The organism is Ruegeria sp. SCP10 (assembly GCF_040329495.1).
Classification (GTDB): Bacteria; Pseudomonadota; Alphaproteobacteria; order Rhodobacterales; family Rhodobacteraceae; genus Ruegeria.
Genome location: NZ_JBDZYF010000006.1, coordinates 1 through 57,252, shown reverse-complemented (window position 1 = coordinate 57,252; position 57,252 = coordinate 1). Strand labels below are relative to the sequence as shown.

The following is a 57,252-nucleotide window of genomic DNA, read 5'->3' as shown; positions in this document are numbered from 1 at the left end:
CGGAGGCCAATCTGGGCGACGGGCCGTTCAACGGCCCAGCCTATCTGGCGGCTGACGGTGCATTTGGCGTTGGATCGGATTCGAATGTGCTAATCTCATTGACCGAGGAATTAAGGACGCTGGAGTACTCGCAACGCCTGCGCGATCTGTCACGCAATGTGCTGGTGGCGGGCGAAGGATCAGTCGGGCAGTCGCTGTATTCCAAAGCCGCTTTAGGCGGGGCGCAAGCGCTTGCCCGTGATGCAGGGCAGATCACACCGGGTAATCTGGCTGATCTGGTCGCCATTGACAGCCAGCATCCGTCGCTTTGCACGCTGCGGCCTGATCAACTGTTGGATGGTCTGGTATTTGCCGCCAAAGATCATGTTGTCACTGACCTGTGGTCCGCAGGTCGACATCAGGTTCAAAGCGGGCGGCATGTTCAACGTGACAGGATCATCGCGAGCTACCGCAACGCGATGCGTACCCTTTTGGCTGCGCTTTAGGCAATTGACGGCCAAATTCTCTGCCTATGCAAATACACAGACATAAACTACTTATGAATATTACTAAGGACCAAGCAAGCTGTGAGCGCACAAAAGAACATGGGATTTCAGGATATTCGGGATGAGGTGCTGAACCGCATTCAAACACGCATCTGGCCACAGGGCAGTCTGTTACCAACCGAACTGGAACTCGCGGCTGAGTTTGGCTGTGCCCGCGCCACCGTCAACCGTGCCCTGCGCGAACTGGCCGATGAGGGGATCATCACGCGTCGGCGCAAAGGTGGTACCCGTGTTGTGACCACCCCAGTCAAACAGGCAAAACTGCCGATCACCGTGGTACGCCAGACCATCGAGGATATGAATGCGGAATACCGTTATGCTCTGGTCAGCCGCAATATGATAAGCTGCCCACCCTGGCTGCAGGCCAAGCTGGGGCTGCAAGAGGGGGCACAGGTGTTGCATCTGAACTGCATGCATCACGCGGACAACCGCCCTTTTCAGTTCGAAGAACGCTGGATCAACACGGATACGGTGCCCCATGTGGTCGATCAGGATTTTCTGACTATCGGCCCGAACGAATGGCTTTTATCCGAAATTCCGTTCTCGGACGCAGAAATCGCATTCTCTGCGGTACCAGCCACGGGCCAGCTACAGGAGTTTCTGTCAGTGCCTCCCGGAACGCCACTGTTTCAGTTGGAACGCATCACTTGGTTTCAGAACAAACCCGTGACCTTTGTCAGGATGACATTTCATCAGGGCTATCAGATGCGGACAAAATATTGACGCCGGTGTAGCTTTCAGGCTCCATAGCGCGCAAGGAACATATCTACTGCGTGCAAGGCAACCTCATCAATCTCGTCTTGACTGAACTCTTTCTGGATCCCGAAAGCGGCACGCAGCCACAAGCGTACCTTACATAGTTCAGCAAACTGTTCTGCGGCAATCTGAATATCCTCGATCGCCAACTCGCCCTTGGCCACGGCCTTGTCCAGATACTCGGCCATCCTGCGTTGCCCGTTTTGCGGCCCGGCTTCATAAAAAGCCCGGCCCAATTCAGGGAAGCGATCACGTTCAGCAACGCAAACCCGGAAGACCTGTTGGTTAAAATCGGAAACAAAAAAGCTGACCAACTGAGTTGCCGCAATCGTCAGAACCTCACGTACGGGTTTGGTCTCATCGACCATGGCGATAACGCGCTCTGCCATCCGGCTGCATTCGGTCTGCGCCACCTCGACAAACAACAGGCGCTTGTCGGGGAAATAGCTGTACAGCGTTGCCTTTGATACGCCCGCCGCCCGGGCGATATCGTCCACACTGGCCCCTTCAAACCCATCCGCCATAAAAACCTCTCGGGCCCCGCTCAGAACCTGTTCAAATTTTCGGCCTGTGCGCAGGATCGTAGCGGTCTGGGTCATGTCGTCTCCTAGTCTGAGGTGCTCCGAGTTTATAAACCGTTCGGTTTAGATACAAGGATTCTCGGTATGCTCAAGTGAATTGACCTCACAATTCTGTTGATTCACCACTTTGCGTGACCCGCTTCACTAAGGGTTGTAAACCAAATGTCCGTACTTGCGACGGGCCAAAACCATGTTAGGACAGGCCATGGTCGAGATCTTTTTGCGCACCCTGCCCTTCTTTGCGATCATCGGCCTGGGCTACTGGGCTGGGCGCAGCCGATTTTTCAGCGCCGAAGCCACGGCCTATCTGACCAAATTTGTGTTCTTCTTTGCCCTCTCGGCGATGCTGTTCCGCTTTGCCGCGACTCTGCCATTTGCCGAGATTTTCAATGGCCGTCTGATCATTGGCTATCTGATCGGAACACTTGCCGTTTACCTGATTGCAACTATGATCGCCTGGTTCCGAGGGCTGGACATCCCCACCGCGGCGATCGAGGCACAATGCGCTGCTATCGGCAATGTTGGGTTTCTGGGCCTGCCGATGCTGGCGCTGCTGCTGACCGAGGCTGCGATCGGGCCGGTGATGTTGGTTCTGGCCGTTGATTTGGTGGTGTTTTCTTCGCTCATCGTGATCCTGATCAATGGCGGGCGAGATGGTAAGCTGACCCCAGCCACTCTGCGCCTGATTGGGGTGGGGCTGCTCAAGAATCCCATGATCGTATCGATTTCCGCCGGGCTGATCTGGTCCGCCCTTCAGCTACCAGTCCCCGGTCCGCTGAACGATTTTCTGACCATTCTGGGTGGCGCGGCTACGCCGGGCGCGCTGTTTGCAATCGGGGCGTCTCTGGCCGGTAAATCTGCTGAGCGCATTCAAGTTGCTGCCTGGTTGAGCTTTTGCAAACTTGTCATCCATCCGGCCTGCGTCGCGATTGCGGTGTTGTGGCTGGTGCCCATCGACACGTTCCCGGCTGCCGTAGCAATTGCCGCCGCCGCCCTGCCAGTCGCGGGCAATGTCTACATGCTGGCCGCCCATTATGGCGTCGCACCCCATCGCGCCTCGGCAGCGATCCTGTTGTCGACCGTCGCCAGCATCCTGACCGTGCCGCTTGTGATTGCTTGGGTCACCGCACTCTGATTTTCATCCGTTAAAAAATACGTGCGCCAAACGCACCCGGGCTTTACGTGAAGCCCTTGGATCGTTAGCCCTTAGCCGACCCTAATGCGAGGATAAGACCAGATGGAAACCGTTTCGGAGAACGCCTGTTTCGGTGGCGTGCAAGGCGTCTATCGCCATGCTTCAACAGCTTGCCAATGTGATATGACCTTTGGCCTGTTCCTTCCGGCCGAAGCAAAAGACGGCCCGGTTCCGATCCTGTGGTACCTATCCGGCCTGACCTGCACCCATGAAAACGCGATGACCAAAGCCGGGGCACAGGCCTGGGCGGCTGAACAAGGGATTGCCGTGGTCTTTCCTGACACCTCGCCCCGTGGCGAGGGCGTGGCCGATCACGAAGACTACGATCTAGGTCAGGGCGCCGGGTTCTATGTGAATGCAACGCAATCCCCATGGGCCCCGCATTTCAACATGTGGGACTACGTAGCCGAGGAACTGCCCGCCCTTCTGGCCGAGAACTTCGCCATCGACATGGATCGTCAGGCCATCACGGGCCATTCCATGGGGGGCCATGGCGCCCTGACGCTGGCGATGAACCTTCCGGGTCGGTTCCGCTCGGTTTCAGCCTTTGCGCCGATCTCGAACCCGACCGGTGCGGATTGGGGTCGCAAACAACTGGCTGCTTATCTGGGTGAGGATGAGGGGCTTTGGAAAAAGCACGATACATCCCTGATGATGAAAGAGGTGGGCTTTGAAGGTCCGGTCCTGATCGACACGGGCGCAAATGACCAGTTCATTGATTTGCTGCGCCCCGAAGCTCTGGCCACTGCGATTGCTGAACGCCGCCAGCAGGCCACCTATCGCCTGCAACCGGGCTACGATCACTCCTATTTCTTTGTCTCTACCTTCATGGAAGACCACATCACCTTCCACGCCGAAGCACTGTACGGAGAGTAACGCATGAGCAAATATGACTATGACCTGATCATCATCGGGTCGGGCCCTTCGGGGCGGTCTGCGGCAATCCAGGCGGGCAAGCTGAAACGCCGTGTGCTGGTGATCGACCGCAAGGACCGGCTTGGTGGTGTTTCGGTTCACACGGGCACGATCCCATCCAAGACCCTGCGCGAAACGGTGCTGAACCTCTCTGGCTGGCGTGAACGCAGTTTCTACGGTCGTTCCTACCGGGTCAAAGACCAGATCCGCGCAGAAGACCTCAAGGCGCGTCTGCACATGACACTGGATCATGAAGTTGACGTGTTGGAACATCAATTCAACCGCAACCATGTGGAAACCCTTAATGGGCTGGCAACATTCACTGGCCCGCACGAGATCGAGGTCGCAACGGATGCAGGCGAAAAGACCCGCCTGACTGCAGCCAAATTCTTGATCGCCACCGGAACCAAGACCTATCGCCCCGACTATGTACCGTTCAACGGCAAGACCGTTGTGGATGGCGATGATTTTCTGGAAATGGCAGAGATTCCACGCTCACTGATCGTGATCGGTGCTGGGGTGATCGGTGTGGAATACGCGACCATGTTCTCGGCCCTGGATGTACGGGTCACGCTGATTGAACCCCGCGAGAGCTTTCTGGATTTCATTGACAGCCGCCTGATCCATGAATTCACCCATCAGATACGCGAAAACGGTGTCGATCTACGCCTCGGTTCTGCTGTTGAGAAAATCGAAGATGCGGGTGAGCATGTCGAGGTTACTTTGGACAACGGTCGCCATGTCCGGGCCGAGATGCTGTTGTTTGCCGCCGGTCGCATGGGCGCGACCTCGGCCCTGAACCTGGGTGCCGTCGGGCTGGAGACCGATCATCGCAACCGGATCAACGTGGATCGCAAAACCTATCAGACCGACGTGCCGCACATCTATGCCACAGGCGATGTGATCGGGCATCCGTCACTGGCCTCAACCTCGCTGCAGCAGGGCCGCGTCGCCGCTTGCCACGCACTGGAAACGCCGACCCTGCCAGAAAGCCCCTGGTACCCTTATGGCATCTACTCGGTGCCCGAGATTTCGACCTGCGGCATGTCCGAAGAGGAATTACAGGAACGAGGCATCCCGTACGAGGTTGGCGTGGCGCGATTCCGCGAAACCTCGCGTGGGCATATCATGGGGTTGGAGCATGGTATGTTGAAAATGCTGTTCTCGCTGAAAACCCGCCGGGTTCTGGGTGTGCAGATTGTGGGTGAAGGGGCGACCGAGTTGATTCATATCGCTCAGGCTGTGCTGAACCTGAAAGGCACAGTTGACTACTTTGTCCAGAACACCTTCAACTACCCAACGCTGGCCGAAGCCTACAAAATCGCCGGTCTGGACGCGTTCAACCGGATGCCGATCCCGGAAGAATTCAAGGTAAAGAAAAAGCCAACAGCCAAAGAGGCCAAGAAAGCGTGACCACGCTCTATATCGATGGCGACGCCTGCCCTGTGAAGGCCGAGGCCGAGCGGGTCGCGACCCGTCACAAAGTGCCGATAGCGCTGGTCTCGAATGGTGGGCTGCGACCTTCGGCAAACCCGTTGGTGCAGGTGGTCATCGTCTCAGAAGGGGCCGATGAAGCCGACAAATGGATTGCCGAGCGTTGCGGGCCGGGCGATGTGGTGGTGACCTCCGACATCCCGCTGGCCGCGAAATGTGTTGACGCCGGGGCCCGCGTGCTGCGCCCCAATGGTGAGGCCTTCACAGCCGCCAATATCGGCCAGCAATTGGCCATGCGCGACCTGATGGCCGATCTGCGCGCGGCCAACCCTTTGGGTGCAGGTGGCGGCGGCAAACCCTTTGGCAAAGCCGACCGGTCCCGATTTCTGGATACGTTGGAACGGGAACTCAGGGCTGCAAAACGGGCATAAGGCTCCCGCCCAGCGGCGACGCATCACAGATGCATCTTCTCCGGTTGGGCCAGGCAGCGCTGCGCGCTGCGGTTGGTGCTTGAACTTGAGCACTTAGCTTGGTTCAGTCGGCGCAGCAGGAACTCAGCACAGGATCACGACATGTCCATCCAAGCGGTCATCTTTGATATCGGCAATGTCCTAATCGAATGGCAGCCCGAGCGCTATTATGACCGCATGATAGGCGAAGATCGCCGTCGGGCCATGTTCGAAGAGGTTGATTTGCATGGCATGAACGATCTGGTGGATCAGGGCTATCATTTCACCGATACGATCTACGACTGGGCCGAGAAGTACCCGGAATGGCGCGATGAGATCCGTATGTGGCACGACAAATGGATCGAGCTTGCTGCACCTGAAATCCCGCATTCGGTCCGGTTGCAGCGGGCGTTGCGTGCCAAAGGCGTGCCGGTGTTTGCATTGACGAATTTCGGGGTGCAAAATTTCGACTATGCCACCACCGTCTACCCGTTTCTGAACGAGTTTGACCGGCAATATGTCTCGGGCCGGATGAAGATGGTGAAGCCTCATGTTCCGATCTATGAGCAGGTCGAAGCGGATTGTGGCCTGCCGCCCGCGTCACTTTTGTTTGCAGATGATCGGATCGACAATATCGAAACGGCACGCGGGCGTGGATGGCAGACGCATTACTTCAAAGGCCCGGACGGCTGGGCAGATCGACTGGTGGCCGAGGGGTTGTTGACCCCTGACGAAGCACGCTAGGCCGGTGCGGGTGTTGCGTTACGGTTCTCGCGGATCGGCAGGTGGACGATGGCGCTGAAGGCTCCGACCGCGACGCCGATCCACCAGACCATTGTGTAGTCACCATAGACATCGTACATCCGTCCGCCCAACCAGACGCCGAGGAACCCTCCGATCTGGTGGCTAAGGAAGATGAAACCGTAAAGCGTGCCCATGTAGCGCAAGCCGTAGAGGTGTGCGACAAGGCCCGAGGTTAGAGGCACCGTGGCGAGCCATAGCGACCCCATGACGATTGAGAAGATGATCACCGAAGTCGGCGTGATCGGCATGAGAATGAACGCCGCAGCCGCGACGGTTCTGGCTGTGTAGATCGCCGCCAGCAGGTATTTCTTGGGGAAATGGTTGCCCGCCCAACCGGCCAGCAGCGTGCCGCCGATATTGGCAAGGCCGACCAGTGAAATCGCCACCGCACCCAAGGCCGATGTGGTGGTGATACCCAGCGAATGCAGCACACCTCCGGGTTGGATCGGGCCGCACATCTCGGTCACGAAGGCAGGGAAATGGGCGGTGATGAAGGCCAGTTGATAACCGCAGCTAAAAAAGCCCAGAAAGATCAGCGCATAGGACGGATCTCGGAACGCTTTGCCAAGAATCTGGCTCATGCTTTCTTCCAACTCGGCTTTGCTGACCGGCTGAGGGGCTCGCATGAAGGGCAGTGTCAGCACAAGGGCAAGGATCGCGATGGCGAAAACAATGAAGACCTGTTGCCAGGGCAGGAAGGTGAGAAGCCATTCGGCGGTTGGCGCGCCGATCACTTGGCCGAAGCTGCCAGCCGCAGTTACAATCGCCAAAGACATGGACCGGTTCTTGTCTGATGAGGCCCGACCAACCACCGCAAGGACCACGCCGAACCCGGTTCCCGCGATGCCAAACCCCACCAGCCAAGCATACATCTGATGCCCAAACGGGGTGATCGACCAGGCCGACAGAACCATACCGGCCGCATAGGTCAGCGCCCCAAGAATGATTGCCTTACGATCCCCAATCTTTTCGGCAATCGCGGCGAAGATGGGTTGCCCGATGCCCCAGGCCAGATTTTGAATCGCAATCGCAAGTGAGAAATCCGTGCGCAGCCAGCCGAACTCATCCGCGATCGGGATCTGGAACACCCCGAACGAGGCACGCACGGCGAAACTGACCGTGATGATGATACATCCGACGATCAGGATTGGGTTTATTAGGCGGGCAGAATGCGGCATTAGGAGGCCCCGGTCCATAAAGCGTTTGCCGACGGTACAGGATTCACTCTGGCCGTCAATTCAACAGATTTGCGGTCGAGGATAAGGAATTTTGATATATCGGCAGAACTGCTTGCTTTTCAAGTCGCCGTCTCATCGGTAAGGCTCTGACTTATGACGGATTTGATCTCGCTTTATGACACCCGCATCGACGCCGGAGAGCTGACCCGCGACGATGCGCAAGAGGCCGTGCTGCCGCATTTCGAACGGATTCGTGCAGCGCTGGCAGCCCCTGTAAAGCGTGGTTTGTTTCGCAAAGCACCGCCCGCGCCTAAAGGGTTGTACCTGTGGGGCGGTGTTGGGCGTGGAAAATCCATGTTGATGGATATGTTCGTCGACAGTTTGCAGGACATTCCCGCGCGCCGCGTTCACTTTCATGCCTTCATGCAAGAAATCCACGCAGGAATGCACAAAGCGCGCAAGGACGGTGTTGAGGATGCGCTGGCACCAGTGGCGCAAGATGTGATCAAATCCGTCCGTTTGCTGGCCTTTGATGAGATGCAGATCACCGACATCACCGATGCGATGATCGTTGGGCGTTTGTTCGACATGTTGCACGCAGGCGGTGTGGTGGTCGTAACGACATCGAACCGGCATCCGGATGATTTGTACAAGGACGGGCTGAACCGGCAGCTGTTCCTGCCGTTTATCGCGCATATCAAAGAACAGCTGCAGGTGTGGGAGTTGATCTCACCCACCGACTATCGCCAGAACCGGTTGGAGGGCGCTCCGGTCTATTTCACTCCGATTGGCCCCGAAGCCCGCCAGAGTATTCGCGCGGTCTGGAACGATCTGGCCGGTGGTCCGGCTGATCCTTTGGTGTTGCAGGTCAATGGGCGTGCGGTCGAACTGCCTCAGTTCCGCAACGGGATCGCACGTGCAACGTTTTATGATCTGTGCGGCCGGATGCTGGGACCTGCGGATTATCTGGCGATTGCCGAAACGGTGAAGGTTTTGGTGCTGGAAGACATCCCGCGTCTGTCGCGGAACAATTTCAACGAAGCCAAGCGTTTTGTTACTCTGATCGATGCACTCTACGAGGCGCGGGTGCGGTTGATCTGTTCTGCCGCAGCAGAGCCGGAGATGCTGTATGTCGAGGGGGAAGGCACGTTTGAATTCGAGCGCACCGCCTCGCGCCTGCGGGAGATGCAGGCGGAAGATTGGGGAGCTTAGGGGGCTCTGCCCACACCGCCTTTGGCGGTTCCCCCGGGATATTTTTTGGCCAGATGAAGCCCTGCGGGGGATGCCCTTAGCCGTTTTCGCGCAGGATATGGCCTGCAAGGTAGAGCGACCCACAGATCAGCACGCGGGCCTGTGGATCCCGGGTAACGATTGAGCGGAGCGCATCACCAACACTGGCGGCGGTTGTGGCGTGCAGATTGACTTTCGCGGCGGCGGCGGCGGTGTCTTCGGCGCTAAGCGTTGCCGTTTCACCGGGGATCGACACTGCGATCAGGCTCTCGGCTTGCGCGGCCAGCGGTGCGAGGTAGCCGGTGACATCCTTGGTGTTCAGCATGCCGCAGATCATATGGGTTGGCCGCTTTGGCAGGTTCGACAGCACATCGGCCAGCGCGATACCGGCGGCGGTGTTGTGACCGCCGTCCAGCCACAGCTCTGCCTGCGGGGCGGCCTGGACCAGTGGGCCGGTTTTCAGCCGCTGCATGCGCGCAGGCCATTCGGCACGGCTGACCGCTGCCTCATAAGCCGCATCGCCAAAGTCGAGGTGCCGCAGAACGGCGAGCGCCGCGCCTGCATTCTGGATTTGATGCGCGCCCAGGAGGTTGGGCAGCGGCAGGTCACGCAGGCCGGTTTCGTCCTGATAGATCAGGCGTCCGTTTTCTTCGGCCACGTGCCAGTGTTGGCCATAGGCGATCAGCGGCGCGCCGAGACGGGCGGCGGTCTGTTCGATAACCTCCATCGCTTCGTCCGGTTGCGGACCAACGACACAAGGCACACCGCGTTTGATGATCCCGGCCTTTTCGGCCGCGATCTTGGACAGTGTGTTGCCCAGGAATTGTTCGTGATCGATCGAGACTGGCGTGATCACCGTCATCGCCGGAGTATCGATCACATTAGTGGCATCCAGGCGTCCGCCCAGTCCGACCTCGAGCAGTGTGTAGTCCGCCCGCGAACGTGCAAAAGCCAAAAGGGCCGCGCAGGTGGTGATTTCGAAATAGGTGATATTCTCACCGCCATTGGCGGCGTAGCATTCATCCAGCACGGCCGTCAGATTGGGTTCCGAGATAAGCTCTCCCGCCAAACGGATTCGTTCGTGAAACCGCGCAAGATGCGGCGAGGTATAGGCATGAACCAGAAGCCCGACCCCTTCGAGCCCTGCGCGGATCATGGCTTGGGTCGAGCCCTTGCCATTGGTGCCCGCAATATGGATCACCGGCGGCAATCTGGTCTGCGGATTGTCCAGCGCACCCAACAAACGCCAGACACGATCCAAGGTCAGGTCGATGATCTTGGGGTGCAGCGCCATCATCCGGTCGAGGATGGCGTCAGATGTTTGGGGGGTCATTTCTGATCCGTATCGTCAGCTGGGGCGTCTGCCTTGGCCACCTCCGGCTCCGGCGCGGGCAGATCGCCCCGTATCGCCGGGGGTTGGTTCATCAGCATCCTGGTGATGGTGATCAGCTCATCGCGCATTTCGGTCCGTTTAGTGACGCGGTCCAGCATGCCATGATCCAGCAGATATTCGGCGCGCTGGAACCCTTCGGGCAGTTTTTCGCGGATCGTTTGTTCGATCACGCGCGGCCCGGCGAAACAGATCAGCGCGTTCGGTTCCGAGATATGCACATCACCCAGCATCGCGTAAGACGCGGTTACGCCGCCCGTAGTCGGGTGTGTCAGCACAACGATATAGGGTAGGTTCGCCTCTTTCAGCATTTCAACAGCAACTGTGGTTCGGGGCATCTGCATCAGGCTCAGGATACCCTCTTGCATCCGCGCGCCACCTGCGGCTGAGAACAGGATCAGCGGGCGCTTGAGTTTCACTGCTTCTTGCGCCGCAGAAATGATGGCGTTGCCGACATACATGCCCATCGACCCGCCCATGAACGAGAAATCCTGCGCAGCCGCCACGATCGGAGTTCGCCCAATCTCACCAGCAGCGACCAACATCGCCTCTTTCTCGCCGGTCTTTTTCTGCGCCGCTTTCATGCGATCAGGATATCTTTTCTGATCCCGGAAATGCAGCGGATCGTCCTTGGGCGCGGGCACGTCGACTTCGGTGAAAATGCCACCATCAAACAGATGCTTAAACCGGTCGCGCGGGGTGATCGCCATGTGATGGCCGCACTGAGTACAGACATTCTGGTTTTCTGCCAGCTCACGGTGAAACAGCATGGTTCCGCATTCCGAACACTTGTGCCACAGGTTTTCGGGCACCTCGCGACGCGAGAAGATCGAGTTGATCCGGGGGCGGACGTAGTTTGTGATCCAGTTCATATCGGAACCTTAATAGAGCGGCTTTGACGTCAAATAAGACGCAACGGAAGGAAATGCAATCAACGCCTGAGTGCAATCCGTGCGGTCAGCCAACAGACCAGCATCGTAGCGAAATCCACAAACAGCCATTGGCGCAGCATATCGGTCTCTGACATCTCATAAGGCAGCAGGTAGAGCGCCAAACCGCTCAGCGAATCCGGCAACGAGATAAATACAAGCGCGATGAGATTGTTGAAGAAATGCAAGGCGATGGCCGGACCCAATGTGCCGGATCGCGCTGTCAGGTCCGAGGCGAGAAGACCAAACACACATGACCAGACCGCCACGATGAGTGCGTTGTCCCCAGCCAACTCGGGGGCATAGTGGCCTGCTGCAAACAGGGCCGACGGCACGCCCATCCAGATCAGGGGCGACTGGAATCTGGCCGCCAGAGATTGCTGAATGTAGCCGCGAAACAGGATCTCTTCGGCGCTTGTTTGAATCAAAACTGCACAAGCCGCGAGGGGCAGCAGGATCAGCCAGACTGGCAGTGCCAGGTTTTGGATCAGCGGCTCGCCCATCCCATAGGGTGGCAAAGCAAACATCACCAACCCCAATATCAACAGGGCCAGAAATACACGCCCGAACTGCTGCAAGGCCAAATTGCGTGGCCCAAGGATGTGACCTATCGACCGATGCTGCATCACCCGCGCCGCTGCCGCGACACCCACGATCAGAAAACCGAAGCTGACCAGCAGTAACAATGTGCCTGCCGCAGTCGATCCGCGAAAGAACCCTTCGGTCTGCGCAGCCGGAATCAGCCCGGCGATGAGTGCAAAGATCACCGAATTAAGCGCGATGTACAGCGCAGCAACGATGACCAGACCGGCCAAAAACCGCCATAGCTCAGGCCGGGCACGTGCATCAGCGACCAGTGCCTCATGGGCTGCATACACGCCGGGCTCAGGCGTCATTGGCAACGCTTTCGTCCGAAATTGCCTGGGGCACCTCCGGGAAGATTTCCGAAGGAGTCTGGGCTGTGTTGATCCGCGTCGCCAACGTGGTTAGATAGCCCGCAACCGTTTGCAACAATTGAACTGCAACGGTTGCGTCATTTTCAATGACTGCGCGCAGTTCCTCGGCCCCGATACGCAGGAATGTACAGTCTGACACCGCAGTCAGGTCCAGCTGACGAGGTTCGTCGGTGATAATGGACAAATCCCCGATCAGGCGCCCGGGTTCAACGACCGAAATGGTACGACTACCGCCATCTTCATCGACCCAGTCCAGATTGGCCGCGCCCTTGATGCAAAGATAGGCCGCATCAGCCGCCTGCCCGCGCGAGAATATCTGCTGCCCCGCCGCCACATCGAACCATTGCGCGGAAAACGCCAACAGGCGTTGGTTACGCGCATCGATGCCAGAAAACAGCTCGGTCGAAGAAATGATCTCGAGCTTGCGGCTTAGATCTGCCGAGGTGCTTTCTTCATGCTTTGTCTGCGTGCGTGAGACGCCATCAATCCGGCCATCTTTGATCTCGATGAACAGGTCATAAGCTTCGGGATGCGCGAAGTGATCTTCCATGAAGATCATGATCGAGTCTGGCAGCAACTCGCGCAGTTTCAACCGGGTTCGCAGACGGCTTTCGGAATCGTGGCTGGCCAGCGCCTTGTCGAGGATCAGAACATCCGGTCGTTTTATGCCAGCCCGGGAAAAGGCCGCGCGTTCCTGAAAGACCGTCGCCAGATTGTTGCCGCCTAGACCGGCTGGCAGATCATAGATGATCGCAGCAGCCCGGCGTCTGAGACCAGCCTCGTTCATGGCTTCTGCGACTACATCCTCAATCTCATCCAAATGCGCGCCCGCCGTTACCGAAACCCGGCCGTATAGCGCGTTTACCAACACGGGCAGAATCGGGAAATACGTGTCAGGGGAAAGCGGGACAAACATACCGTTCATCGCCCCACGTAGCTGTTCGGCCTGACCCTGCCGAATTGCAAGAATCTTGTCCTTGTACTCATCCGGGAAATCCGAGCCAATTTGTTCGGCGGTCAACAGGAAGGGAACGGTCAGCAGCAGGGCGTGTTCTTCATCGCTGAGCCCCGCGTCGCCCTTGGCCTTGCGGCGCTCATCTATGTCCAACCAGCGGTGATACATTTCCTTGCTCATGCCCAACCGCAGGAACAACGGGTGATCCGTGCCATCCCGGCCGAAGGTCCGGCTAAGCGTATCCAGCACGGCGTTCGATATATTCAGCGCTTCCTCTGCCAGATCATGCGCCCGAAGCATCGACAGAAAATGCCCGTCATTGGCCAGGCTTTCAGGTGAAATCTGGCGGGTCGGTGCGGCATAGAGCAGGTTTCCCCCCAGCGGAACGGTTGGGTTGAACTGTTCCGGATCAAACCGGTGGACATACTTGTCCAAGCCTTTTTCGCGCAGACGCGTCGCAATCGTATCCCGCAGATTGACGATGTCCTGCGCCAGGTTCGGATGCAGTTTCGGGTCAAAAGACGACCCTAGCGTTCGGCGGAACATGAACTCGTCAATACCCATCGCCTCAACCAGTTGGAACCACCAGTCGCGGATATCGTCGATATCGTCCAGCCCTGCCAAACCGGGATCAATCCACTCATCGCTCAGCAAATCTGTCGGATTGCCCGAACGCGCAGATTCGATCTGTCGGCGGGTCGGGGCCTTGACACCAGCCTCATCAATCTGCGGATGCGTGCGCAGCGGCATCATCAGGTTGTCGCCCAACGTGCCATCAAACAGATAGGGCCGCGAATAGGCATAGCCGATGCGCGCGGCAATCACCGCCTGATGCAGATTGCGCAGATCATGCCCGGCCATGATCACCTCACCCTGAACCGGCAGCACCTCTCGCGTCAGCAATTGGCCAAGCGCTGTACGCTCCGCCGAATTGGTCGACTGAATCGCCACTCGCGCGCCTTTCGGGATCTTCAGGTCAAGGTCTTCAAGAATGGTTTTACCGTCACCATCCCGCACAGTCACATTGCGCAGTTCAATATCGCCATTCAAATGCGGAACCGTCTCCGGTTCACCGTCGAACAGCTCCTCCGGGATCATGCTGTCCGGGGCAAAGCGCTCGGTCACGATTTCCCAGCGCAGTGACATATCCTGCACTTGGTTGTAATAGGTCAGCAAATCCTTCCAGGGGCCGCTCAGGTCTTTGTACGCCCCAAGCGCCGCGACCAGGGCACCTACCGTGATCTCGCCTTTGATCGCCAGATAGCCACCGACGGAATAGAACAGGAACGGCGTCATCTGAGTGATCAGATTGTTGAGAAACTTCATAAAGAATTTCTTGTTGTAGATCTTGAACCGAATCTCGAACAAGGTGCCCAAACGATGGCTGAATTGAGCCAGACGATAGCGCCAGCCGCCATTGGTTCGCAGATCACTGATCCCCGCGGCGCTTTCGCCGATCTCAGAACTCAGGCTGCGCACTTCCTGAATGCGGTCCTTGTTCAGCAGGTTGATCTGACGCTGCAGCTTGGGGATCAGCCACGCCTGCAACGGGATCAGCGCAATACTGGCCAGCCCGAACCAGACGCTTTGCATGAACAGGAATGTCACGATGGTCATCATCTGACCGAATTGGAACACGGGCTGGGCAATGGCATCGCCCATCAGGCCACCCATCGGTTCGGCCTCGGATGTGATCATCGACACCAGCTCTCCCTGGCTGGTGGTCGCAAAATACGACTTGGGAAAGCGCATCGACCTGTTGATCAGAGTGAATCGCAGGCGTCGCAGCATCCGTTCGGCCAGAACACCCTTCATCGTGTTGATCCGCATTTTCATCACACCGCTGGCGATAACTGTCGCCAGAAAGGCGAAACACAGGATCAGCAGATACTGCACCTGGGTGAATGTGATCCCCCAGACGGCAACCGTATCGCCAGGCGCACCAATGGCATCGTTGATGATCTGCTTGGGCAGCTCAAGCGAAGCATAGAGAAACGGAAAGGACAGAACCGTCAAACCCAACAGCACAAGCTGCTGCTTTTTCGAATATTTCCATATGAATGAAAACAGAGTGGGTTCCATGAACTGGCCTTATCTGTGCTAAATCTGTTGCGCGGAGGTTCCGAGGAAAACCCACCTTCAGCCCGGTGCCAGACGGTAAGCATTGACCCGGCTGATTACAAGAATGCAAGGGGTCTTTGTCGCGCCGAATACAAATCGACACCCACGGGTCTTCAGGATTTGGTGATTATTCACCCCCATACGGCCATTCCGGGTTTGTTCCCTACACCGTCTTTGACTAAAGAGGTGCAACTTGGGACGATAGGACAATGGGCAGGATTCTGGATCGCTACATAAATCGCAAGACGCTGCAGCGATGGCGCAAAGCGGCGGAGCAGGCACAAGATACGCCGCAATCGGCGTTGCGCCTGCAGCGCGATCAGGCGCGTGGTTTGCGAGCCAGTCTGAACAAGTTGATCCATATTGCAGATAGTCGCTTGACCCGACCTCAGATCGGGTCAGTACAGTTTCCAAAACCCGTTGGCACGGATTGGGCCTGGCGGCCCGATTTGTGGCGTGGACCGTTGGTGCAATCTGGGCTTGCCTCAGCGCCGCGCAAGGCGGGTATGGATGGGCAGGTGACCCTGTTTCACGATTGTCCCCGCGCCCAGATCGCAGTGCGCCAAATCCGCAACCGCGACGAAAGCGATCTTGCGCCGTTCAGCCTGTCGGTTGAGGCATTCAGTTTTGAAGGGACCTTCCTGTCCCTGTCGATCGAATTGCCAGCCGACGCCGCGCACGATCTGACCCTACAGCACCTGCTGCGGCTGGATGTGCTGGTAAACAGCGAACAGGACACAGGTATTTTCGCCCGGCTCAATATCCAGCACGGACCCAACACTGAACAGGTATTGCGACAGATCGATCTGTCGAAAACGCCCAGCGCTGTTGATTTTGATCTGGCGCATCTGCCCCTGAACGAACGGCGGATCGAAAAGATCTGGCTGGATGTGATTTTTGAGAACCCGCGCATGAACCGCATTCTTCTGCGCGATCTGACCCTATGCCGCCGCCATCGCGCCGACTTGTGAGGCACCCAACCATGACGCACCCCAGATTGATCCCCCTTCGGTTCGAAAACGGACTGTGGCAAGGCCATCTTGAGGCCGAAACAAAACCAGACGTCGAGGTGCACTATCTGGGCGAGCCCCTGCCCGAGCTCACATTGACAGAGGCCCAGGATGGGTGGGCCTTGGCTGTTCCTGTGCCTACTGCAGCGCTATCCGAAGGCGTACACTGTTTTGTCATCGTCGACGTGGCAACCACTCAGAAACTGGGGAATTTCACCGTGATCGCAGGCGAACCCGCCGCAGATGATCTGCGGGCCGAGGTCGAATTGCTGCGCGCCGAGCTGGAAATGCTCAAACGCGCTTTTCGCCAGATTTGCAGGGGCGATGACTGACCGCCAATAGTCTGCCAACCTATCTTTTTGACCTCATTCATGCATCATTGACCCATTTGGATCACGAAGGATGCGGATATGGATCGCAGCAGCATTGTAAAAGTTGCCGCATTGATGGTGACGGGTTTTGGCATCGGTATCGATTTCACCGGCGCCCTGATGCTGGTGCCCGCAATCGAAAACAGTTTCGACGCTGACATTACCAGCACCCAATGGGTGCTAAACATCTACGCCCTGTTTTTTGCCATGACCATGGTCGCCGGGGGCCGCCTGGGGGATATGTACGGTCATCGAAAGATCATGATCATCGGTCTGACGATTTTTCTGTTTGCATCCGTGATGTGTTTTGTCGCCCCCAGCCTGGACTTCCTAGTTGGCGCGCGGGCCCTGCAGGGGATCGGCGCGGGCTGTGTCTGGCCTTGCACACTGGCCTTTGGGGCCACCAAAGTCTCACGCCCGGAACACCGCGCCCTTGTGATGGGCCTGATCCTGGCCGGTGTAACCACGGGCAATGTCTTTGGCCCCATGATCAGCGGGCTGGCGGTTAGCTTCGGAGAATGGCGGTATTTCTTTCTGGCGAACATCGTCTTTTCCTGCATCTCCATGGCAACCGCGCTACTGCTGATGCAGCGAGAGACCCAGCACAAACAGGGTGAACATATCGACTACGCCGGTATGGGCATCCTGTCCTTTGCCGTACTGCTGTTGCTTTACGGGTTGGATGTTGGTGCCGATTGGGGCTGGACCTCGGTTCCCCTGCTGCTTTTGTTCTTCGTCAGCGCGGTTTTGTTCTTTCTCTTCCCCAAGGTCGAAAAACGCGTGGTCGAACCGCTGCTGCTGCCTCAGATGATGCAGAACAAACAGTTTCGGATCACGCTGGGGCTGAACATGTTCAATGTGTCCGCCGCCTTTGTCGGCCTGCTGTATTTCCCGCAGTACATGCAGAAGGTGCTGGGTTGGTCGACTTTCGAATCTGCGCTGGGGCTGGCACCGCTTACCCTGTTGCTGGCTGTTGGGTCAGTGGTCTCGGGCACGCTCTACAATGATTTCGGCCCCAAACGGCTGCTGTTCTGGGGCTATCTGATCGCCACAGTTGGCGCAGCCAGTATCGTGGTTCTTCCCGCCAGTTTCGGATATTTTCAAATCCTGCCCGGCATGGCGATGATCGGGCTGGGTGCAACGCTAACGGTTGGCCCATCGGGCACCGCTGCGGTCTGTGCCGTCAAACCCGAACGCGCCGGACTTGTGGGCGGGCTAAGCTTTATGACCCATCTCGTCTATGGTGCCATCTCGGTCGCCTGCGCCACAGCGATCATGTATGTGGTGTCTTTTTCCAGCCTGCGCGACAAGCTGGCGGCGGCCAACATCAGCCTGACTGACGCCGATCAGCGGGCCATCAACGGCGGAACGCTCAACACCGAGTCCGCACACGCCGTATTGGCCAAACTAAATTCCAATCAGGTCGAAACCCTGAAATCCGCAATTGCCAGCGCGTTTGATAGCGGAATGAACATGGCCTTTATCTTTTCCACTATCTCGGTATCCGTGGGCATCCTGCTGGCGCTGATGCTGGACGAAAGCAAGCTGCATAAGATCGAAGAATAAAAAAAGGGCCGCGCACTGCGCGACCCTCGTTTTCTTTGACCAAGCGACCTACTGCGACGGCCCGTTCGGATTGAACGCGGACAGGCCCTTGAGGATATCGATGGCATAGGCCAATTGGTAATCTTCTTCCCGCAGCTCGGCTGTCTCTTCGGCCTTGGCGCGATCTTCTTCAATCTGGCGGATTTCATCCTCGCTCAGGCTGTCATTGTCCAGACTGCCGCGCAGCTGTGCCTCGGATCGTGTGAAGGGGTTCTCCTCATCCTCCTCGGCCTCGGGCTGCGGGCGCGGTTGTTCCACGATGATGTCCGGGCTGACGCCAAGCGCCTGGATCGAACGACCCGACGGCGTGTAGTAGCGCGATGTGGTAAGGCGCATCGCCCCATCGCCACGCAACGGCATCACCGTCTGGACCGAGCCTTTGCCAAAGCTTTTGGTGCCCACAACGATTGCACGACGATGGTCCTGCAAGGCACCCGCAACGATTTCCGAGGCTGACGCCGAACCACCATTGATCAGCACCACGATGGGCTTGCCTTCGGCCAGATCGCCGGGGGTGGCGTTGAACCGCTCGCCATCTTGGGGATCACGGCCGCGGGTCGAGACAATCTCGCCTTCGTTCAGGAACGCATCCGATACCCGGATCGCTTGCGTCAGCAAGCCACCGGGGTTGTTCCGTAGGTCCAGCACAACGCCGTTGACCTTGTCGATCCCGCCCGCTTCGGCAATCTGTTCCTCAAGACCCGCTTGCAGGTTTGGGAAGGTCTGATCGTTGAAGGTTGTCACGCGCAGCACCACACTGGTGCCTTCGGTGCGGGCGCGCACGGCAGTCAGTTTGATCGTGTCGCGGATAATGGTGACATCAAAAGGCTCAGGCTCGCCTTCGCGAACAACCGTGATGATGATCTCGGAGCCCACAGGCCCGCGCATCAGGTCAACCGCCTTGTCCAGCGTCAGGCCCAGAATGCTTTCACCATCCACATGAGTGATGAAATCCCCAGCTTCGATCCCGGCTGCCGCGGCAGGCGTATCATCGATGGGCGAAACGACTTTGACAAAGCCTTCCTCTTGCGTCACCTCGATGCCAAGGCCGCCAAATTCACCGCGTGTCTGCACGCGCATCTGCTCGGCGTCGTCGGGCGACAAATAGCTGGAATGCGGATCAAGCGATGTGAGCATACCGTCAATCGCAGCCTCGATCAGCTCCTCCGGCTCAACCTCTTCGACATATTGCGCGCGAATGCGTTCGAAAATGTCACCGAACAGGTCCAGTTGCTGATACACATCGGCCTTCTTTTCGGCCTCCTGCGCCAGCAGTGGGCCTGCAATCTGGGTGGTTGCGATAATCCCTGCCACGGTTCCGGCCAGACCGGCCATCACAAATCTCTTCATACTCGTCTATCCATCCTTGTTGGTCCGAAACCACGATTCCGGGTCCACGGGGCTATTGTCTTCTCTTATCTCTATATAGAGCGTTTCTGACCGGTCAGTTCCAGTGCCATCACCACTTGTTGACAAAATAGCGCCGATTTCGGGCGCCGCACCGGGCATTAGCCCAACCGGTGTGCCTTCGGGGATCACCTGTCCGATGTCTCCGTATACCTCCTGCAAACCTGAGAAAACGAATAGAAGTCCGGGCTGGGGTTCCAGAATGATCAGATTCCCAAGGTCCAGCAGAGGTCCGCGATAGCGGATCGTTGCTGCGGTGGGCGCGGTGACCAAGGCGCGGGGCCGTGTGCCCAAAACCAGTCCGGGGCGGGTCACCCCCGCCGCATCGGTTTCCCCTGCACGGTGCAGCAAGATACCTTGTACCGGAAGCGGTACATCCCCCTTGCGGCTGGCCACGCTTGCGTCGGTCGCGGCAATTTCACCTTCCGAGATTTCGGACAACCCGCTGGCGAACCCATCAAGTGTTTCGGTAGATGAGATCAGGATCGCGGTTTTGATCGGGTCTTCGACGAAACGCTTGGGCAGGTCGGTCCGGTCAGCAATCGCCTCGCTCAGCCGGGTTCGGGCGGATTGCACGCCGCTTAAACCCTCGGTCAGTGTTTCGGCGGCGTCCTGTTGCAGCAAACGCAGGGTCTGAACCTCTTGCAGATCGCGCGCCAGATCTTCGGCCTTGGCGTTCAGGCCCGGCGTGACCTCGGACAGCATCATGCCCGTCCGCGCCGCGCCCAGAGGGCCTGAAGGATGCAACATTAGAACCGGCGGTGCCGTGGTTTCGATCGTCTGCAACACACCCAACAGCTGCGCCACATCCTCTTCCCGCGTGCGCAGTTCTGCCGATAGCTGAGCCTCTCGCGTAGCGGCCATGCGCAGGCCATCACGCATCGCGGACAAGCCTGCTTCATAAGCCTGAATGGTCTCGGTCAAAGCCCGCACGCGGTCCCGCGCGCTATCCGCTTCGGTCAGCGAGATCGAGGCCTGTTCCAGCATCTCCGCTGCTTCAAGCGCCGCCCGCGATGGGTTCTGTGCTATGGCCTGACCAGCCAAAGACAGTGCTATGGCAGCGGCCATTACCCTCATGAAATCAAGCTTTCGCCCGTCATTTCAGGCGGCTTGGGCAGGTTCATGAGGTCCAGCAGGGTTGGCGCCAGATCAGACAAGCGCCCGCTGCGCAACACCGTCCCTTCGGAACCCCCAACCAAGGCCACCGGCACCGGGTTAAGCGTATGCGCGGTATGCGGCCCGCCGGTTTCCGGGTCGACCATCACCTCGCAATTGCCGTGATCTGCGGTGACGATCATCGCGCCACCGACCTTGTTCAACGCCTCAACAACTTGCGCCAACCCCTGATCGACCGCCTCACAGGCTTTGATCGCGGCTTGCAGGTCGCCGGTGTGACCCACCATGTCCGGGTTGGCATAGTTGGTGACGATCAGGTCATACCCGGCCTCGATGGCCTCAACGAATTTTGCCGTCACTTCGGCCGAGGACATCTCGGGCTGCAAATCATAGGTCGCGACTTTGGGCGATTTGGGCATATCGCGGTCTTCGCCTCCCTCGGGCACCTCTTTGCCGCCATTGAGGAAGAAGGTCACATGTGGGTACTTCTCGGTCTCGGCCAGCCGGAACTGGCGCAGGCCCTGCTTGGCCACCCATTCGCCCAGCGTGTTTACGATAGCGCGTTTGGGGAACACGGTGGTCATATAGTCATTATGCCCATCAGAATACTCAACCATTCCCAACAGCGCCGACAAAACCGGGCGCGGACCAGTATCAAAATCAGCAAAGCCCGGCTCGCCAATAGCGCGCAGGATTTCACGCGCGCGGTCGGCGCGGAAGTTCAGGCAAAAAAACCCGTCACCATCTTTGATGCCTTGATACCCATCCAACACCGTGGGCGTGATGAATTCATCCGTTTCCGATTGGGTATAGGCGTGATCAACGGCCCCATGCGTCGTGCTGGCCGCGCGGCCCTGCCCCTTAATCATGGCATCATACGCCTGTGAGACCCGCTCCCACCGGTTGTCGCGGTCCATGGCAAAGTAACGCCCGCTGACCGAGACAATACGGGTCCCTTCGGGCAGGCGTTCCTTCAGCTCAGCGACATAGGTCAGGGCCGACTTTGGGGCAACGTCTCGCCCGTCGGTCACAGCATGCAGCGCGACCGGTACACCGGCATCGGTGATCGCCTTGGCCGCCGCAACGATATGGTTCACATGCCCATGCACGCCGCCATCCGAGGCCAGCCCCATCAGATGCGCCGTACCGCCTGCGGCTTTCACCTTGGTAATAAAGGCCTGCAACGCGTCATTGTCGAAGAAGGAGCCATCCTCGATCGCCAGATCAATCTGTCCCAGGTCCATCGCCACAACCCGACCGGCCCCGATATTGGTGTGCCCGACCTCGGAATTGCCCATTTGCCCGCTGGGCAGGCCCACATCCGGGCCGTGGGTGATCAGCGTGGAATGAGGGCCCTTCATAATCGCATCAAACGTGGGCGTGTCGGCCAAATAAGGTGCATTCGCCTGCATGTCATCGGACAATCCCCAACCATCCAGGATGCACAAGACTACGGGTTTGGGCGTGGCCATTTCGATCTCCGGTAACTGCTCTTAGCCCATCTTCTAGCCTCTGGTCGCCGGGGGGTGAACCGCCTTTGCAGGAATTGGTGCAGATTTAATCAAACCGTCAGCGCAGAAGAACCTTACGTAAGGTCCTCTTGTGTGATCAGGGCCGGGCCGCCTAGTCTCGGGACCTGAGGAAGAGGACAATCATGCAAACAGGACTTTCGGGTTTTGCCCTGATCTATGTGTTGGCGCCCGCTGCACTGATGTTATTGGCGCGGCACTGGGCTTTGGCCGGGCGTATCGGGCCGATTGTTTTGTGTTACATGGCCGGGCTGGCCTTGGGGGTTTCCAGCCTGCAACCCGAAGCCGCACAACAACTTAGGGAAACCGTGATCGAGGCGAGCCTGGGGCTTGCCCTGCCTTTGCTGTTGTTTGGCGTCAACCTGCGGGCCTGGGGCCGCGTTGCCGGGTCCGCTTTGCTGTCCATGGCACTGGCTGTTCTTGCGGTTGGGCTTGTCGCGACAGGGCTGTTCTTCGCCTTCAGCGCCACGGGCACCGAACAGACCGAGCAGCTTTCGGGCATGGCGGTCGGAATGTATACGGGCGGTCTGGCGAATATGGGCGCGATCAAACTGGCGCTGGATATCCCCGAGGGCCGCTATCTGCTGTTTGCCACCGTCGATACGGTTGTGGGCGCAGCCTATCTGTTGTTCGTACTAACCCTCGCACCTTCAGTGTTTGCTCTCTTCTTGAAACCCTTCACGGGCGACCGTGACGCAGACATCCCGCAAGAGGGCGAGGCGACAAAGCCAAACCTGTATCTGCACGGCATCATCGCATTCCTAGCAGCATCGCTTTGTGTTGCGACCGCGTTGATCTTTGCGCCGACCTTCAGCTTTGCCGCTCAGCCCGTAGTGATCGTGATCTTGCTGACAACACTGGGTCTTTTGGGATCGCTGACGCCATCGCTGCACCAAAACAGAGCCGCGCCTGAAATGGGTATGTTCCTGCTTTACATATTCTCATTCAGTGTTGCCGCTTCGATGGATTTGGCCAAGTTGCAGGACATGGACCTAGGCGTTCTGGGATTTGTCCTGATCGCCACCTTCGGCAGTTTCGCCCTGCACGCGCTGTTCGCCCGGATCGCGGGAATTGACCGGGACACATTCCTGATCACCTCGGTTGCCGCCGTCATGTCGCCCGCCTTTGTCCCCATGATCTCGCGCAGTCTGCGCAACCCCGCAATCTTGATGTCGGGCATGGCAACCGGCATTCTGGGATTTGCCATCGGGAGCTATCTGGGCATTTCACTGGCGCTGCTGCTGGCCAGAGGGGGATAGGATATGGATCATCAGAAACTGCCTGCGGCGGGTCGTCCCGAGGATGAGATACTGGATCAGCTCAAATCCTTTGCCGAGGATGACCCGAACTATCGTGAGGGCCGCACTTGGAGCCTTGTCTACCATCTGGATGACGACCACGACGCCTTCACCGCCAAGGCCTACAGCGCGTTTTCTTCGGCCAACGGCCTGAACCCTGCCGCGTTTCAAAGCCTGAAACGGATGGAGACCCAGATCATCTCGACCATGGCAGGTCTGCTGCATGGCGGGCCGGACACGTGCGGCGTTGTGACGGCGGGTGGAACGGAAAGCTGCCTGATGGCGGTTAAAACCTACCGCGATATGGCACGCAAAAAGCGCAAGGTGACACGGCCCAATATGATCCTGCCAAAGACCGCGCATGTGGCCTGGTTCAAGGCGGCCGAGTATTTCGGCGTCAAAGCGCGCCTGCTACCGATGACACCGGATCATGCGACTGACATTTCCCGCCTGAAACGCATGATCAACGCGGGCACCGTGATGATCCTAGGGTCGGCCCCCGAATACCCGCACGGCACCATCGACCCAATTGCCCAAATGGGGGCGATTGCGCAGTCCAAAGGCATCCCGTTGCATATCGACGCCTGCGTCGGCGGGCTGATCCTACCGTTCATGGAACGCAACGGCATTGACCTGCCCGACTGGGATTTCCGCGTTCCAGGTGTCACCTCGATCTCGGCAGATCTGCACAAATACGGCTATGCGGCCAAAGGGGCCTCGACCATCCTTTACCGCAATCTCGACCTGCTCAAGCATCAGATGTTCATCTGTCAGGACTGGCCCGGAGGGGTCTTTGCCTCACCCGCCCTGCTGGGTACTCGACCCGGTGGGGCCTATGCCGCCGCCTGGGCAGTCATGCAGAAACTGGGGGTCGAGGGCTATTGCCAGCTGGCCAAAGACACTACCGAAGCCGTCGAAAAGCTGAAATCTGGCATTGCAGCGATTGACGGCCTGCGCATTCTTGGCAATCCCCAAGGGCCGTTGCTGGCTTATGGCTCAACCGACCCGAAGCTCAACATCTATGCAGTGGCGGATCAGCTGGAACGCGCGGGTTGGAGCATCAATCGCGTCCAGAATCCCGATGGCATTCACTGTATGGTTACCGCCAAACATCTGCATGTGGCTGATGAATATCTGGCTGATCTGGCACAGGCGGTTGCCACCGTGCGGGCAAATCCCGATCTGGCCAAGACCGGCGGCGCTGCGACCTATGGCATGATGGCGCATGTCCCACTGCGCGGGATGGTCAAATCCAAAGTGCTGGATGTATTCGCCGAAATGTATCGCGCAGGGGGCGGGGGTTTACATCTGAATGATGGAAAAGCGCCAAACCTGCTGGAACGCGGCATGGCGCGTTATGTGCAATGGAAAGCGCGGCGTAGTTAGAGCCTGTCAATCAAGATTGCCGCTCCATCTGCTCCAGCATCTTCTTTGCGCGTTTGCATTGCAGCTGATCGCGCAGCGGGCTGTCCGGGTCTACATCTTTCTGGCAAACCACGCATTTATCCGCGCCCGAGATTGCATTCAGACCACCGCAGCTGCCTTTGATGGTCTTGCCCATCAGCATCACACCCAATGACATGCCAATCATGACAAGTGCCAGCAGAACAAAGGCCAGAATGAAAGTGCTCATCTCGGTTCCTACCCGTCAGTCGGTTCCCAATGCGTCTTTGAACGCGCTGCTGTGAACTGTAATATAGGCATCATCGCCGCCTGTCACATCCCGCGAGATGAAATACACGGCAAGTTTATGCTCTTCAGCCAGCGCCAGCCCTTTTTCCTGTCCCAACGCCAACATCGCCGTTGCCCAGGCATCGGCCATCATCGCGTTTTCCGCCAGAACGGTGACCGAGGTCGTGCGATGTGTGATCGGACGGCCCGTGACCGGGTCGATGATATGCGAATAGCGCACACCATCTTGCTCGAAGAAGTTTTTGTAGTCGCCCGAGCTGGCCATGCCACGATCGTTCAGCGGCACGATCAGTTGCACGGTTTGCGATCCGGCTTCGGGCTTTTCGATGCCGATCTGCCAGGCGTCGCCTTTGTCATTTTGCCCCTTGGCGACCAGATCACCACCAATCTCGACCAGATAGTCCTCAATCCCTGCTTCACGCAGGGTCCCAGCCACCGCGTCGATGCCATAACCTTTTGCGATTGCGGACAGGTTGATCCCCACGGCTGGATCGGATTTCGCCAAAGTACCGGCAGCGCTGTCCAATGTCAGCAACCGGGCCTGACCAACACCGCTTAGCGCTGTCTCGATTTCTTCATCCGAGGGCACCGGATCTTCGGGTTTGCGAGGGCCAAAGCCCCACAACTCGATCAGCGGTCCGAGTGTGACATCAAAGGTCCCACCTGTTTTCCCGTGCACATCGTTTGCCGCGGCCAGTACCAAAGCGAACTCTTCCGACACCGCCACAGGGTCCGTGCTAGTCGATGCTGAGAAAGTTGAAACCTCGGAATTCGGATCCCAATTCGACATCTTGGCGTTGACCTGAGCCAGAGTCTCTTCGACCGCTGCGGCCAGCGCCGCCTCGTCCAAATCCGCGCCAATCGCGGTGATGTTGAAGGTTGTGCCCATTGTCTCGCCAGACAGGCGAACAACTTCGGGTTCTTTGTCGAACAGGCAACCGGTCAGAGCGGTCAAAAGGGCCAATGCTGGCAGCAGACGCATGGGGCAGTCTCCGGGAAAATCAGTGCCCGGCATATGCCAGCCACCTTTGTCGGAGTCAAACCGGCATCACAGTTTCAGCGGCAAAAAGCCCAGCATCAAAAGGCCAAAACCCGCGGGTACGCCAAACAACCATGCCCGCTTTTGCCATCCTTCGGGCTGTTGTTTCCACGCCAGTCGGAAATTATGCCCGCAAACGACCACAGCAAAGAAAATCAACGCAGCAACTGGCGGTGTCAGGTAAAGATCGCTCACGTCTTTGGGCTCCTGTTCGGGGTCCGGTTTTTGCCGATCGGGACAATTGGACCCTATACAGGTCGTTTAGCTGCGCTAAGGTGAAAGGGAAAGACACACAATACCCCGGAAGGAGAATGCCTATGGCTCCAACCTCGTATCAGTCCCCCTCGCGCGGCGATAAGGCTGACAAGTCGACCTACAGCCAGTCTGTGGAATCGAACCTGTCGCATGCACAGACAACAGTGGCAAAACTGTTGACAGGTAAAGGAGATGATGTGTTTTCAGTGCGCCCGAATGAGACGATCCATTCCGTGGTCAACACGCTCAAGGAAAAGCGGATCGGGGCGGTTCTGGTGACGGATCAGAACGGGGCGCTGCAGGGTATTCTGTCGGAACGCGACATTGTGCGCCGCATGGCAGATACGCCCGGCCAAACGCTGCCGCAATCGGTCGAAGACCTGATGACACGCGATGTCAAAACCTGCTCGCCTGACGATTATCTGAATGATGTTCTGAAAACGATGACCGAAGGCAAGTTTCGCCATATGCCGGTCTTGCGCGACGGTAATCTGTGCGGCGTGATCACCATTGGCGATGTGGTGCATTTCCGCTTGCAGGAACTTGAATACGAAGCGCTGCGCATGAAGCAGATGATCGTCGGCTGATCTGGTTCAGGTCGAGGTAAAGCGCACGCCGCCGGTGAACACCTCGGCCGCAGTCAACCGATTGGTGACAAACGCGCCGGTGTCGATTGAGATAACTCCGTTCTCTGCCCGCGCCTGATCAACAATGGTATGGCCGTGCAGGACCCATTGACCATCCTCTCTGGGCTCGCGCGACAGCATCGGATGCCCCCACAGGCAAATATCGCGTGGTTGCGCATTAACAGGATGGCGCGGGTCCAGTGCAGCGTGTACAACCGTCACATTGCCACTGGTCCAGATCAGGGGGCGATCCCTGAGCCAGCTCAACAGGTCTTCCCCCATAACCCGCTGCAATTTTTCAGCAATCTCGACCGCCGGTTCGCCTAAAATGGCGTCGGCCACGCCGGTGATGCCAAACGAGGCGAGCGTCTGAACGCCACCGTTTTGCAACCACAGGCGGCTGACCCGTTTTGGATCGTCTACAAAGCGCAACAGCATTTCTTCGTGATTGCCCAGCAGGCAGGTGACCCGTCCGCCCGAGGTTTCGCTGAGATGGCGCAACTGATGCAAGACCTGAGCACTGTAGGCACCGCGATCAACATAGTCGCCAACAAAAACCCAAGGGCAACTGTCGTCCAACCGGGGCAGCAAATCCTGCAACAGATCCAGCCGCCCATGAATGTCGCCAATCGCGATGAACGGTTGATCGGGCGCGATCTCGGGCATGACAGGCAACGACGCTTGAGCGTCGCGTTTATCGAACAGCCCTTTGATCCAATCCCTAACCATCACGCGCCCTCCCTACCCCGGCTCAGCCTTGGCGACAATCGGCAATTCCCAGTGGCGTATCGGCGTGTGCCCAATCGACCAGCTTGGCCGAATAGCCGCAAAATGGGAAAATCTGCTTGACCTCGAAGCGGGGAAAGTATCCCTGATGCGCAGAGTTTTATTGTGTTCGAGGGTTTCATGAAACGTGTTTTGATCACCGGGACCGCAGGGTTCATCGGCTTCCATCTGGCAAAGCTGCTGCTGTCAGAAGGGTTCCGGGTGCATGGCTATGACGGGATGACCGACTATTACGACGTCACCTTGAAACAGCGCCGCCATCAGATGCTGATGCAAACCCCCGGTTTCACCGCGACCGAAGCGATGCTGGAAGACTACGAACAGCTGATGAAGGTCGCTGATGAGTTTCAGCCCGAAGTTATCGTTCACCTCGCCGCGCAGGCCGGGGTCCGCTACAGTCTGGAAGAGCCACGCAGCTACATTAACTCTAACGTTGTCGGCACGTTCAACGTGATGGAGGCCGCGCGCATCCACAAGGTCGATCACCTTTTGATGGCCTCTACCTCTTCGGTTTATGGTGCCAATGAAGAGATGCCCTTTACCGAGGTCGAAAAGGCCGACACCCAGCTGACCATCTATTCGGCCACCAAAAAGGCCAATGAGGCGATGGGCCATTCCTACGCGCATCTGTGGGACCTGCCGACAACGATGTTCCGGTTCTTCACCGTCTACGGCACTTGGGGGCGGCCCGATCTGGCGCTCTACAAGTTCGTGGACGCGATTCTGGATGACAGGCCCATCGACATCTACAACCACGGTGACATGTATCGCGATTTCACAAACGTGGAGGATCTGGTCCGTGGCATCCGATTGTTGATCGATGTGCCGCCCGTGCGCCCCGAAAGCGCTGACCAGATTGAAGAGGGGGACAGCCTGTCCCCCGTTGCGCCCTATCGTGTTGTCAATATCGGCAATGGCGACAAGGTGCGCCTGATGGATTTCGTCGAAGCCATCGAAGAGGCCGTAGGCAAAGAGGCCATCCGAAACTATATGCCCATGCAGATGGGCGATGTCCCCGCCACTTGGGCCAATACTGATCTGCTGCAACGGCTGACTGGTTACCGCCCGCAAACCGATTTCAAAGACGGGATCGCCCGGTTTGTCGCGTGGTTCCGGGACTATCACGGCAAATAAAGACTGAGACCTGAATGCTGCAAACGAACCCCGATGCCCGCAAGATCGCTGTCATTGGATTGGGCTATGTGGGCCTGCCTTTGGCGGTGGCCTTTGGCAAGATCGGCCCGGTCATCGGATTCGACATCAACCCGGCCCGGATCGACGCCCTGCTAGACGGTATTGATGCCACGCAAGAGGTTGAGCCCGAAGATCTAGCCGCAGCAACAGGTCTGACCTTCACCACCGAGGTTTCGGATCTTGCGACCTGTGACACCTATGTCGTCACCGTGCCCACCCCGATCACGGCAGGCAAACAGCCAGACCTCTCTCCTCTGCTTGCGGCCTCCGAAACAGTCGGCGGTGTTCTGAAACCCGGCGATCTGGTGATCTACGAATCCACCGTTTATCCCGGTGCGACCGAGGAAGACTGCGTACCGGTGCTTGAACGCGCTTCGGGCCTGAAATTCAACACGGATTTCTTTGCAGGCTACAGCCCGGAACGCATTAATCCCGGCGACAAGACCCATCGGATTGCGGATATTTGCAAGGTAACCTCTGGCTCCACCCCCGAAGTGGCCGATCTGGTCGATGCGCTATATGCCCGGATCATCACCGCCGGAACCCACAAGGCCGAAAGCATCCGCGTGGCCGAAGCGGCAAAGGTCATCGAAAACACTCAACGCGATCTGAACATCGCACTGGTGAATGAGCTTGCGATGATCTTCGGCCGGATGGGCATCGATACCGAGGATGTTCTGCGCGCCGCAGGCACCAAATGGAATTTCCTTCCCTTCCGCCCCGGACTGGTCGGTGGTCACTGTATTGGCGTTGATCCGTACTACCTGACCCACAAGGCCGAGGCCGTGGGCCATCACCCCCAGATCATTCTGGCCGGGCGGCGGCTGAACGACAGCATGGGCAGCTATGTGGTATCTCAACTGGTCAAACGCATGACCCGCAACGGCATCAATGTCGGTGCGGCACGGGTCCTAGTTCTGGGCCTTACCTTCAAGGAAAACTGTCCCGACTTACGCAATACGCGCGTCGTTGATATCATTGAGGAATTGCAGAGCTATGGTATCAGCGTTGATGTCCACGATCCCCATGCCGACGCCGCCGCAGCCGAGGCTGAATACGGTCTCTCGCTTTTAGAGGTCCCTCAGGACGGGACCTATGACGCGGTCGTTCTGGCAGTCGCGCATCAGAAATACAAAGACGCTGATCCGTCGACATTCCGCGCCTACGGCAAAGCCAACAGCGTGGTGTTCGACATCAAATCCTGCCTGCCAAGGGACGCGAGTGACTTGAGGCTCTGACGCGTTCTGGAGTCCAACAAAAAAGCCGGCGCACTACGCGCCGGCTTTTTTGTCTCTTACCCGCCGAAATCGTCGAGCATGATGTCTTCGCGGTCCACACCCAGATCCAGCAGCATGTTGATGACCGACTGGTTCATGATTGGAGGACCACACATGTAGAACTCGCAATCTTCAGGCGCGGGGTGGTTCTTGAGGTATTCTTCGAACAGAACGTTATGGATAAAGCCAGTATAGCCTTTCCAATCGTCCTCGGGTTGCGCGTCCGACAAGGCGACGTGCCAATCGAAATTGTCGAACTCTTCGGCCAGCTGATCGAAATCCTCGACAAAGAACATCTCTTTCTTCGACCGCGCACCATACCAGAAGCTGATTTTGCGATCACGGTTTTCCAGACGCTTAAGCTGGTCAAAGATGTGGCTGCGCATCGGCGCCATGCCCGCACCACCGCCGATGAAGACCATCTCTTTTTGGGTATCGCGGGCGAAGAACTCACCAAACGGACCCGAGATCGTTACCTTGTCACCCGGTTTCAGGTTGAAGATGTAAGACGACATCTGACCCGCCGGAATACCCTCGGACCCCGGAGGCGGCGAGGCGACGCGGACGTTCAGCATGATCATGCCTTTTTCATCCGGATAGTTGGCCATCGAGTAGGCGCGTTCAATCGGCTCGTTTACGACCGACTCATACTGCCACAGATTGAAGCGATCCCAATCCTCACGATACTCCTCTTCCACGTCGAAATCGGTGTATTTCAGTGCATGCGCAGGGGCTTCGATCTGGATGTATCCACCGGCACGGAAGTTCACGTCCTCACCTTCCGGCAGGTCCAAAGTCAGCGCCTTGATGAAGGTCGCCACGTTCTCGTTCGAACGCACGGTGCATTCCCATTTCTTGACGCCAAAGACCTCTTCGGGGACTTCGATATCCATGTCCTGCTTGACCGCAACCTGACAGGACAGGCGGTCACCACAGGCGGCCTCACGTTTGGTGATATGGCTTTCTTCGGTCGGCAGGATCGAGCCGCCACCCGAATGCACGCGCACACGGCATTGCGCGCAGGTGCCACCGCCGCCACAGGCCGACGGGACGAACAGCTTTTCAGCCGCCAGGGTTTGCAGCAGCTTGCCGCCCGCCGGGACCGACACGGTTTTCTCACCGTTGATGGTAATATTCACGTTGCCGGTCGACACCAGACGCGACCGCGCGGCCATGATGATGGCCACCAGACCCAGAACGATGACGGTGAAAAGGACGACGCCTAAGCTAAAGGTTTCCATGCGCCCCTCCTTACAGTTTCACGCCCGAGAACGACATGAAGGCCATGGCCATCAGCCCTGCGGTGATGAAGGTGATGCCCAATCCCTGCAGACCGTCCGGAATATCCGAATACTTCAGCTTTTCCCGAACACCTGCCATCGCAGTAATCGCCAGCGCCCAGCCAAAGCCCGAGGACAGGCCATAGGTGGTCGCCTCGGCAAAGTTGTAGTCGCGTTCCACCATGAACAGCGAACCACCCAGGATCGCACAGTTCACCGTGATCAGCGGCAGGAAGATCCCCAGCGCGTTGTAGAGCGGCGGGAAGTACTTGTCCAAAACCATCTCGAGGATCTGAACCATCGCCGCGATCACGCCGATATACGAGATCAAGCCAAGGAAGGTCAGGTCCACATCCGGGAACCCAGCCCAGGCCAGCGCGCCCGGTTTCAGAAGGTAGTTCAGCAGCAGGTTGTTGGCAGGCACGGTAATGGCCTGCACAACCATGACCGAAATCCCCAGACCCAGCGCGGTCGAGATTTTCTTGGAGACGGCGATGAAGGTACACATCCCCAGAAAGAAACTGAGCGCAAGGTTTTCGACAAAGATGGCCTTTACGGCCAGTGAGATCAGACCTTCCATCAGTGGGCCTCTACCTGCTGAATTTTGTATTCACGCTCTTCCACCTGGTTCGGCTTCCATGTGCGGAAGGCCCAGATGATAAGACCGATGATGAAGAACGCCGAGGGCGGCAGCAACAACATGCCGTTGGGCACGTACCAGCCGCCGTTGTTGACGGTCTCCAGAATGGTAACGCCGAACAGCGACCCGGCACCGAACAGCTCACGAATGAAGCCGACCAGCAACAGGATCAGGCCATAGCCCATGCCGTTGCCCATGCCGTCGATAAAGGACGCAGCCGGAGGGTTCTTCATGGCAAACGCCTCGGCGCGGCCCATCACGATACAGTTGGTGATGATCAGGCCCACAAAGACCGACAGGGTTTTCGAAATCTCGAAAGCATAAGCCTTGAGGATCTGGTCCACCAAGATCACCAACGAGGCGATGATCACCATCTGCACGATGATCCGGATCGAGCCGGGGATCTGATTGCGCAGGCACGAGATGAAGAAGGACGAGAACGAGGTCACGAAGATCACCGCCAACGCCATCACCATCGACACCTGCAGCGACGAGGTCACCGCCAGCGCCGAACAGATGCCCAGCACCTGAAGGGTGATCGGGTTGTTGTCGACAAGCGGATCGACCAGCATCTCTTTCTTGGTCTGGGACATCAGAGCTCTCCTGCTTGCAGTTTGGCCAGAAACGGTGCGTAACCCGCATCGCCCATCCAGAATTTCACCAAGTTATCGACGCCGACCGAGGTCAAAGTGGCGCCTGCCAGCGCATCGATATAGAAGTCGGGTCCGGCTGCCGGCTGGGACTTCGACACGGTGATTTGCAGATCACCATTGTCGTCACGCAGCTTCTTACCGTTCCACAGAGCCTTCCAGCGTGGGTTGTCCACCTCGGCCCCAAGGCCGGGAGTCTCACCGTGCTGATAGAATTGCAGGCCGTAGATATCATTGCCGTTATTTTCCAGCGCGATAAAGCCATAGAGTGTGGACCAAAGGCCATAGCCGTGCAGCGGCAGAATCACCTTGTCCAGATCGCCCGCGTCGTCGCGCAGCAGATAGATCACGCGGTACTTCGACTTGCGGCCAATGCCTGCCGGGTCGTCGTCCAGCGCAACGCTCAGCTCAGGATCGCTGGCTGCAGCGATGTCATCGAAGGTGGCCGGGTCGAACTGATCATCTACGAAATCGCCGGTGGACAGTTCCAGCACATGAGGTTCGAACGCGGCGAAGGCTTCGGTCACGTCGATGCCGGGCTCGAACACGCCCGCCACTTGCAGAACGTTGACCTGCTTGTCCTTCAGACGGTTGGTTTCCTGCACCGGGCGCAGGCTGACGGCTGCGGCGGATACGACCATCGAGGCGACCAGACAAACCGCGACTGCGATGAAAATCGTCTTGCCAACTGAGTCTGGCGAAGCAGCCAGGAACCGGGCAATAGCGCCTTTGGGTTCTTGAGGTTGCGGATCAGACATGGCGACGCGCCCTCCGTTTGATGTTGGCTTGGACGACGAAGTAGTCGATCAGCGGAGCAAAGACGTTGCCGAACAGAATGGCCAGCATCATGCCTTCGGGGAAAGCCGGGTTGATGACACGGATCATCACAACCATGACACCGATCAGGGCACCATAGATGTAGCGACCCATGTTGGTGTGGCTGGCCGAAACAGGCTCGGTCACCATGAAGGCCAAACCGAAGGCATACCCACCAATGACCACATGCCAGTACCAAGGCATCGCAAACATCGGGTTGGTGTCCGAACCGATCAGGTTCAGCAGCAGGGTAAAGCCGATGGTCCCCGCCAGACAGCCGACGATAAGCCGGTAGTTGGCGATCCGCGTGGCCAGCAGGAAGGCCAGACCGATCATACAAGCAAGGGTCGAGGTCTCACCAAAGCTGCCCTGGATCGAACCGAAGAACGCATTCCACCAGGTGATGCCATCAGCCGCCAGCGCCTGAAAGCCTTGCGACGCAGAGACGGACAGTGCAGTCGCGCCCGAGAAGCCGTCAACCGGCGTCCAGACTGTGTCACCGGACATGCTGGCCGGATAGGCGAAATACAGGAACGCCCGGCCTACCAGAGCGGGGTTAAGGAAGTTCTTGCCGGTGCCGCCAAAGACTTCTTTCCCGATCACGACGCCGAAGATGATGCCCAATGCCACCTGCCACAAAGGCGCAGTTGCCGGCATGATCAACGTGTAAAGCATTGAAGTAACAAGGAAACCTTCGTTTACTTCGTGGCCTCGTACGGTGGCAAAGATAACCTCGAAAATACCACCAGCAACCAGAGTCACGATGTATATCGGCAGGAAATACATCAGCCCGTGCATCACATTGGCAAAGACGCTGGAGGGGTCCAGCGAGATACCAAACATCTGCAGCAGAGCAATCCGCCAGCCAGTCGCCGAGTCAGGCCCCAGCAGCGCAATGGCCGAGTTCGCCTGATAGCCGGTATTGTACATCCCCCACAGGATACAAGGGATCGTCGCGATCACGACATAGGTCATGATCCGCTTCATATCGATATAAGACCGCGCATGCGGTGCGACGGTGGTGACAGTTTTCGGAGTGTAAATGAAGCTTTCCACCATCTCATAGATGGGGAAATACTTCTCGTACTTGCCGCCCTTGGTAAAGTTCGGCTCGATCCTATCAAAGAAGCTGCGCAAACCCATGTGGCTCAGCCCTCCTTTTCAATCTTTGCAAGGCAGTCGCGCAGCGCCAGCCCATATTCATATTTCGCCGGACAGGCAAAGCCCACAAGGCCCAGATCTTCTTCGTCCAGCTCCAGTGCACCCAGTGCCTGAGCGGTATCGGTGTCCATCACCAACAGCGCGCGCAGCAACTGCGTCGGCAGGTAATCTTGCGGCATCAGCCGTTCGAACACGCCGGTCGGCACCATCGCGCGACGACCCCCATTCAGGTTCGACGTCAACGGAAACAGCTTCTTAGACAAAGCGGACCCGAGCACGGGCTGGACCGAATACTTCGATGGCATCGGACGAATCCATCCCAGCGGAATCTGGTCGTGATCCTCGCGAATGATCGAAAGCTGCCGCGCGAACCGACCCAGATAGGCGGTCGGCCCTTCGGCCTGTGTCCCCGACAGGATCGAGCCCGAGATAATCCGGGGCGTGCCATCGACATTAACCTCATCGCGGGTCAGATCATCAGTCGATGCACCCATCACGGTGCGGATCAGACGTGGCTGCCGCGCACCGGGACCGCAAAGCGCGATGACGATATTCGGGTCCAGATGCCCGGTCTGCACCAAACGACCGATGGCAATCACGTCCTGATACCCGATGGTCCAGACCTGTTTGTCGCCCGCCAGCGGCTCAAGAAAGTGGATATGCGTACCGGCCAGGCCCGCCGGATGCGGGCCTGCAAAGGCGGCGGCCTCGACACCGGGCACATCCGCACCGGGGACGCTGTCGCCGTCCTTGTGGCACAGATACGTCTTGCCTTCGGTCAGTGTTGCGATGGCCGCAAGGCCTGCAGCAAACGCATCCCCTGCATCTGCGATGATCACTGCGGCATCCCCGGCCAAAGGCTCGGACTCCATCGCGGTGACAAAGATAGCCGCTGGCTTGGTGCCCGGTGCTGGCATCTTGGAATAGGGTCGTGTTCGGAACGCGCTCCACAGACCAGCCGCACATAGCTTCTGGGTCACACCCTCGGCGGTATCCGCATCGCCAAAGCCCGAGAAATCGACACCTGTATCATTGGCGTCCGACACCTCGATCACCACGCTTTGCAGCACGCGCCGCGCGCCCCGGTTAATGGCCACGACCTTGCCGGTCAACGGCGCCACCATCATCGCCTCGGGCGCATCCTTGTGACAGAACAAAGGTGTGCCACGTTGAACCGCATCGCCTTCCTGCACCAGCATCTTTGGCTTGAGGCCCAGATAGTCTGCGCCCAGCGCAGCCACGGTTTTGAACTCCGGCCCTGGATGGATTTTCTGCTCAGGTGCACCCTGAACCGGCAATTCCATCCCTTTTTTCAGTTTGAAAGTTTGCATGTCGCTACGGTCTTCCAAGCCTCTTTTCCTGCGCCGACTATCCTGCCCGCGTGTCCGGGATCAAGATAGCGCGAACCGCATCATTCAGAGGGACAAATGCGCCAAATCCCCTCTGAAATCCGCCGGTATTCCTTCAATCAGGGACCCTTTACGCGCGCCGGGCACGAAACGCAAACCTGTTACCGCCGAAAAACCCGACAACCGCTTCACTTTCTGCTCAGTCCACCAATTCAAGGGCAATCTAGCACAAAAAAACCGTATCGCGCCCGATTTGTATCCGGTGTAAGCAACCCTCATGAAAACACCCGGTATGTTCGAATTTTTCCTAGTGGCCACCCCAGGCTTGGAGGCACCGCTTTGCGAAGAAGCGGTCGAGAACGGATTCGAGAATGCCCATCGCGTTGCGGGTGGTGTGAGCTGCAGGGGAGACTGGGCCGAGGTCTGGCGTGCCAATCTTTCCTTACGCGGCGCCAACAAGGTTCTGGTGCGCATCGGCAGTTTCCCAGCGGTTCATCTTGCACAGCTGGACAAACGGGCACGCAAATTCCCCTGGGCCGAGTTCCTGCGTCCCGACATCCCTGTGAAGGTCGAGGCCACAAGCCGCAAGTCTCGTATCTATCACGCCGGGGCCGCGCGCCAGCGGATCGAACGCGCAATCACCGAGACATTGGGGGCGCCCGTCTCCTCTGACGCTGATCTGCGCATCATGCTGCGGATCGAGAAAGATGTTTGCACCCTGTCGCTGGACACCTCCGGAGAGCCTTTGCACAAACGCGGGCACAAACCCGCAATCGCCAAAGCTCCGATGCGCGAAACCATGGCCGCAATGTTTCTGCGATCCTGCGGTTTTGACGGGTCCGAACCAGTGTTGGACCCGATGTGCGGTTCGGGCACGTTTGTGATCGAAGCGGCAGAAATCGCCCTTGGGCTGCAGCCCGGTCGATTTCGGCGGTTCGCATTCGAGTATCTGGCAGGCTTTGATGCCGCTGCATTTGAAGCGCTGCGTCAAGGCGGCCCAACCACCGAGACATCTCTGATCTTTCGCGGCTCGGACCGCAATGCCGGCGCGGTTGAGGCTGCCAGTGCCAACGCGGCTCAGGCAGGGGTCTCAGATGTCACTCAGTTCGCCCACCGCTCTGTCAGTGACATCAAGCCCATCGGTGATCAGCCCGGCCTTGTGATCGCGAACCCACCCTACGGTGCCCGCATAGGCGACGAGAAACGCCTGCGTGCGCTTTACGGCAGCCTGGGTAAAATCCTGATGTCCCGCTTTCAGGGCTGGCGCGTCGGGATTGTCACCAGCAACCCCTCCCTTGCCCGCGCCACACGCCTGCCCGACCTGTCAGCCGGCCCCGTGGTCGATCATGGCGGCACCAAAGTGAAGCTCTACCAAACCGGTCCCCTGCCCTGAACATACGTCCTGCGCATGTCTCACAATGCCCCTTGCACATCCACCTCACCGCGTATAGACCCCGCGCCACGGTCGGAGTGTAGCTCAGCCTGGTAGAGCACTGTCTTCGGGAGGCAGGGGTCGGAGGTTCGAATCCTCTCACTCCGACCAATATCTTAAGGACATTTACAATAACTTACGTGATTTCTTTCTACCGATTGAATTGGTGCATCAGTTCTGGGCAGCACCCGGGCAGCACGCTCATCTTTTAGTAACATATTCGACCAACGCATATTGAGAACCATCCTCCGACCGAAAGACTTAGTTTTTGGTTGGTCCATGTAAGTAACAAATTTGTTGTGGCGGTTTGTGCTTGGCGATCCCATTCATTTTCCGAACTACTGAGTCAGCAGCGGCTTCTTCACCAGTCAACAAATTAGCCTTGGCCATCGCTTTTGCGGCGTCTCAGCATCGCAGCGGTTTTCAAAGGAGTTTGGCTCCCTATTGTGAACTACCTAGGCCCACGCTGCCATTGAAGCAATCTTACGAGCACCAGCTTTGTGAACGTGAGATTGTCCTCAATCGTCCAGTGCTCAGGCGGGCGTTCCAATACCAATTCGACGTCGCGAAAGTGTGTGCCCTCCGCCATGCATCTGTCGAAGAACTCCCTTGGTGTTTCACCCGGACTAACCATGCGCCGCCTCCTATTTGACGTTCCGTAGATCAGCCTCAAGCTGCGATCCACGCCGAGCCTTCCAGAACTGAAATGGACCGATGTAGACAGCAAAAGAGGATCGATCTATCTCGAAACCTAGGGTCAGGACCCATTGATTTCCGCTTTTCGGCATGATTCATCGTTCGAAAAACGAGTGGTGACATGTCTGACCTTTTCTGGCTGAGCGATGCGCAGATGGCGCGTCTGGAGCCCTATTTCCCCAAGTCCCACGGCAAGCCTCGTGTCGATGACCGGCGTGTGTTGAGTGGGATTATCTTCATCAATCGCAATGGTTTACGGTGGCGAGACGCGCCCAAGGAGTACGGGCCGCACAAGACCCTTCATAACCGTTGGAAACGATGGAGTGACAAAGGCATCTTTGCCCAGATGATGGTCGGTCTGGCAACCCGCTATGACAGGTGCCCAAAGGTATTCCTCTCCGCCATCGCTCTCGCCGCCACTGTCATATTCTGGCTATGAAACAACAACGAGTCCTGACCCTAGTTAGTTTTCCGTTGGTTTCTAACAACACGACGCGGGCGCTCTAATGACAAAGAATACCGGGTGCAAAGGCGGCGATGGGCCGCGTACCGAGCGCAGAAGGCACCCTAAGACCGCTCTAAACTGAATGACTGAATACGCGCTTGGTACTTCAGTGCCAGCCAATTGCTTTTGTCAGCGCAGCGATTGCTGTGGCGAGGAACGTTAGGGGCGTGTCTGCGTTGAACCACTCCGTGACGTCTAATTCGGGTGCTTGCATTTTCTTCGTCCTCAGTTGCAGGCAGCCGCCGTGGGTTCGGCGGCAGCGCAATCGAATACTAGTGAATCTTGCCCGGCAGGCTCAGATCACCAGATGCGACGTCGAAAACATCTGCTACGCATAGCAAGGGCGCATGGATATTCGCGTTAACCCTCAAAGCTGATGTGACGCCGTCATAAGCGACACCATCCAGTTCAACGTCGCTAGCGAAGCCTGCCTTCACCATAATTTCAGGTCCGTCGAACAGCGGTGTGAACCCAGGGCTGTCCAGAAAGATCGGAAATCCAGGCCATGTCGCGGGTAGCTTGGGCGAGGAACCTTCGGGGATGTCACGTACGGCAAGCGCGTTGGGTCCGCACGCTTTGGTCGGGGTCAACACAACCCAGTGGCTGTGCCATTCGATGCCGTCATTGGCCGGGTCTCCGTCGCCGTTTTCGTCAAAAAGCGGTGTGTCATCAAAATCCGGATGACTGGTTGCGGCCATTGCAAGGATACCTGTGCCGCCTTCGAACCCAACGGCCGAAGGGTCCAGAGACGTAGGCCAGACATATGACCAGACATCTGATCCACCGACCTCTCCGGTTGCCACCGGAACCGAGGCGCCAGCCGATCCATTCGTTGTCATGTGAAAAGTGACCGTGTTTCCATTGCGGTGCACGTGTGCGGCCAGAATGTCAAAATCCGCGACTTTGCTAGCGTCAGCAGAAGACATGATCGCGCCCTCTTGATGAATGGCATGGTTCCCATCGGCAAGAGCTGTGCTGCCGATGAGCAGAGCCAAAGTAGAAGTGAGCGTTGAAAGTTTCATGGGTGCCTCCAATTAAACGATAGCGAGTCGCTACTATAATGAGAAATACATTGCAACTATAATTTCGACTCGCTACTAAAAGTGTTATGAACACAGATCATCGCATACGCACACTGATCAACCGTCTGGCCCGGATTTATGCTTCCGAAGGATGGGCGGGAGATTTGAACCCGACTCAGAGGATGGCGCTCGAGTACCTCGCTGAGGCGAACATGTTCTCGCGCTCGCCGTCGCATGTCGCAGAGTACATCGGTACAACCCGTGGAACGATGTCACAGACGCTCAAGGCCTTGGCGCGCAAAGGCTATGTAGAAGAGCACCGCAAAGAACACGATCAGCGGTCGATCTCCTACGAACTCACAAAAGAAGGGGCCGAGATCGTACGTCAGCGAAATCCTGTTGCTCAGGCAATTGGAGATATGCCGTTAGAAAACCAAGCCATGCTTGAGCAGGGGCTGATGCAAGGCCTCAGTCTGGCTTTGGCCGCAAATGGAGGCCGATCGTTCGGCCAATGCAAATCCTGCGCCCATCATGATGTCACGACGGAAAACGGTTTTTGCAAATTGTTGGGTGTTTCATTGGAGCCCGGCGAAAAAGACAAGATCTGCATTGAGCATGAGGAAGCTAGATGAACCATCCAGACCTGTCGGCGACCATTGACGGCATATTCTTCGGAGCAGTCAAAGATCGCTGGAAAAACAAACCGCCATCAGCCATTAAGAAAGATCGGGTGAACGGGCGGCAGTTTGTTAACTCGCTTGGGTTTTCCGGAGACGCACAAGCGGATTTGACCGTGCATGGCGGCAAAGACAAAGCCATCCATCATTATGCTTTTGATCACTATTCGGCGTGGCACGCAGAGGGCCTAATGGCACACGGCACAATGCCAGCGGCGTTTGGCGAGAACATTTCAACAGCGGGACTGACCGAGGAAAACCTCTGCATCGGGGACATCCTGTTACTCGGGACAGCGGTAGTTCAAATTAGCCAGGGGCGGCAGCCGTGCTGGAAACTTGGGCTACATACGGGGCGCAAGGAGATGCCTTACCAGTTTCAGAAGACGGGTCGAACCGGATGGTACTATCGTGTACTTGAGCCTGGCGACGTTGGCGCCGGTGATCGGATCATCTTGGCTGAAAGGCCAAATCCTGATTGGTCTGTGCTGGCTGTGACACGCGCGCGGCTGACCCGTCGTATTCTGCCAGAAGATGCTGAGGTTTTGTCTCAGATGGAAGAACTTGCTGAAGGTTGGCGACGAGCTTTTAGCCGAATGGCTGAAGGCAATGCCAAGGAGGATACATCGACAAGGCTTAGAGGCACCGGATAAGACACCCAACCCGGCGTTCAGTCGTGACGTAGTTTCCTAGAACTTAGAAGTTTTCTCAACTCCATGACGGTCAAATCCGCGTTTGTCAGTCGCTGGGTGGAGCAGGCTGTCTGACGTCAGCGCCAATGGGACAGTTCAAGGTGATTTGATAAGGGAAGGTTTCTGGCCCACCACACCATCGCCGTGGGACGCCACACGTCACATCCGCTCCTAATTGCTATGTGGGCTGTTATGACAGCGATTGCCGTGTGTTCACTTCTATTTGTTTATCTGGTCGAACCGCTAAGACAGCACCGCAGGCCATGGAAAGTGGAGGCGGTACGCAGACTGCCCCTAAACAGTGGGAACTTGTGATCAGTCCTGTTGGCCACGATGGGCTGATCTTCAAGGCGGGCCAGTTCGTCTGGCTGAATGTGGGGAACAGTGTCTTTTTACTGCATGAAAACCCAGTTTCCATAAGTTCCGCCCCGCCCGGAGGACAAGATACTTTTTTATAATCAAAGAGCTCGGAGACTTCATGGGTTAAGGCTGCGTTTCCTGAGGGTCTGGAGGAGGCTCAGGATTATCTCGCTGAAATGCTGCTGAGAACTTTTTTGAACCAGACGAGACCGCCTTGGTCGCCGGCGCGGTGCGTCCCGAAAGCTATGACTACTTTGAAAAAGAAATCATCCGCCATGTCGTTTTGAAGGACCGGAATGTTGATCCGCGAGATGGCACACAGGAGTTTACGGATTGGGCCGCATTGGAAGCATCTGTGACGACGTTCTTGAAAGAGTAGATCTGTCTGCGCACTAGCGAGCCCGATGATTGAACATCTTCTGATGCCGCGCACCCAAGGTGAGGGCGAGTTGTTTCTCCAACTCAAGCAGGACAAACAGCGCGATACCCAAGCCAATAATGAGGAGGCCATCTTTAAGACTGACGGCAGCGGTCCCCAGTACATTCTGAAAACCCGGCACGTAAGTTGCAGCGAGTTGAGCTGCGGAGACGGTGACCACACATGCCCAAACGATGGGCGTGCCTCGAATTGCCTTCCAAGTCAGAGAGGTGCCATAGATGTTGCGTACAAAGAAAAGGTGGAAAATTTCCATTACTACCAATGTGTTTAGCGCCAGCGTTTGCGCCAGCTCCAGCGAATAGCCCTGCTTTTCGGCATAGGTAAAAATGCTGAAGACCCCGGCCAAAAACAGACCGGAGACAAGCATGATATGCCAGACCAACTCGCCGCCCAGGATCGGTGCATCTCGTGGCCGGGGCGGTCGAAGCATTGTGCTTTCTTCGGTCGGCTCAAAAGCGAGTGCAATGCCAAGTGTTACGGCAGTTATGAGATTGATCCACAGTATCTGTATTGGCGAAACGGGCAGTGTAAGTCCCAGCAAAAGTGCGACGATGACAACCAGTGCTTCACCTCCGCTCGTAGGCAGCAGCCAACTGATTACCTTTTTTATGTTGTCAAACACCGTGCGACCTTCGCGTACCGCTGCAGCGATCGTTGCAAAGTTATCATCAGCGAGAACGACATCGGCGGCTTCCTTCGCGGCTTCGGATCCTTTTCTGCCCATGGCAATGCCAACATCAGCGCGTTTCAGCGCTGGTGCGTCATTGACGCCATCGCCCGTCATGGCAACCGTCAGGCCTTGTGCCTGCAGCGCATAGACTAGGCGCAATTTGTGCTCAGGGTTTGTGCGCGCAAAGATATCAGTATGCAGAACTGCCACGGACAATGCGGTGTCGTCCATCTTATCGATCTGTGCACCGCTCAGAGTGTTATGGGCGTGAACCAGACCGATATTCTGACCTATTGCTGCGGCTGTACCGGCGTGATCACCAGTTATCATTTTGACTGCAATTCCTGCGTTCTGACAGGCGGCAATGGCATGTTTCGCTTCTTTACGAGGTGGATCGATTAGGCCAACAAGACCCAGGAAGACCAGATCATCCGAAAAGTCCTGCGGCGTTAGACATGTCTCACCTTCGTGTGCAGGACGGAAGGCGAACGCCAATACCCGGCACCCTGCCGAGGCAAAGCGATCTTCGATCGCGGACCATGTTTCGTGGTCAATTGGCTGCGCGCTGCCATCGGCGTCGAGCTGCGTTTCGCAAAGAGACAGCAGCGTCTCGGGCGCGCCTTTGACAAAGACCTTACGTGCTCCGGTCTCACTCTGATCCAGCGTCGCCATAAAACGCCGTTGCGCATCGAAGGGTAGAACATCGCAGCGGTTCCAAGATGCCCGCGCCCCGCCCAATGGGCCCAGGACCTTTGCCGCAAAGGACAAAAGCGCACCCTCCATCGGGTCGCCGTTTACATCCCAAACACCGGATCGTTGTTCAAGCGTCGCGTCGTTGCAGCAGACCGCGACGGTTGCCAAATCCCGCAGGGTCGGCGGCAGCGTCTGTATCGGTTCCGAACCATCGCCCACAATAGCACCGGCGGGATCATAGCCGTCGCCATGAATGTCAAAGCAATGACTTCCAACAGCAACATTGGTCACCACCATTTCGTTGCGGGTCAGGGTGCCGGTCTTGTCTGTACAGATGACCGAGACCGAGCCAATCGTCTCGATTGCGGGAAGGCGCCGGACAATGGCATTGCGGCGTGCCATGGACTGCACGCCGATCGCCAGCGTGATGGTCAGGACCGCAGGAAGCCCCTCGGGAATTGCCGCAACCGATAGACCAATGACCGCCATGAACAAATCAATGAAACTGTAGTCAGCCACGAAATAGCCGAAAGCCATAAGGGTCGCGGCCACGGCCAGTATGAAAAGTGTAAGCCAGCGCGCAAAGGTATCCATTTGGCGTACCAGCGGCGTTGTGAGTGTCTCGACCTCAGAGATCATCCGGCTAATGCGCCCGATCTCGGTCCGTCCGCCTGTTGCTGTTACGACGCCGCGTCCCTGGCCGGCCGTGATCAACGTGCCACCAAACGCCATGCCGCGCTGGTCGCCAAGCGCTGCATCCGCGTCAGTTGCTATGTCTTCTTTGTCAACGGCGACAGACTCGCCTGTCAGAATAGCTTCTTGTGCCTTCATGCCATGCGCTTCGATCAGACGTATATCGGCAGGGGGCTTGTCACCGGCTTCAAGCAGAATAATGTCGCCGGGAACAACTTCGGCACCATTGATTGTGATCCGCCGCCCATCACGTAAGACTGCAGCCTTTGGGGCAAGCATCTGATGGATCGCATCCATTGCCTTTTCAGCCCGACCCTCTTGCACGAAGCCGATGCAGGCATTGGCCAGAATAACGGCAAGAATGACGACAGTGTCCACCAGATGCCCCAGTAAAAAGGTTATAGCTGCTGACCCGATAAGCACGTAGATCAGAACGTTGTGGAAATGTGCCAGGAACCGCAGGATCACATTTTTCCTTTTTGACGGCGGCGGCTCGTTGCGTCCGAATTTCTCAAGACGCAGTTTGGCTTGTTCTGATGTAAGTCCGGTGGACGTTGTTTGCAGGTCCTTTAGCACATCAGCACTTTCTTGCGTGTGCGACAGGGCCCCAGATGCTTCAGGCAGAACTTTAAGGCGTTCTGGCATTTCAAACTCCGTTTAAGACACGTCTCAGCGATATCGTTGCCGCAGTGAACTTGGGATTGATACGCCCTCGCGGCGATGGCCAAGCCGCACCGTCACGACAGGCTCATGGTTGAGCGACTCCTGTATACGCGGTCCTGCCTTGGGCGTATTTGATGTGGTTCAAATCAACGATGCGGGAATAGCGCGTGCGCGTTTTTATAGCTTCCATTGCGCAATTCGCATTGCGTGCGTTGTGTCGCAATGCGGTGACGTTCCGGCTCCAAAGGCATCCTTCGGTTCCATCGCGTGAATGGGGGCGCAGGCCGTACAATCAGAGGATCAGAGCGGTTCCATTTTTGATCTTTGTCAAGGTTGAACGCAGTGAACAGAGGTACTGTCATCAACACAACAGGAGGTCTTGCATGGAAGCGCTAGTCAAAATAGGCCGGGCATTTGTTCAGGCGATGCGTGATCGCAAAGGCTTAATAAGCGTTGACGCGATGTACGCTGAAAACGCTCAATCCGTAGAGGCGGTTGTGCCTCCGGTACGGCAGTTTCGGATTGCAAAGGGACGGGACGCCATCAAGGCGAAGCGAGAAGACTGGCTGAAAACGCATGAAATCTTGGAACTTCATGCCGACGGCCCCTATGTTCATCCCCCCAATCGCTTTGGGGTGCGTTTCAATGCCGAAGTCGTGCAGAAAGACACGGGACAAAGCATGACTCTTAGCGAGATTGCCATTTATTCCGTTGAGGAAGGCAAGATTGTGCTGGAAGAGTTCTTTATGCTGCCGAAATAGAGAAAGATGCATAGCAATGCGGTTTGCCAAACGCTTGCTGCTACTGCAGGAGGGGGCGCAGCCTCCGTGCGGCGGCAACAAATATTTCCAATGAAGAAGGGCGGTTGCCTGGTCGCTCAGGGTCTGGTGGCCGCGAAGGTTTAGGATCGCAGCTTCATAGAACTTTGCCCAGACTGGAGAACCCAGATGACAGAAGTATCTCCTAACAAGCTGAATGCTAAAGGCAAGATTCCTGCGGCAGACACTGGGCAGAATAACCCCCGACACCCCTATGAGAAACTTGACCGCGCTACGCGTGCGGCGCTTGCCCGTGCCACCGCCGGTGTATCGCCGCATTCGATTATGGCCACTTGGATGGATTGGGCCCTGCATCTGGGTCGTTCCCCCGGGCGCCAGCTTGAACTGACAGAGCGCGCCGCGCGCGATACCGCAAAACTCTGGGTTTATGCCTGCGAGATGGCGATTGGAGCAAAAGCTGCTCCGCCGTTTCAGCCACGCAAGCAAGACCACCGCTTCAGTGCACCCGGCTGGCAGAAGGTGCCATTTTCGCTATGGCAGCAAGCTTTTCTGAGCGCACAGGACTGGTGGCAGGCAGCAACGGACGAAATGCCGGGCATCGCGCCGCGCGACGCGGAACGAGCTCAGTTTCAGATCCGCCAGGCCCTTGATCTTATCTCCCCGTCTAATTTCCCGTGGTCAAACCCGGAAATCATCAACCGCACCTTCCAGACAGGTGGTCGCAATTTGATAGAGGGCAGCACTCATTTCCTTGAAGATGTTGCCCATACCATAACGCAACAACACGAACCTGCCCCTCAGGGTTATAAAGTCGGCAAAGACCTTGCGGCGACTCCCGGCAGGGTCGTTTTTCGAAACGATCTGTTCGAGCTGATTCAATACACGCCACGCACCAAGAGCGTACAGGCGGAACCTATCCTTTTTATACCTGCCTGGATCATGAAGTACTATGTGCTCGACCTTTCTCCGGAAAACTCCATGGTGCGTTACCTGGTCGAGCAAGGCTTTACCGTGTTCATGATGTCCTGGGTCAATCCGACGGCTGATCAGGCTGATCTCAGCCTCGAGGATTATCGCCTGAACGGCGTTATGGCCGCGATCGACGCCGTCGAAAAAACTGTGCCGGGCCAAAAGATACACGCCAATGGATATTGCCTTGGCGGTACACTTCTGGCGATTGCAGCTGCGGTGATGCAACGTGATGGCGATGACCGGCTTGCCAGCATCACACTCATGGCAGCGCAGGTTGATTTTGCCGAGGCCGGTGAGCTTTTGCTGTTTATCGACGACAGCCAAGTCGCTTTTGTCGAAGACCTGATGTGGTTGCAGGGATGTTTGGACCGCCCCCAGATGTCCCGGACTTTTACAACTATCCGCGCCGAAGACCTGATCTATGCGCGGGCAGTGCGGCGCTATTTTTTGGGTGAAGACGATCTTCCAACAGATCTGACCGTTTGGAACAATGATACAACCCGGATGCCTGCGCGGATGCATTCCGAGTATCTGCGCGGACTGTTCTTGGAAAACCGGCTGAGCGCTGGACGGTTCGCCGTCGAAGGACGGGTTGTCGCGCTTAAGGACATACGCGTTCCCATGTTTGTGGTCGGAACGGAATCGGATCACATTGCTCCATGGCGCTCAGTTTATAAGATACGGCTTTTTACTGACGGGGATCTGACCTTCGTGCTGACCAATGGCGGTCACAATGGCGGTATCCTGAGCGAGCCGGGGCACAAGCATCGCCACTATCGTCAGGGCCACAGACCGGCGGACGCGCTGTATACCTCACCAGATGATTGGCTGGAAGCGACGGAAATAAGACAAGGGTCCTGGTGGCCCGCGATGGCGGATTGGATAAAAAGCCTTTCGTCAGGTGAAACTGCGCCCCCGCCGATGAGTGGGAAACAAAAGGGCGTCGAAAAACTGCCTAAAGCGCCGGGCACTTACATTCATCAGACCTGAATGTTAGGTCGCTGCTTTGCACGATCAATCACGTGTGGATAAACACGCAATACTGCGAAAGCGCTATCGCAATAGTGGTCACTCAGCTTGGCAAGCGACACGTGAAGGGTCACATGGCACCAGTCTGTCAAAGACAGGCGCATCACTCGGGTTAAATGGGTTCTAGCTTTTGGATTTGCCCGCAGCCTTGAAGGCAGCTTCCATGCTTTCGCCGATGGCGTCTGCCTCTGTTTCGCTTACGTGTTTTGCACAGCGTGACACCATGTCGAACCACTCACGTGCATCTTCCACCATTCGTTCCATGGAATGACGTTGCCATTCGGCGACGGCCTGCATCGTTTTGGCCGGATCTGGACTGTCGCCAGTCGTGGTTTCCCGGGCTGTTTGCAGCGCAGTGCGTGCAGCTTCGTGGCGGCGTTTGAACCAGAGACGGGAGTATTCTTCCGCCTCGCTCAGCAGATGGTCCTGCGCTTTCCAAAACTGTTCGATCTGCGGTGCAACCACCGGGTTCATGGACATCACGCCACGCATGGATTTCAACACGTCCATCAGGGCTTCCTGTGTCTCGGATTTGACTGATTTTGTGGGCATTTGAACTCTCCCTAGAAAGAAGACAGTGAGCCAATTTTACCATGCCCTCAGGCGCATTCACATTAACCGAGATCAAATTCGCGAAGTATTTGCGCGCTGTCGTTACCAATATGCCTGAGGACGGCATATGCGACCGGTTCATATCAGCTCATCCGAGCGACCGACCTTCGGAACATAAACAGGCTTGTCATTAACAATGCCAAACCCAACACAGTCATCCAAACGAATTCCGGCCAGACCGTTTCAACACCAGCACCTTTGAAAACGATTGCTTGGCTGGCTGACATATAGTGGCGGGACGGCAGAAACAGCGTTCCGGTTTGCAGCCAGGCTGGTTGCCCTTCGACAGGTGTTTCCCCTCCGGACAGCATAAGCATTGGCAGGACAATCAGCATGACCAGGAGCGCAAACTGTGCCATCGAGCGTGCAATCGTAGCCAAAAAGACCCCAAGCGCTGTGGCTGTAAACAGAAACAGCGCCGTTCCACAAAGAAACAGTGTTTTTGATCCGGCAATTTGAATATCCAGCGAGCCCTGCATTACGAAAGTCAACGATAACCCGGCAGCGATCAAGACAACGGCGGCATTGGCCCAGATCTTGGCCATCGCGATGTCGAGCGGCGTTAGGGGCATGGCCAGCAGATGCTCAATTGTTCCGTGCTCTCTCTCCCGGATCATAGCGGCACCCGTCAGGATGGTCGTGAGCCACATGATCTGACCGATCAGTGCAACAATGCCTGCAAAACGCACCGTATCTCTGTTTTGGTTGAAGGCGCTTCTTAGTATGACATTGACTAAGGGGGGATCCACTAGATCGACCCCGATTGCAAAGCGATGGATCTCGGCGCTCAGAATATTGGTGATGTAGTTGGCGCCGATACCTGCCTGCTCCATGGCCGTCGCGTCTATCAGAACCTGAATCTCTGGCGTGTGCCTGGCACGCAGGTCTCTTTCGAACCCCGGCGGAATGGCGACAATAAAGATAAACCGCCCGGCATCCATATGCTTTGGGCCAGTCCCCGGTTCAATTTGCACGACCGGTTGAAACTCCGGCGGGAAAAACGCGGTAGCAAGGGTGCGCGACAATGGAGAGTTGTCCTCATCTGCAAATGCGATCGAGGCGTTGTTCACCGAGCTTGCAACGCCTGTTGCCTCCATGATCGGAGCCAGCGTGAACGACCAGACCAGCAAGGCCATCATCACCCAATCGCGGCGCAGGCTCATTATTTCCTTAAGCCCTAGCCAGAATATGCAATAGAGGCGTTGCACTCACTTCTCCTGCGCACGGAGGCAAAGGGCGGCGATTAGTGTCAGTATCGGTCCGAAACAGGCAAGCGCCAGAATGTCGGGTGCAAGAGATTCCCAACCCAATCCTTTGGTGAACGCGCCGACGTTCAAATGCAGAAAGTAAGAAGACGGCCAGAGCGAACCGATGAGCTGCGCGCCCCCTTCCAATGTGGAAACAGGTTGCAATAGGCCTGAGAACTGGATGGTCGGCACAACCGAAGCGATGGCTGTCGCAAATGTTGCCGCTACCTGACTGGATGTCATTGTGGCAATCAGCAATCCGTAGGATGTCGTTGCCCAGACATATAAAAACGCACCAACAGCCAGCGCAATGGGGTCACCTTTGAGCGGCACGCCGAAGACGAAGATGGTCATCGCTGCCAGAAGCAGAAAGTTCGCGAAAGCAATTACAATGTAGGGGATTTGCTTACCGATCAGGAATTCGAGGCGAGTCGTCGGCGTTACGTAGAAGTTCACCACAGATCCCAGCTCGCGCTCACGCGCGACGCTGACCGCTGTCAAGACGGCCGGCAACATGATAAGCAGAATCGCCGGCATGGCCGGGGCCATTGCTGCAATGCTCTCAAAACTCTGATTGTAGCGAAATCGTGGTTGAATCCGGGCAATCTCGACGTCACGTTGCCCGGTGTTACGGGCGTATTCATCCAGAAAGTTCTGATGCAGCCCCGTGACATATCCTTCAACCGTCTCGCCCTTGAACGGAATGGCACCATCGACTGTCGCGAGGACCTGTGTCAGCTCTCCTGTGCGCAGCTTACGGCCAAAGTCTGGTGGCAACTCTATGACCAGTGAAACGTCTCCAGCCTTTAGCCGGTTGCGCCCTTCCACAGCGCTGTTCAAGGGGGGCGTGGGTTTGAAGTAGGACGACCCCGCGAACTCAGTCGCATAAGCCCGGCTTTCAGGACCCTGAGAAAGGTCCAGGACCGCAAAATCCAGTTCTTCAATGTCCAGCGTAATGCCAAAGCAGAAAACTAACATCAAAATGGCAGACCCTAGAAACGCAAAGGCAAGGCGAACAGGATCACGCGCCACTTCGACGGCCTCGCGTCGTGTATAAGCCAGTGCACGCCCGACACTTCCGCCCTCATGTTTAGAGCTGGTCGCTACATCAACTTTCGGCGCTGCAACCGGCGCTGGTTTTTCCGCCGCCTCTAGAATTGAGATGAAAGCCTCCTCAAGGCTGTCTGCACCTTCGGCGGCGATCAGTTCGGCTGGTGCGCCTTCGGCCAAGACCTGGCCTGCATGCATGAACGAAACCCGGTCACATCGTTCTGCCTCTGCCATAAAGTGGGTGGAGACAAAGATCGTTACCGCGTCTTTTCGCGACAATTCAACGAGCAATGCCCAAAACGTATCTCGTGCTTCGGGGTCCACTCCGGAGGTCGGCTCATCCAAAATCAGCACGCGCGGGCGATGGATGATTGCAACAGCCAGAGATAGGCGCTGTTTGATCCCAAGGGGCAAATTGGCCGCCAAAGTATCACGATGTGCGGCCAGTCCGAAGCGTTCCGTCAACTCCGAAATACGCGCGTCACGGTCACGGATCGCAAAAATGCGGGCATGCAGCTGCAGGTTCTGGTGAACAGACAATTCGCCGTATAATGAGAAAGCCTGGCTCATATACCCAATATCGCTGCGCACTTTTCGATCCCGGGCGTCAACGGGTTTGCCGAACAGCAATGCTTCACCTGAGCTGGCAGGCAGCAAACCGGTCAGCATTTTCATTGTTGTGGATTTGCCGCAGCCGTTTGATCCCAGAAACCCGAAAATCTCTCCGCGATTGATTGAAAAGTCGACGTTGTTCACGGCGGTGAAATCGCCAAAGCGCCGTGTCAGCCCGCGAGCAGTGATCACCGGATCCGTGTCGATCTGTCGAACGATTGTTTGATCCGGCTCTGAACCAGACGCCCCGTCGGCCCGCAAGCGTCGGTATGCGGTTTCGAAGTCCTTATCGTCGCACTTCAATTCGGCTGGTTTGCCCTGAAAGATGACGCGACCTGCGTCCATGGCAATGATTTGGTCAAAGCCTTCGGCCTCCTCCATATAGGCCGTTGAAACCAGAACAGAGAGCTTAGGGTTTTCCGCTCGGATCGCGCTGATCAATGCCCAGAACTGTTGACGTGACAACGGATCGACCCCGGTTGTCGGTTCATCCAGAACCAGAAGCTTGGGGTCATGAATCAATGCGCAGCACAGGCCCAGCTTCTGTTTCATCCCGCCCGAGAGTTTGCCCATCAAGCGATCCTCAAAAGGCGCAAGCCCCGTCGCCGATAGCAACGCGGCGATCCGTATATCACGTTCATCGTGTCCCTGGCTGAATAGGCCCGAGAAGAATTCCAAGTTTTCGCGTACCGACAGTTCTGAGTAGAGGTTCCGACCCAAACCTTGCGGCATGAATGCGATCGCGGGACATATACGTCGACGATGAGCGGGCTCATCAATCGCACCACCAAGTACATTGATAGATCCAGACTGCAGTTTCTTTGCCCCGGTAATCAAGCCAAGCAAAGTGGATTTGCCGACGCCATCTGGGCCGATGAAGCCAATTAGCTTCCCGGTCGGAAGATCCAGCGATACCGTGTCCAACGCGATGAGTTTTCCGTACCTATGCGTGACCCCGGCGATGCGGAATGTCGGCTCGGTGGCAGCAGAGCTCATTCGAATAACTCTTCTGGGATTGGTTGCTCGAGCGCCTCAGGCCAAGCGCTGCCATTATCGATCCGGATTACGGCGACACCGCGAAGACCTGTTTTTACATGTTCGATCCGGCTTTCAACCAAGTCCTCTGGGATTCGGACGCGGACACGAAAGACCAGTTGCTCGCGTTCATCCAGAGTCTCGACCTGTTTGGGTGTGAACTGCGCCTCGGGAGAGACAAAGCTGACATAGGCAGGTATCGCATATTCCGGCAAAGCATCGAGCACGATGCGGGCCTCGGCGCCAATGGGCAGAAGCCCGGCTTCGCGCGCGGGAAGAAAAACTTCCATATATACATTCTCAAGGCTGAGAAGTGTCAGGATAGGTTCGCCGGCACCAACGACCTCGCCGGGCTCGGCCAGTCGATAGAGAACACGTCCAGGCATCGGTGCCAGCAAAGAACTGTCTTCAATCTGTGCTTCGATTCGGCGTACTTCCGCCTCAGCGGCGGCAATCCTACTTTCCGCGGTTGCAACGCGTGCCTTGGCGGCACCCAAAACTGCGGTGGCAACTTGATGGATGGTTTCGCGTTCTTCAAAAACGGTTTCAGAGATGTTTTGCCCCGTCAGGAGTGCTTTTGCGCGTTCGAGTTCTTGGGCGGCACGGCGTTGCTCACTTTGCCGTTGCAAAACCAGCGCCTCTGCCTCTGCCCGCGTTTGAAGCGCAAGAGCGACCTCTGCCTTGGCCCGATCCAGCGCAGCGGATAGCTCATCTATATCCATCTCTGCCAGGACATCACCAATGGCAACCATGGCGCCTTCAGCCGCGAGGACATTCTCGACACGACCAGCAATAGTGGGTGCGATCTCTACCTGCTCTGCTTCTATCCGCCCATTTCCTTGAACGAATCCATCCGGCAATTGGTCATTGCTGTTTGAGACAATGGAATACAGCAGCGTACCTGCGATCACGAGCGCAGCCAGTGCCAGATAAACAAATGAGTACTTCTTCATGAATTCGGCACGATTTTGTTGAGTTCGACGTTGAGTCTATTGGGCGACCGGGCCGAGGGCCTTGCGTTGGATCAAGCCAAGCTCTCATCGCCGCGTGCTACAATAACCTTAGTCCGAGAGGCGGTTCCACGTCAGTGCTTGTGTGGATCGGTAATAGTCTGGTTTCTAACTAATTCGAAACATGGGGGCTTTCGAATGTGATCGAACGGTCCCTTACAAGGAACAGTATCATGACACTTGCAATGGTTTTAAGGGGTCATAGTTGCTCACTTCATCCTGAAAACATTGATATCCCGCCTCCAGGCAAACATGAAATTCTGATCAAGATTGAAGCCTGTGGTGTCTGTCGGACTGATCTGCACGTGATGGATGGTGACCTGAAACACCCTAAACTTCCGTTGGTTCCGGGGCATGAAGTTGTCGGAAGGATCCTCGAAAAAGGTGGTTCTGTTACCGGTTTAAAGACCGGACAGCGGGTCGGCGTACCTTGGCTGGGATCCACGTGTGGACAGTGTCGGTACTGCCAAAATGAACAGGAAAACCTCTGCGATGCGCCAGTCTTTACAGGATATACGCGAAACGGGGGTTTCGCCGAAGCGTGCCTGGCCGATACGCGATATGTCTTTGCGCTGCCGGAAACAGCTGACCCGGTTGCGCTCGCGCCATTATTGTGCGCTGGGCTTATTGGATTTCGCTGTCTGCGAATGGCAGAAGACGCAAAGGACATCGGGTTTTACGGATTTGGAGCGGCCGCGCATATCCTCGCGCAACTTGCGATCTGGCAGGGCCGCAGCGTTTACGCACTTACCCGGCCAGGCGATATCGAGGCACAGGCCTTTGCCCGTGATCTGGGGGCGACGTGGGCCAGCGGTTCCGATGAACAGCCGCCAGTGGAGTTGGACGCCGCGATCATTTTTGCACCAGTAGGGTCACTTGTGCCAACAGCTTTACGCGCTGTGCGAAAGGGTGGGCGTGTCGTTTGCGGCGGTATTCACATGAGCGACATTCCAACCTTCCCCTACAGTGATCTGTGGGGCGAACGCTATATTCTGTCTGTCGCAAACCTCACCCGGCAAGATGGCGAAGAGTTTTTCGCCATTGTCGAAAAAGCTGATATCAAGACCCGGACACAAGTCTATGATTTGAAAGATGCCAACAAAGCGCTGGCTGACTTGCGCGCGGGTCGATTGCAGGGGGCAGCGGTACTAGTTCCCTAGCCCATTTTGACACTTCAAAAACAGGTCACCAAAACCAAAATGCTGCTTTTCTGCATTGACCACTGACAATGCAAAAAAATCCGCGATCAATGTACGCCAATCATTGTACAACAAGCCCGGGATAGTTTTGTGAAACGAGTAATACTGCCCTTACCACTAGCAGGAATGGGGTGCTCTTCGGATACCGCGAAATCGGGTCGTATGGCATTCCTTGAGTCGTTTGCATCGTGCCATGGAGTTGGTGGTCTTAGGGGCGCACCTGCAGCTTCCGCGCTTGATGCGAAACCCGCAGACTTAACAAAAATCGCGGTACGATGTTCTCAGTTCCCTTGTTGTTGCCGCTCCAAGTTCTTTATCAAGTCCGTTAAACAACCGCTGATTTTCTCAAAACCAGAAAAGTCATCATCCCCAACGGCGGAAGTGGCTTTTGTTCTTCGACGGTCAATGCATCCTCTTGCAATATTGTGCCAATCTCGAAATCAGAATGCCAACCGATTGTATTCGCCAGCGGGGCAAAGACGCGTTCAAGTGAGGCGAGCACCCCCCGCTCTCGTTGGAAATGGTTTGTGATCACCACTTTTCCACCTGGTTTACAGACCCTCGCAATTTCTGCCATCACCCTTTCCGGTTCTGGAACCACAGACAGCACATGCATTGCTGCAATCTTATCAAAACTGTTGTCCGGAAAATCGAGCGTTCGGGCATCCATTTGCCTTAGCTCTGTGACATGGTTTAGCGACAAATCTCTTACTTTGTCGCGGGCCTTTTGCAACATTTCTTCGCTGAAATCGATACCAGTAACCCGCGTCTCGGGTGTATAGTGTTCAAGGGACAGGCCGGTTCCTACACCAACCTCCAATACCTTTCCTGGGCGTCTGTTGATATATTCCACCGCGTGCCGCCGACCGGTGTTGGTAATGGCCCCAAACGTCTTATCATAAACGGGTGCCCAGCGAGCGTAGGAGGTTTGAACGGCCTTGATGTCCATATCATATCCTTAACGGTTAGAAGGTGTTTCCCTGTCAAGCCACGCCCAAGCAACCATTCCTACATACCCGACACAAAGCGCGATCAGCGTGGCCCAGGCAAAGGTCAGCAGCGCGGCGCCAACAACAGCAACCCCGATCAGAAAAAACTTTGCGTTCTCGCGTGAGATCCGCGTGGTTTTAAATGACCATGTTGGAATTCGACTGATGAGCAGAAGACCGATGATCACCATGTAGAGGCAAATCGCCATACTAGGCAGCAGTGGTGCGTTCGCAAAAGCGAAAGACAGATACATTGGCAACATGACCAGCAGCGCCCCTGCAGGGGCCGGGATCCCCTCGAAGTAAGCGCTATCATGATCACAGGATTCAGATTTACTGCCCACATTGAATCGGGCTAGGCGCATGACGCAACACACCGCAAAGAACAGAACTGCAAGCCATGCCGCACTGCGTATGTCCTGCAAGGCCCAGAAATAGAGAACGAGCGGCGGGGCCACTCCGAAGTTCAAAAAATCCGCCAGTGAATCGAGCTCTGCGCCTATTTTGCTGTCACTGTTGAGTAAGCGTGCAATGCGTCCGTCTAATCCGTCCAGCACACAGGCCGCGATAATGAGTTGAACCGAAAGCACATAGTTGCCCTGAACGCCAAATCTGATTGCTGACAGGCCCGCGCAAACAGCCGTTATGGTCAGCGCATTGGGTAACAAATGGATCAGCGCAAACCCGGTCTCTTCTTGTTTAGATGGCTTTTCCACTGATCAAGCTACCTATTTTCTTCAGGCGCGGGCAAACTGGCAATGATGGTTTCACCGGCAATCATCGTTTGCCCGACACGCACCTGGGGGTCCACGCCTTCTGGAAGATAGACATCCAGCCGAGAACCGAAACGGATCAACCCAAACCGTTCTCCGGTTTGAAGTGTATCTCCCGGCTTCACGAAGCAGACGATCCGCCTGGCCACCAGACCGGCAATTTGCACAACAGCCAGATTCTGACCGTTCCTCATATGAATACGCAGACCGTTGCGTTCGTTGTCGGCGCTGGCCTTGTCCAGGGACGCGTTCAAAAACTTGCCGGGGCGATAGGCAACGGCGGTTATCTCACCCTCAACCGGCGTTCGGTTCACATGACAGTTAAAGACGCTCATGAACACACTGACACGGGTCAGAGGCGTGTCGGGCATCCCAAGTTCACTCGGCGGTACCGCCTGCTCGATCAGAGAAACCACCCCGTCCGCTGGACTGACGATCAAACCTTCTCCTATGGGGGGCACACGTTCCGGGTCGCGAAAAAAATAGTAACACCAGATTGTTAGGCCGACACCAATCCAACCCAAAATGCCTGACAAGAGAAACAGCCCGACCGTTACAGCGGCAAAGATTGCGACAAATCGAATACCTTCTGGGTGCATCGGTTTGATGAACGTATCGCGCATGCGCATCGCAAGCTTTCCCTTAGGTCAATTAACGGCACTTTCATAAGTGGATTGGTGGGGAACGCAAGTGCGGCGGGTGCAGACGGTGCGTTCTTTGAAATATCTGATGCACACCTGCTGATCGCGGCTGTTTCCTAGGTTCCTGCCTCATAGCCATTAAGTGACGAGTGCTGCGAGTGCGATGGCCGACAGGAAGACCTTGGGGCATCTGTCGTATCGGGTTGCGATGTGCCGCCAGTCCTTC

General features: G+C 56.8%; 51 protein-coding genes, 1 tRNA gene and 2 pseudogenes (1 of these 54 only partly in view). 25 read left to right on the top strand and 29 right to left on the bottom strand.

Going from position 1 to position 57,252, the window contains the following annotated elements:
• Both ABLN87_RS14015 and ABLN87_RS14010 read left to right on the top strand, forming a co-directional pair.
• On the top strand, positions 1 to 485 hold the final stretch of the coding sequence (locus ABLN87_RS14015) for a formimidoylglutamate deiminase (protein ID WP_353011168.1). It extends 880 nt beyond the left edge of the window; the window shows 485 of its 1,365 coding nt (coding positions 881-1,365); its start codon lies off the left edge, out of view; the stop codon is at positions 483 to 485.
• A gap of 81 nt (positions 486 to 566) precedes the next feature.
• Positions 567 to 1,268 (top strand): UTRA domain-containing protein, encoded by a 702-nt coding sequence (locus ABLN87_RS14010; RefSeq protein ID WP_353011166.1) that lies wholly within the window; start codon positions 567 to 569, stop codon positions 1,266 to 1,268.
• Between the two features lie 14 nt (positions 1,269 to 1,282).
• Here the strand turns inward: ABLN87_RS14010 and ABLN87_RS14005 are convergent, their stop codons facing one another.
• Positions 1,283 to 1,900: a TetR/AcrR family transcriptional regulator gene (locus ABLN87_RS14005; protein WP_170534794.1), complete on the bottom strand. Its 618-nt coding sequence runs from the start codon at positions 1,898 to 1,900 to the stop codon at positions 1,283 to 1,285.
• A 187-nt stretch (positions 1,901 to 2,087) separates the two neighbouring features.
• Here ABLN87_RS14005 and ABLN87_RS14000 point away from each other — a divergent pair, with 187 nt between their 5' ends.
• The 5 genes from ABLN87_RS14000 to ABLN87_RS13980 all read left to right on the top strand — a co-directional run bounded on the left by ABLN87_RS14000 (position 2,088) and on the right by ABLN87_RS13980 (position 6,619).
• Entirely contained in the window at positions 2,088 to 3,017 is a 930-nt protein-coding gene (locus ABLN87_RS14000) for an AEC family transporter (RefSeq protein WP_353011164.1), read from the top strand.
• A 102-nt stretch (positions 3,018 to 3,119) separates the two neighbouring features.
• Positions 3,120 to 3,953, top strand: a complete 834-nt coding sequence (gene fghA / locus ABLN87_RS13995) for an S-formylglutathione hydrolase (RefSeq protein WP_353011162.1) — start codon at positions 3,120 to 3,122, stop codon at positions 3,951 to 3,953.
• A 3-nt stretch (positions 3,954 to 3,956) separates the two neighbouring features.
• Positions 3,957 to 5,405, top strand: coding sequence for a Si-specific NAD(P)(+) transhydrogenase (gene sthA / locus ABLN87_RS13990; protein ID WP_353011160.1), 1,449 nt, complete (start codon positions 3,957 to 3,959; stop codon positions 5,403 to 5,405).
• A complete protein-coding gene (locus ABLN87_RS13985) occupies positions 5,402 to 5,857 on the top strand; it encodes a YaiI/YqxD family protein (RefSeq protein ID WP_353011158.1) in 456 nt (151 codons plus the stop codon). Before sthA ends, ABLN87_RS13985 begins: the two co-directional genes overlap by 4 nt.
• Positions 5,858 to 5,998: 141 nt before the next feature.
• Positions 5,999 to 6,619: an HAD family hydrolase gene (locus ABLN87_RS13980; protein ID WP_353011156.1), complete on the top strand. Its 621-nt coding sequence runs from the start codon at positions 5,999 to 6,001 to the stop codon at positions 6,617 to 6,619.
• On the opposite strand, the gene ABLN87_RS13975 is transcribed toward ABLN87_RS13980, so the two are convergent.
• Positions 6,616 to 7,857 (bottom strand): MFS transporter, encoded by a 1,242-nt coding sequence (locus ABLN87_RS13975; protein ID WP_353011155.1) that lies wholly within the window; start codon positions 7,855 to 7,857, stop codon positions 6,616 to 6,618. The genes ABLN87_RS13980 and ABLN87_RS13975 overlap by 4 nt on opposite strands.
• Before the next feature lie 153 nt (positions 7,858 to 8,010).
• Here ABLN87_RS13975 and zapE point away from each other — a divergent pair, with 153 nt between their 5' ends.
• Complete coding sequence (gene zapE / locus ABLN87_RS13970) at positions 8,011 to 9,069, top strand: cell division protein ZapE (protein ID WP_353011153.1); 1,059 nt, start codon at positions 8,011 to 8,013, stop codon at positions 9,067 to 9,069.
• 76 nt (positions 9,070 to 9,145) lie between these two features.
• Here zapE and ABLN87_RS13965 read toward each other — a convergent pair whose 3' ends face one another.
• The 4 genes from ABLN87_RS13965 to ABLN87_RS13950 are packed head-to-tail and all read right to left on the bottom strand — an operon-like array spanning position 9,146 to position 15,399.
• Positions 9,146 to 10,420, bottom strand: a complete 1,275-nt coding sequence (locus tag ABLN87_RS13965) for a bifunctional folylpolyglutamate synthase/dihydrofolate synthase (protein ID WP_353011151.1) — start codon at positions 10,418 to 10,420, stop codon at positions 9,146 to 9,148.
• A complete protein-coding gene (gene accD, locus ABLN87_RS13960; protein ID WP_353011150.1) occupies positions 10,417 to 11,349 on the bottom strand; it encodes an acetyl-CoA carboxylase, carboxyltransferase subunit beta in 933 nt (310 codons plus the stop codon). The genes ABLN87_RS13965 and accD overlap by 4 nt, the downstream gene beginning before the upstream one ends.
• 59 nt (positions 11,350 to 11,408) lie before the next feature.
• Positions 11,409 to 12,302 carry a CPBP family intramembrane glutamic endopeptidase gene (locus tag ABLN87_RS13955; RefSeq protein WP_353011149.1) on the bottom strand — a complete coding sequence of 298 codons (894 nt, stop codon included), beginning with the start codon at positions 12,300 to 12,302 and terminating at the stop codon, positions 11,409 to 11,411.
• Entirely contained in the window at positions 12,292 to 15,399 is a 3,108-nt protein-coding gene (locus ABLN87_RS13950; RefSeq protein ID WP_353011147.1) for an ABC transporter transmembrane domain-containing protein, read from the bottom strand. Before ABLN87_RS13950 ends, ABLN87_RS13955 begins: the two co-directional genes overlap by 11 nt.
• A gap of 248 nt (positions 15,400 to 15,647) precedes the next feature.
• On the opposite strand from ABLN87_RS13950, the gene ABLN87_RS13945 reads away from it, so the two are divergent.
• From ABLN87_RS13945 to ABLN87_RS13935, 3 genes are all read left to right on the top strand, one after another.
• Positions 15,648 to 16,409 (top strand): DUF6478 family protein, encoded by a 762-nt coding sequence (locus ABLN87_RS13945; protein WP_353011146.1) that lies wholly within the window; start codon positions 15,648 to 15,650, stop codon positions 16,407 to 16,409.
• A gap of 11 nt (positions 16,410 to 16,420) precedes the next feature.
• Complete coding sequence (locus ABLN87_RS13940) at positions 16,421 to 16,780, top strand: hypothetical protein (protein WP_353011144.1); 360 nt, start codon at positions 16,421 to 16,423, stop codon at positions 16,778 to 16,780.
• A gap of 78 nt (positions 16,781 to 16,858) precedes the next feature.
• Positions 16,859 to 18,385 carry an MFS transporter gene (locus ABLN87_RS13935; RefSeq protein WP_353011142.1) on the top strand — a complete coding sequence of 509 codons (1,527 nt, stop codon included), beginning with the start codon at positions 16,859 to 16,861 and terminating at the stop codon, positions 18,383 to 18,385.
• 48 nt (positions 18,386 to 18,433) lie between these two features.
• Here ABLN87_RS13935 and ABLN87_RS13930 read toward each other — a convergent pair whose 3' ends face one another.
• The 3 genes from ABLN87_RS13930 to gpmI are packed head-to-tail and all read right to left on the bottom strand — an operon-like array spanning position 18,434 to position 22,419.
• Positions 18,434 to 19,774, bottom strand: coding sequence for a S41 family peptidase (locus tag ABLN87_RS13930; RefSeq protein ID WP_353011140.1), 1,341 nt, complete (start codon positions 19,772 to 19,774; stop codon positions 18,434 to 18,436).
• A 6-nt stretch (positions 19,775 to 19,780) separates the two neighbouring features.
• Positions 19,781 to 20,908, bottom strand: a complete 1,128-nt coding sequence (locus ABLN87_RS13925) for a murein hydrolase activator EnvC family protein (protein ID WP_353011138.1) — start codon at positions 20,906 to 20,908, stop codon at positions 19,781 to 19,783.
• Positions 20,905 to 22,419 carry a 2,3-bisphosphoglycerate-independent phosphoglycerate mutase gene (gene gpmI, locus ABLN87_RS13920; protein ID WP_353011137.1) on the bottom strand — a complete coding sequence of 505 codons (1,515 nt, stop codon included), beginning with the start codon at positions 22,417 to 22,419 and terminating at the stop codon, positions 20,905 to 20,907. The genes ABLN87_RS13925 and gpmI overlap by 4 nt, the downstream gene beginning before the upstream one ends.
• A 182-nt stretch (positions 22,420 to 22,601) precedes the next feature.
• On the opposite strand from gpmI, the gene ABLN87_RS13915 reads away from it, so the two are divergent.
• A complete protein-coding gene (locus ABLN87_RS13915; protein WP_353011135.1) occupies positions 22,602 to 23,735 on the top strand; it encodes a DUF819 family protein in 1,134 nt (377 codons plus the stop codon).
• A 3-nt stretch (positions 23,736 to 23,738) separates the two neighbouring features.
• Entirely contained in the window at positions 23,739 to 25,160 is a 1,422-nt protein-coding gene (locus tag ABLN87_RS13910; RefSeq protein ID WP_353011134.1) for a pyridoxal phosphate-dependent decarboxylase family protein, read from the top strand.
• Between the two features lie 10 nt (positions 25,161 to 25,170).
• Here the strand turns inward: ABLN87_RS13910 and nqrM are convergent, their stop codons facing one another.
• The 3 genes from nqrM to ABLN87_RS13895 form a co-directional block, all read right to left on the bottom strand.
• Complete coding sequence (gene nqrM / locus ABLN87_RS13905) at positions 25,171 to 25,407, bottom strand: (Na+)-NQR maturation NqrM (protein WP_353011132.1); 237 nt, start codon at positions 25,405 to 25,407, stop codon at positions 25,171 to 25,173.
• 15 nt (positions 25,408 to 25,422) lie between these two features.
• Complete coding sequence (locus tag ABLN87_RS13900; protein WP_353011130.1) at positions 25,423 to 26,448, bottom strand: FAD:protein FMN transferase; 1,026 nt, start codon at positions 26,446 to 26,448, stop codon at positions 25,423 to 25,425.
• Positions 26,449 to 26,514: 66 nt separating this feature from the next.
• Positions 26,515 to 26,700 (bottom strand): hypothetical protein, encoded by a 186-nt coding sequence (locus tag ABLN87_RS13895; RefSeq protein WP_353011129.1) that lies wholly within the window; start codon positions 26,698 to 26,700, stop codon positions 26,515 to 26,517.
• A 122-nt stretch (positions 26,701 to 26,822) separates the two neighbouring features.
• Here ABLN87_RS13895 and ABLN87_RS13890 point away from each other — a divergent pair, with 122 nt between their 5' ends.
• On the top strand, positions 26,823 to 27,347 hold the full coding sequence (locus ABLN87_RS13890; protein ID WP_353011128.1) for a CBS domain-containing protein: 525 nt from the start codon (positions 26,823 to 26,825) through the stop codon (positions 27,345 to 27,347).
• Positions 27,348 to 27,353: 6 nt separating this feature from the next.
• Here the strand turns inward: ABLN87_RS13890 and ABLN87_RS13885 are convergent, their stop codons facing one another.
• Positions 27,354 to 28,115 (bottom strand): metallophosphoesterase, encoded by a 762-nt coding sequence (locus ABLN87_RS13885; RefSeq protein ID WP_353011126.1) that lies wholly within the window; start codon positions 28,113 to 28,115, stop codon positions 27,354 to 27,356.
• A gap of 177 nt (positions 28,116 to 28,292) precedes the next feature.
• Here ABLN87_RS13885 and ABLN87_RS13880 point away from each other — a divergent pair, with 177 nt between their 5' ends.
• Positions 28,293 to 29,306: an SDR family NAD(P)-dependent oxidoreductase gene (locus ABLN87_RS13880; RefSeq protein WP_353011124.1), complete on the top strand. Its 1,014-nt coding sequence runs from the start codon at positions 28,293 to 28,295 to the stop codon at positions 29,304 to 29,306.
• A 14-nt stretch (positions 29,307 to 29,320) separates the two neighbouring features.
• The gene (tviB, locus tag ABLN87_RS13875) at positions 29,321 to 30,604 is read left to right on the top strand and encodes a Vi polysaccharide biosynthesis UDP-N-acetylglucosamine C-6 dehydrogenase TviB (RefSeq protein WP_353011122.1); all 1,284 of its coding nucleotides are present in this window, start codon (positions 29,321 to 29,323) and stop codon (positions 30,602 to 30,604) included.
• 56 nt (positions 30,605 to 30,660) lie between these two features.
• Here tviB and nqrF read toward each other — a convergent pair whose 3' ends face one another.
• Genes nqrF through ABLN87_RS13845 form a run of 6 tightly spaced genes read right to left on the bottom strand, consistent with a single transcriptional unit; the run spans position 30,661 to position 36,521 of the window.
• On the bottom strand, positions 30,661 to 31,884 hold the full coding sequence (gene nqrF / locus ABLN87_RS13870; RefSeq protein ID WP_353011120.1) for an NADH:ubiquinone reductase (Na(+)-transporting) subunit F: 1,224 nt from the start codon (positions 31,882 to 31,884) through the stop codon (positions 30,661 to 30,663).
• Positions 31,885 to 31,894: 10 nt separating this feature from the next.
• Entirely contained in the window at positions 31,895 to 32,503 is a 609-nt protein-coding gene (gene nqrE / locus ABLN87_RS13865; protein ID WP_039526851.1) for an NADH:ubiquinone reductase (Na(+)-transporting) subunit E, read from the bottom strand.
• Positions 32,503 to 33,156 carry an NADH:ubiquinone reductase (Na(+)-transporting) subunit D gene (locus tag ABLN87_RS13860; RefSeq protein WP_353011118.1) on the bottom strand — a complete coding sequence of 218 codons (654 nt, stop codon included), beginning with the start codon at positions 33,154 to 33,156 and terminating at the stop codon, positions 32,503 to 32,505. The genes nqrE and ABLN87_RS13860 overlap by 1 nt, the downstream gene beginning before the upstream one ends.
• On the bottom strand, positions 33,156 to 33,971 hold the full coding sequence (locus tag ABLN87_RS13855) for a Na(+)-translocating NADH-quinone reductase subunit C (protein ID WP_353011117.1): 816 nt from the start codon (positions 33,969 to 33,971) through the stop codon (positions 33,156 to 33,158). The genes ABLN87_RS13860 and ABLN87_RS13855 overlap by 1 nt, the downstream gene beginning before the upstream one ends.
• A complete protein-coding gene (locus ABLN87_RS13850; RefSeq protein WP_353011115.1) occupies positions 33,964 to 35,172 on the bottom strand; it encodes an NADH:ubiquinone reductase (Na(+)-transporting) subunit B in 1,209 nt (402 codons plus the stop codon). The genes ABLN87_RS13855 and ABLN87_RS13850 overlap by 8 nt, the downstream gene beginning before the upstream one ends.
• Positions 35,173 to 35,177: 5 nt before the next feature.
• On the bottom strand, positions 35,178 to 36,521 hold the full coding sequence (locus tag ABLN87_RS13845) for a Na(+)-translocating NADH-quinone reductase subunit A (protein WP_353011380.1): 1,344 nt from the start codon (positions 36,519 to 36,521) through the stop codon (positions 35,178 to 35,180).
• Between the two features lie 295 nt (positions 36,522 to 36,816).
• Between ABLN87_RS13845 and ABLN87_RS13840 the strand changes: the two genes are divergently transcribed.
• The 3 genes and pseudogenes from ABLN87_RS13840 to ABLN87_RS13830 all read left to right on the top strand — a co-directional run.
• A complete protein-coding gene (locus ABLN87_RS13840) occupies positions 36,817 to 37,932 on the top strand; it encodes a THUMP domain-containing class I SAM-dependent RNA methyltransferase (protein WP_353011113.1) in 1,116 nt (371 codons plus the stop codon).
• Positions 37,933 to 38,005: 73 nt separating this feature from the next.
• Positions 38,006 to 38,082: transfer RNA gene (locus ABLN87_RS13835), tRNA-Pro, on the top strand.
• Between the two features lie 706 nt (positions 38,083 to 38,788).
• Positions 38,789 to 39,085: pseudogene (locus tag ABLN87_RS13830) on the top strand (transposase); the annotation flags it as partial.
• A 359-nt stretch (positions 39,086 to 39,444) separates the two neighbouring features.
• Here ABLN87_RS13830 and ABLN87_RS13825 read toward each other — a convergent pair.
• Entirely contained in the window at positions 39,445 to 40,194 is a 750-nt protein-coding gene (locus tag ABLN87_RS13825) for a hypothetical protein (RefSeq protein ID WP_353011111.1), read from the bottom strand.
• An 86-nt stretch (positions 40,195 to 40,280) separates the two neighbouring features.
• Here ABLN87_RS13825 and ABLN87_RS13820 point away from each other — a divergent pair, with 86 nt between their 5' ends.
• The 3 genes from ABLN87_RS13820 to ABLN87_RS13810 all read left to right on the top strand — a co-directional run bounded on the left by ABLN87_RS13820 (position 40,281) and on the right by ABLN87_RS13810 (position 42,299).
• The gene (locus ABLN87_RS13820; protein ID WP_353011110.1) at positions 40,281 to 40,826 is read left to right on the top strand and encodes a MarR family winged helix-turn-helix transcriptional regulator; all 546 of its coding nucleotides are present in this window, start codon (positions 40,281 to 40,283) and stop codon (positions 40,824 to 40,826) included.
• Positions 40,823 to 41,521, top strand: a complete 699-nt coding sequence (locus ABLN87_RS13815) for an MOSC domain-containing protein (RefSeq protein WP_353011108.1) — start codon at positions 40,823 to 40,825, stop codon at positions 41,519 to 41,521. The genes ABLN87_RS13820 and ABLN87_RS13815 overlap by 4 nt, the downstream gene beginning before the upstream one ends.
• A 613-nt stretch (positions 41,522 to 42,134) precedes the next feature.
• Positions 42,135 to 42,299, top strand: coding sequence for a hypothetical protein (locus ABLN87_RS13810; protein ID WP_353011106.1), 165 nt, complete (start codon positions 42,135 to 42,137; stop codon positions 42,297 to 42,299).
• Positions 42,300 to 42,312: 13 nt separating this feature from the next.
• Here the strand turns inward: ABLN87_RS13810 and ABLN87_RS13805 are convergent, their stop codons facing one another.
• Positions 42,313 to 45,060, bottom strand: a complete 2,748-nt coding sequence (locus ABLN87_RS13805) for a cation-transporting P-type ATPase (protein WP_353011104.1) — start codon at positions 45,058 to 45,060, stop codon at positions 42,313 to 42,315.
• A 401-nt stretch (positions 45,061 to 45,461) separates the two neighbouring features.
• Here ABLN87_RS13805 and ABLN87_RS13800 point away from each other — a divergent pair, with 401 nt between their 5' ends.
• On the top strand, positions 45,462 to 45,839 hold the full coding sequence (locus tag ABLN87_RS13800; protein ID WP_353011103.1) for a nuclear transport factor 2 family protein: 378 nt from the start codon (positions 45,462 to 45,464) through the stop codon (positions 45,837 to 45,839).
• Positions 45,840 to 46,025: 186 nt separating this feature from the next.
• Entirely contained in the window at positions 46,026 to 47,819 is a 1,794-nt protein-coding gene (locus tag ABLN87_RS13795; RefSeq protein ID WP_353011101.1) for a PHA/PHB synthase family protein, read from the top strand.
• Positions 47,820 to 47,981: 162 nt separating this feature from the next.
• Here the strand turns inward: ABLN87_RS13795 and ABLN87_RS13790 are convergent, their stop codons facing one another.
• The 4 genes from ABLN87_RS13790 to ABLN87_RS13775 form a co-directional block, all read right to left on the bottom strand.
• Positions 47,982 to 48,410 (bottom strand): phasin family protein, encoded by a 429-nt coding sequence (locus ABLN87_RS13790; RefSeq protein WP_353011100.1) that lies wholly within the window; start codon positions 48,408 to 48,410, stop codon positions 47,982 to 47,984.
• 143 nt (positions 48,411 to 48,553) lie between these two features.
• Positions 48,554 to 49,678, bottom strand: coding sequence for an ABC transporter permease (locus tag ABLN87_RS13785; RefSeq protein ID WP_353011098.1), 1,125 nt, complete (start codon positions 49,676 to 49,678; stop codon positions 48,554 to 48,556).
• A complete protein-coding gene (gene rbbA, locus ABLN87_RS13780; protein WP_353011096.1) occupies positions 49,679 to 52,375 on the bottom strand; it encodes a ribosome-associated ATPase/putative transporter RbbA in 2,697 nt (898 codons plus the stop codon).
• Positions 52,372 to 53,367, bottom strand: a complete 996-nt coding sequence (locus ABLN87_RS13775) for an HlyD family secretion protein (protein WP_353011094.1) — start codon at positions 53,365 to 53,367, stop codon at positions 52,372 to 52,374. The genes rbbA and ABLN87_RS13775 overlap by 4 nt, the downstream gene beginning before the upstream one ends.
• Positions 53,368 to 53,597: 230 nt before the next feature.
• Between ABLN87_RS13775 and ABLN87_RS13770 the strand changes: the two genes are divergently transcribed.
• The gene (locus ABLN87_RS13770; RefSeq protein WP_353011093.1) at positions 53,598 to 54,584 is read left to right on the top strand and encodes a zinc-dependent alcohol dehydrogenase family protein; all 987 of its coding nucleotides are present in this window, start codon (positions 53,598 to 53,600) and stop codon (positions 54,582 to 54,584) included.
• Between the two features lie 364 nt (positions 54,585 to 54,948).
• Here the strand turns inward: ABLN87_RS13770 and ABLN87_RS13765 are convergent, their stop codons facing one another.
• The 4 genes and pseudogenes from ABLN87_RS13765 to ABLN87_RS13750 all read right to left on the bottom strand — a co-directional run.
• Positions 54,949 to 55,572, bottom strand: coding sequence for a class I SAM-dependent methyltransferase (locus ABLN87_RS13765; protein WP_353011091.1), 624 nt, complete (start codon positions 55,570 to 55,572; stop codon positions 54,949 to 54,951).
• A gap of 9 nt (positions 55,573 to 55,581) precedes the next feature.
• A complete protein-coding gene (gene pssA / locus ABLN87_RS13760; protein ID WP_353011089.1) occupies positions 55,582 to 56,328 on the bottom strand; it encodes a CDP-diacylglycerol--serine O-phosphatidyltransferase in 747 nt (248 codons plus the stop codon).
• 8 nt (positions 56,329 to 56,336) lie between these two features.
• Entirely contained in the window at positions 56,337 to 57,014 is a 678-nt protein-coding gene (locus ABLN87_RS13755; protein ID WP_353011087.1) for a phosphatidylserine decarboxylase, read from the bottom strand.
• Positions 57,015 to 57,164: 150 nt separating this feature from the next.
• Positions 57,165 to 57,252 (bottom strand): annotated as a pseudogene (locus ABLN87_RS13750) (IS5/IS1182 family transposase); the annotation flags it as partial.

Bases quoted from the DNA above. Each gene is read 5' to 3' on its own strand.
- ABLN87_RS13850 (WP_353011115.1), bottom strand. From the start codon at position 35,172: ATGGGTTTGCGCAGCTTCTTTGATAGGATCGAGCCGAACTTTACCAAG.
- nqrM (WP_353011132.1), bottom strand. From the start codon at position 25,407: ATGAGCACTTTCATTCTGGCCTTTGTTCTGCTGGCACTTGTCATGATT.
- ABLN87_RS13860 (WP_353011118.1), bottom strand. From the start codon at position 33,156: ATGTCCCAGACCAAGAAAGAGATGCTGGTCGATCCGCTTGTCGACAAC.
- ABLN87_RS13800 (WP_353011103.1), top strand. From the start codon at position 45,462: ATGGAAGCGCTAGTCAAAATAGGCCGGGCATTTGTTCAGGCGATGCGT.
- ABLN87_RS13925 (WP_353011138.1), bottom strand. From the start codon at position 20,908: ATGAGGGTAATGGCCGCTGCCATAGCACTGTCTTTGGCTGGTCAGGCC.
- tviB (WP_353011122.1), top strand. From the start codon at position 29,321: ATGCTGCAAACGAACCCCGATGCCCGCAAGATCGCTGTCATTGGATTG.
- ABLN87_RS13880 (WP_353011124.1), top strand. From the start codon at position 28,293: ATGAAACGTGTTTTGATCACCGGGACCGCAGGGTTCATCGGCTTCCAT.
- ABLN87_RS13890 (WP_353011128.1), top strand. From the start codon at position 26,823: ATGGCTCCAACCTCGTATCAGTCCCCCTCGCGCGGCGATAAGGCTGAC.
- ABLN87_RS13840 (WP_353011113.1), top strand. From the start codon at position 36,817: ATGAAAACACCCGGTATGTTCGAATTTTTCCTAGTGGCCACCCCAGGC.
- ABLN87_RS13770 (WP_353011093.1), top strand. From the start codon at position 53,598: ATGACACTTGCAATGGTTTTAAGGGGTCATAGTTGCTCACTTCATCCT.
- ABLN87_RS13915 (WP_353011135.1), top strand. From the start codon at position 22,602: ATGCAAACAGGACTTTCGGGTTTTGCCCTGATCTATGTGTTGGCGCCC.
- ABLN87_RS13910 (WP_353011134.1), top strand. From the start codon at position 23,739: ATGGATCATCAGAAACTGCCTGCGGCGGGTCGTCCCGAGGATGAGATA.
- ABLN87_RS13765 (WP_353011091.1), bottom strand. From the start codon at position 55,572: ATGGACATCAAGGCCGTTCAAACCTCCTACGCTCGCTGGGCACCCGTT.
- ABLN87_RS13805 (WP_353011104.1), bottom strand. From the start codon at position 45,060: ATGCCAGAACGCCTTAAAGTTCTGCCTGAAGCATCTGGGGCCCTGTCG.
- ABLN87_RS13965 (WP_353011151.1), bottom strand. From the start codon at position 10,420: ATGACCCCCCAAACATCTGACGCCATCCTCGACCGGATGATGGCGCTG.
- ABLN87_RS13855 (WP_353011117.1), bottom strand. From the start codon at position 33,971: ATGTCTGATCCGCAACCTCAAGAACCCAAAGGCGCTATTGCCCGGTTC.
- ABLN87_RS13945 (WP_353011146.1), top strand. From the start codon at position 15,648: ATGGGCAGGATTCTGGATCGCTACATAAATCGCAAGACGCTGCAGCGA.
- ABLN87_RS13790 (WP_353011100.1), bottom strand. From the start codon at position 48,410: ATGCCCACAAAATCAGTCAAATCCGAGACACAGGAAGCCCTGATGGAC.
- ABLN87_RS13845 (WP_353011380.1), bottom strand. From the start codon at position 36,521: ATGCAAACTTTCAAACTGAAAAAAGGGATGGAATTGCCGGTTCAGGGT.
- ABLN87_RS13980 (WP_353011156.1), top strand. From the start codon at position 5,999: ATGTCCATCCAAGCGGTCATCTTTGATATCGGCAATGTCCTAATCGAA.
- fghA (WP_353011162.1), top strand. From the start codon at position 3,120: ATGGAAACCGTTTCGGAGAACGCCTGTTTCGGTGGCGTGCAAGGCGTC.
- ABLN87_RS13940 (WP_353011144.1), top strand. From the start codon at position 16,421: ATGACGCACCCCAGATTGATCCCCCTTCGGTTCGAAAACGGACTGTGG.
- ABLN87_RS13820 (WP_353011110.1), top strand. From the start codon at position 40,281: ATGAACACAGATCATCGCATACGCACACTGATCAACCGTCTGGCCCGG.
- ABLN87_RS13885 (WP_353011126.1), bottom strand. From the start codon at position 28,115: ATGGTTAGGGATTGGATCAAAGGGCTGTTCGATAAACGCGACGCTCAA.
- ABLN87_RS14005 (WP_170534794.1), bottom strand. From the start codon at position 1,900: ATGACCCAGACCGCTACGATCCTGCGCACAGGCCGAAAATTTGAACAG.
- ABLN87_RS13795 (WP_353011101.1), top strand. From the start codon at position 46,026: ATGACAGAAGTATCTCCTAACAAGCTGAATGCTAAAGGCAAGATTCCT.
- ABLN87_RS13975 (WP_353011155.1), bottom strand. From the start codon at position 7,857: ATGCCGCATTCTGCCCGCCTAATAAACCCAATCCTGATCGTCGGATGT.
- ABLN87_RS13815 (WP_353011108.1), top strand. From the start codon at position 40,823: ATGAACCATCCAGACCTGTCGGCGACCATTGACGGCATATTCTTCGGA.
- ABLN87_RS14000 (WP_353011164.1), top strand. From the start codon at position 2,088: ATGGTCGAGATCTTTTTGCGCACCCTGCCCTTCTTTGCGATCATCGGC.
- nqrE (WP_039526851.1), bottom strand. From the start codon at position 32,503: ATGGAAGGTCTGATCTCACTGGCCGTAAAGGCCATCTTTGTCGAAAAC.
- ABLN87_RS13825 (WP_353011111.1), bottom strand. From the start codon at position 40,194: ATGAAACTTTCAACGCTCACTTCTACTTTGGCTCTGCTCATCGGCAGC.
- ABLN87_RS13900 (WP_353011130.1), bottom strand. From the start codon at position 26,448: ATGCGTCTGCTGCCAGCATTGGCCCTTTTGACCGCTCTGACCGGTTGC.
- ABLN87_RS13930 (WP_353011140.1), bottom strand. From the start codon at position 19,774: ATGAAGAGATTTGTGATGGCCGGTCTGGCCGGAACCGTGGCAGGGATT.
- ABLN87_RS13950 (WP_353011147.1), bottom strand. From the start codon at position 15,399: ATGGAACCCACTCTGTTTTCATTCATATGGAAATATTCGAAAAAGCAG.
- ABLN87_RS13935 (WP_353011142.1), top strand. From the start codon at position 16,859: ATGGATCGCAGCAGCATTGTAAAAGTTGCCGCATTGATGGTGACGGGT.
- zapE (WP_353011153.1), top strand. From the start codon at position 8,011: ATGACGGATTTGATCTCGCTTTATGACACCCGCATCGACGCCGGAGAG.
- nqrF (WP_353011120.1), bottom strand. From the start codon at position 31,884: ATGGAAACCTTTAGCTTAGGCGTCGTCCTTTTCACCGTCATCGTTCTG.
- rbbA (WP_353011096.1), bottom strand. From the start codon at position 52,375: ATGAGCTCTGCTGCCACCGAGCCGACATTCCGCATCGCCGGGGTCACG.
- ABLN87_RS13755 (WP_353011087.1), bottom strand. From the start codon at position 57,014: ATGCGCATGCGCGATACGTTCATCAAACCGATGCACCCAGAAGGTATT.
- accD (WP_353011150.1), bottom strand. From the start codon at position 11,349: ATGAACTGGATCACAAACTACGTCCGCCCCCGGATCAACTCGATCTTC.
- ABLN87_RS13955 (WP_353011149.1), bottom strand. From the start codon at position 12,302: ATGACGCCTGAGCCCGGCGTGTATGCAGCCCATGAGGCACTGGTCGCT.
- ABLN87_RS13775 (WP_353011094.1), bottom strand. From the start codon at position 53,367: ATGAAGAAGTACTCATTTGTTTATCTGGCACTGGCTGCGCTCGTGATC.
- gpmI (WP_353011137.1), bottom strand. From the start codon at position 22,419: ATGGCCACGCCCAAACCCGTAGTCTTGTGCATCCTGGATGGTTGGGGA.
- sthA (WP_353011160.1), top strand. From the start codon at position 3,957: ATGAGCAAATATGACTATGACCTGATCATCATCGGGTCGGGCCCTTCG.